Annotated in this window: 56 protein-coding genes (1 of these 56 only partly in view); 32 read left to right on the top strand and 24 right to left on the bottom strand. The window is 71.0% G+C overall.

The window, feature by feature from the left end:
• Positions 1–355 precede the first annotated feature (355 nt).
• Positions 356–3,691 (bottom strand): helicase-related protein, encoded by a 3,336-nt coding sequence (locus J2X36_RS06560; protein WP_405029736.1) that lies wholly within the window; start codon positions 3,689–3,691, stop codon positions 356–358.
• A gap of 7 nt (positions 3,692–3,698) precedes the next feature.
• Entirely contained in the window at positions 3,699–4,187 is a 489-nt protein-coding gene (locus tag J2X36_RS06555) for a ferritin-like domain-containing protein (protein WP_310347472.1), read from the bottom strand.
• 210 nt (positions 4,188–4,397) lie between these two features.
• Between J2X36_RS06555 and J2X36_RS06550 the strand changes: the two genes are divergently transcribed.
• The 3 genes from J2X36_RS06550 to J2X36_RS06540 are packed head-to-tail and all read left to right on the top strand — an operon-like array spanning position 4,398 to position 6,591.
• Positions 4,398–5,270, top strand: coding sequence for an SDR family oxidoreductase (locus tag J2X36_RS06550; RefSeq protein WP_310347470.1), 873 nt, complete (start codon positions 4,398–4,400; stop codon positions 5,268–5,270).
• Between the two features lie 60 nt (positions 5,271–5,330).
• A complete protein-coding gene (locus J2X36_RS06545) occupies positions 5,331–5,540 on the top strand; it encodes a hypothetical protein (RefSeq protein ID WP_310347467.1) in 210 nt (69 codons plus the stop codon).
• 31 nt (positions 5,541–5,571) lie between these two features.
• Entirely contained in the window at positions 5,572–6,591 is a 1,020-nt protein-coding gene (locus J2X36_RS06540) for an NAD(P)-dependent alcohol dehydrogenase (RefSeq protein WP_310347465.1), read from the top strand.
• A 44-nt stretch (positions 6,592–6,635) separates the two neighbouring features.
• On the opposite strand, the gene J2X36_RS06535 is transcribed toward J2X36_RS06540, so the two are convergent.
• From J2X36_RS06535 to J2X36_RS06520, 4 genes are read right to left on the bottom strand one after another with little or no spacing between them, the layout of a single operon-like run.
• The gene (locus J2X36_RS06535; protein WP_310347463.1) at positions 6,636–9,734 is read right to left on the bottom strand and encodes an efflux RND transporter permease subunit; all 3,099 of its coding nucleotides are present in this window, start codon (positions 9,732–9,734) and stop codon (positions 6,636–6,638) included.
• Between the two features lie 47 nt (positions 9,735–9,781).
• A complete protein-coding gene (locus tag J2X36_RS06530; protein ID WP_310347462.1) occupies positions 9,782–11,026 on the bottom strand; it encodes an efflux RND transporter periplasmic adaptor subunit in 1,245 nt (414 codons plus the stop codon).
• Positions 11,023–11,655 carry a TetR/AcrR family transcriptional regulator gene (locus J2X36_RS06525; protein WP_310347459.1) on the bottom strand — a complete coding sequence of 211 codons (633 nt, stop codon included), beginning with the start codon at positions 11,653–11,655 and terminating at the stop codon, positions 11,023–11,025. Before J2X36_RS06525 ends, J2X36_RS06530 begins: the two co-directional genes overlap by 4 nt.
• Positions 11,652–11,951: a hypothetical protein gene (locus J2X36_RS06520; protein ID WP_245516758.1), complete on the bottom strand. Its 300-nt coding sequence runs from the start codon at positions 11,949–11,951 to the stop codon at positions 11,652–11,654. Before J2X36_RS06520 ends, J2X36_RS06525 begins: the two co-directional genes overlap by 4 nt.
• A gap of 835 nt (positions 11,952–12,786) precedes the next feature.
• On the opposite strand from J2X36_RS06520, the gene msuE reads away from it, so the two are divergent.
• The 6 genes from msuE to ssuD are packed head-to-tail and all read left to right on the top strand — an operon-like array spanning position 12,787 to position 18,192.
• Positions 12,787–13,386, top strand: coding sequence for an FMN reductase (gene msuE, locus J2X36_RS06515; protein ID WP_132249935.1), 600 nt, complete (start codon positions 12,787–12,789; stop codon positions 13,384–13,386).
• Positions 13,383–14,333 carry an aliphatic sulfonate ABC transporter substrate-binding protein gene (locus J2X36_RS06510; RefSeq protein WP_310347457.1) on the top strand — a complete coding sequence of 317 codons (951 nt, stop codon included), beginning with the start codon at positions 13,383–13,385 and terminating at the stop codon, positions 14,331–14,333. Before msuE ends, J2X36_RS06510 begins: the two co-directional genes overlap by 4 nt.
• 24 nt (positions 14,334–14,357) lie before the next feature.
• On the top strand, positions 14,358–15,359 hold the full coding sequence (locus tag J2X36_RS06505) for a sulfonate ABC transporter substrate-binding protein (protein WP_310347455.1): 1,002 nt from the start codon (positions 14,358–14,360) through the stop codon (positions 15,357–15,359).
• 5 nt (positions 15,360–15,364) lie between these two features.
• Positions 15,365–16,156 carry an ABC transporter permease subunit gene (locus J2X36_RS06500; protein WP_132249941.1) on the top strand — a complete coding sequence of 264 codons (792 nt, stop codon included), beginning with the start codon at positions 15,365–15,367 and terminating at the stop codon, positions 16,154–16,156.
• A 4-nt stretch (positions 16,157–16,160) separates the two neighbouring features.
• On the top strand, positions 16,161–16,991 hold the full coding sequence (locus tag J2X36_RS06495; protein WP_310347453.1) for an ATP-binding cassette domain-containing protein: 831 nt from the start codon (positions 16,161–16,163) through the stop codon (positions 16,989–16,991).
• 25 nt (positions 16,992–17,016) lie between these two features.
• The gene (gene ssuD / locus J2X36_RS06490; protein ID WP_310347451.1) at positions 17,017–18,192 is read left to right on the top strand and encodes an FMNH2-dependent alkanesulfonate monooxygenase; all 1,176 of its coding nucleotides are present in this window, start codon (positions 17,017–17,019) and stop codon (positions 18,190–18,192) included.
• A 37-nt stretch (positions 18,193–18,229) separates the two neighbouring features.
• On the opposite strand, the gene mutY is transcribed toward ssuD, so the two are convergent.
• Positions 18,230–19,552: an A/G-specific adenine glycosylase gene (gene mutY / locus J2X36_RS06485; RefSeq protein ID WP_310347449.1), complete on the bottom strand. Its 1,323-nt coding sequence runs from the start codon at positions 19,550–19,552 to the stop codon at positions 18,230–18,232.
• A 125-nt stretch (positions 19,553–19,677) separates the two neighbouring features.
• Here mutY and J2X36_RS06480 point away from each other — a divergent pair, with 125 nt between their 5' ends.
• The 10 genes from J2X36_RS06480 to J2X36_RS06435 all read left to right on the top strand — a co-directional run bounded on the left by J2X36_RS06480 (position 19,678) and on the right by J2X36_RS06435 (position 25,966).
• The gene (locus J2X36_RS06480; protein ID WP_310347447.1) at positions 19,678–19,968 is read left to right on the top strand and encodes a TM2 domain-containing protein; all 291 of its coding nucleotides are present in this window, start codon (positions 19,678–19,680) and stop codon (positions 19,966–19,968) included.
• Between the two features lie 78 nt (positions 19,969–20,046).
• Positions 20,047–20,532 (top strand): DUF721 domain-containing protein, encoded by a 486-nt coding sequence (locus tag J2X36_RS06475; protein ID WP_132249951.1) that lies wholly within the window; start codon positions 20,047–20,049, stop codon positions 20,530–20,532.
• Positions 20,533–20,632: 100 nt separating this feature from the next.
• Positions 20,633–21,286, top strand: coding sequence for a DsbA family protein (locus J2X36_RS06470; RefSeq protein ID WP_132249953.1), 654 nt, complete (start codon positions 20,633–20,635; stop codon positions 21,284–21,286).
• A 224-nt stretch (positions 21,287–21,510) separates the two neighbouring features.
• Positions 21,511–21,888 carry an AtpZ/AtpI family protein gene (locus J2X36_RS06465; RefSeq protein WP_132249955.1) on the top strand — a complete coding sequence of 126 codons (378 nt, stop codon included), beginning with the start codon at positions 21,511–21,513 and terminating at the stop codon, positions 21,886–21,888.
• Between the two features lie 76 nt (positions 21,889–21,964).
• Positions 21,965–22,720: a F0F1 ATP synthase subunit A gene (locus J2X36_RS06460; RefSeq protein WP_132249957.1), complete on the top strand. Its 756-nt coding sequence runs from the start codon at positions 21,965–21,967 to the stop codon at positions 22,718–22,720.
• 59 nt (positions 22,721–22,779) lie between these two features.
• Positions 22,780–23,007 carry a F0F1 ATP synthase subunit C gene (locus tag J2X36_RS06455; RefSeq protein ID WP_007566773.1) on the top strand — a complete coding sequence of 76 codons (228 nt, stop codon included), beginning with the start codon at positions 22,780–22,782 and terminating at the stop codon, positions 23,005–23,007.
• A gap of 110 nt (positions 23,008–23,117) precedes the next feature.
• Complete coding sequence (locus J2X36_RS06450) at positions 23,118–23,699, top strand: F0F1 ATP synthase subunit B (RefSeq protein ID WP_132249959.1); 582 nt, start codon at positions 23,118–23,120, stop codon at positions 23,697–23,699.
• Between the two features lie 19 nt (positions 23,700–23,718).
• A complete protein-coding gene (locus J2X36_RS06445; RefSeq protein WP_174804869.1) occupies positions 23,719–24,204 on the top strand; it encodes an ATP F0F1 synthase subunit B in 486 nt (161 codons plus the stop codon).
• Positions 24,205–24,281: 77 nt separating this feature from the next.
• On the top strand, positions 24,282–25,208 hold the full coding sequence (locus J2X36_RS06440) for an ABC transporter ATP-binding protein (protein WP_310347393.1): 927 nt from the start codon (positions 24,282–24,284) through the stop codon (positions 25,206–25,208).
• Positions 25,205–25,966, top strand: a complete 762-nt coding sequence (locus J2X36_RS06435) for an ABC transporter permease (protein ID WP_132249965.1) — start codon at positions 25,205–25,207, stop codon at positions 25,964–25,966. The genes J2X36_RS06440 and J2X36_RS06435 overlap by 4 nt, the downstream gene beginning before the upstream one ends.
• Before the next feature lie 4 nt (positions 25,967–25,970).
• Here the strand turns inward: J2X36_RS06435 and J2X36_RS06430 are convergent, their stop codons facing one another.
• Positions 25,971–26,735: an alpha/beta fold hydrolase gene (locus J2X36_RS06430; protein WP_310347392.1), complete on the bottom strand. Its 765-nt coding sequence runs from the start codon at positions 26,733–26,735 to the stop codon at positions 25,971–25,973.
• A gap of 110 nt (positions 26,736–26,845) precedes the next feature.
• On the opposite strand from J2X36_RS06430, the gene J2X36_RS06425 reads away from it, so the two are divergent.
• Positions 26,846–27,673 (top strand): FkbM family methyltransferase, encoded by an 828-nt coding sequence (locus J2X36_RS06425; protein WP_132249969.1) that lies wholly within the window; start codon positions 26,846–26,848, stop codon positions 27,671–27,673.
• 13 nt (positions 27,674–27,686) lie between these two features.
• Here J2X36_RS06425 and sfsA read toward each other — a convergent pair whose 3' ends face one another.
• Positions 27,687–28,403 carry a DNA/RNA nuclease SfsA gene (gene sfsA / locus J2X36_RS06420; protein WP_310347389.1) on the bottom strand — a complete coding sequence of 239 codons (717 nt, stop codon included), beginning with the start codon at positions 28,401–28,403 and terminating at the stop codon, positions 27,687–27,689.
• A 112-nt stretch (positions 28,404–28,515) separates the two neighbouring features.
• Between sfsA and J2X36_RS06415 the strand changes: the two genes are divergently transcribed.
• Entirely contained in the window at positions 28,516–29,256 is a 741-nt protein-coding gene (locus J2X36_RS06415) for a molybdopterin-binding protein (RefSeq protein ID WP_310347388.1), read from the top strand.
• Between the two features lie 44 nt (positions 29,257–29,300).
• Positions 29,301–30,167 carry a formate/nitrite transporter family protein gene (locus J2X36_RS06410; RefSeq protein ID WP_405029735.1) on the top strand — a complete coding sequence of 289 codons (867 nt, stop codon included), beginning with the start codon at positions 29,301–29,303 and terminating at the stop codon, positions 30,165–30,167.
• Positions 30,168–30,173: 6 nt separating this feature from the next.
• On the opposite strand, the gene J2X36_RS06405 is transcribed toward J2X36_RS06410, so the two are convergent.
• Positions 30,174–30,401, bottom strand: a complete 228-nt coding sequence (locus J2X36_RS06405; RefSeq protein ID WP_310347386.1) for a hypothetical protein — start codon at positions 30,399–30,401, stop codon at positions 30,174–30,176.
• Positions 30,402–30,588: 187 nt separating this feature from the next.
• Here J2X36_RS06405 and J2X36_RS06400 point away from each other — a divergent pair, with 187 nt between their 5' ends.
• Positions 30,589–30,975 carry a hypothetical protein gene (locus tag J2X36_RS06400; RefSeq protein WP_310347384.1) on the top strand — a complete coding sequence of 129 codons (387 nt, stop codon included), beginning with the start codon at positions 30,589–30,591 and terminating at the stop codon, positions 30,973–30,975.
• A gap of 105 nt (positions 30,976–31,080) precedes the next feature.
• On the opposite strand, the gene J2X36_RS06395 is transcribed toward J2X36_RS06400, so the two are convergent.
• From J2X36_RS06395 to J2X36_RS06345, 11 genes are all read right to left on the bottom strand, one after another.
• Positions 31,081–31,257, bottom strand: coding sequence for a hypothetical protein (locus J2X36_RS06395; protein ID WP_165937749.1), 177 nt, complete (start codon positions 31,255–31,257; stop codon positions 31,081–31,083).
• Positions 31,258–31,352: 95 nt separating this feature from the next.
• On the bottom strand, positions 31,353–31,787 hold the full coding sequence (locus J2X36_RS06390; RefSeq protein ID WP_310347382.1) for a heme-binding protein: 435 nt from the start codon (positions 31,785–31,787) through the stop codon (positions 31,353–31,355).
• Positions 31,788–31,837: 50 nt separating this feature from the next.
• Positions 31,838–32,155, bottom strand: coding sequence for a hypothetical protein (locus J2X36_RS06385; protein ID WP_310347380.1), 318 nt, complete (start codon positions 32,153–32,155; stop codon positions 31,838–31,840).
• A gap of 159 nt (positions 32,156–32,314) precedes the next feature.
• Positions 32,315–33,289 carry a CoA ester lyase gene (locus tag J2X36_RS06380; RefSeq protein ID WP_132249985.1) on the bottom strand — a complete coding sequence of 325 codons (975 nt, stop codon included), beginning with the start codon at positions 33,287–33,289 and terminating at the stop codon, positions 32,315–32,317.
• Positions 33,290–33,401: 112 nt separating this feature from the next.
• Positions 33,402–36,164, bottom strand: a complete 2,763-nt coding sequence (locus J2X36_RS06375; protein WP_132249987.1) for a phosphoenolpyruvate carboxylase — start codon at positions 36,162–36,164, stop codon at positions 33,402–33,404.
• A 151-nt stretch (positions 36,165–36,315) separates the two neighbouring features.
• On the bottom strand, positions 36,316–37,209 hold the full coding sequence (gene sucD, locus J2X36_RS06370; RefSeq protein WP_132249989.1) for a succinate--CoA ligase subunit alpha: 894 nt from the start codon (positions 37,207–37,209) through the stop codon (positions 36,316–36,318).
• Positions 37,210–37,231: 22 nt separating this feature from the next.
• On the bottom strand, positions 37,232–38,410 hold the full coding sequence (locus J2X36_RS06365; RefSeq protein WP_132249991.1) for a malate--CoA ligase subunit beta: 1,179 nt from the start codon (positions 38,408–38,410) through the stop codon (positions 37,232–37,234).
• A gap of 208 nt (positions 38,411–38,618) precedes the next feature.
• Positions 38,619–39,245: a methenyltetrahydrofolate cyclohydrolase gene (fchA, locus tag J2X36_RS06360; RefSeq protein WP_132249993.1), complete on the bottom strand. Its 627-nt coding sequence runs from the start codon at positions 39,243–39,245 to the stop codon at positions 38,619–38,621.
• 12 nt (positions 39,246–39,257) lie between these two features.
• Entirely contained in the window at positions 39,258–40,118 is an 861-nt protein-coding gene (locus J2X36_RS06355) for an NADP-dependent methylenetetrahydromethanopterin/methylenetetrahydrofolate dehydrogenase (protein ID WP_132249995.1), read from the bottom strand.
• A 250-nt stretch (positions 40,119–40,368) separates the two neighbouring features.
• Positions 40,369–41,313: a D-2-hydroxyacid dehydrogenase gene (locus J2X36_RS06350; protein WP_132249997.1), complete on the bottom strand. Its 945-nt coding sequence runs from the start codon at positions 41,311–41,313 to the stop codon at positions 40,369–40,371.
• Positions 41,314–41,421: 108 nt separating this feature from the next.
• Positions 41,422–42,630: an aminotransferase class V-fold PLP-dependent enzyme gene (locus tag J2X36_RS06345; protein WP_132249999.1), complete on the bottom strand. Its 1,209-nt coding sequence runs from the start codon at positions 42,628–42,630 to the stop codon at positions 41,422–41,424.
• Positions 42,631–43,098: 468 nt separating this feature from the next.
• On the opposite strand from J2X36_RS06345, the gene J2X36_RS06340 reads away from it, so the two are divergent.
• The 4 genes from J2X36_RS06340 (at position 43,099) to J2X36_RS06325 (ending at position 45,953) form a co-directional block, all read left to right on the top strand.
• Positions 43,099–43,302, top strand: coding sequence for a hypothetical protein (locus J2X36_RS06340; protein ID WP_310347372.1), 204 nt, complete (start codon positions 43,099–43,101; stop codon positions 43,300–43,302).
• Positions 43,303–43,431: 129 nt separating this feature from the next.
• Positions 43,432–44,211 carry a UDP-2,3-diacylglucosamine diphosphatase gene (locus J2X36_RS06335; RefSeq protein WP_405029740.1) on the top strand — a complete coding sequence of 260 codons (780 nt, stop codon included), beginning with the start codon at positions 43,432–43,434 and terminating at the stop codon, positions 44,209–44,211.
• Complete coding sequence (locus J2X36_RS06330; RefSeq protein WP_310347369.1) at positions 44,208–45,272, top strand: glycosyltransferase family 1 protein; 1,065 nt, start codon at positions 44,208–44,210, stop codon at positions 45,270–45,272. The genes J2X36_RS06335 and J2X36_RS06330 overlap by 4 nt, the downstream gene beginning before the upstream one ends.
• 81 nt (positions 45,273–45,353) lie before the next feature.
• Positions 45,354–45,953 carry a ribonuclease HII gene (locus J2X36_RS06325; RefSeq protein WP_310347368.1) on the top strand — a complete coding sequence of 200 codons (600 nt, stop codon included), beginning with the start codon at positions 45,354–45,356 and terminating at the stop codon, positions 45,951–45,953.
• 5 nt (positions 45,954–45,958) lie between these two features.
• Here J2X36_RS06325 and J2X36_RS06320 read toward each other — a convergent pair whose 3' ends face one another.
• Positions 45,959–47,065 carry a PA0069 family radical SAM protein gene (locus tag J2X36_RS06320; protein ID WP_310347367.1) on the bottom strand — a complete coding sequence of 369 codons (1,107 nt, stop codon included), beginning with the start codon at positions 47,063–47,065 and terminating at the stop codon, positions 45,959–45,961.
• Positions 47,066–47,242: 177 nt separating this feature from the next.
• Between J2X36_RS06320 and J2X36_RS06315 the strand changes: the two genes are divergently transcribed.
• Entirely contained in the window at positions 47,243–47,764 is a 522-nt protein-coding gene (locus J2X36_RS06315) for a hypothetical protein (RefSeq protein WP_310347365.1), read from the top strand.
• 6 nt (positions 47,765–47,770) lie between these two features.
• On the opposite strand, the gene moaB is transcribed toward J2X36_RS06315, so the two are convergent.
• A complete protein-coding gene (gene moaB / locus J2X36_RS06310; protein ID WP_132250011.1) occupies positions 47,771–48,328 on the bottom strand; it encodes a molybdenum cofactor biosynthesis protein B in 558 nt (185 codons plus the stop codon).
• A gap of 175 nt (positions 48,329–48,503) precedes the next feature.
• Between moaB and J2X36_RS06305 the strand changes: the two genes are divergently transcribed.
• From J2X36_RS06305 to J2X36_RS06290, 4 genes are all read left to right on the top strand, one after another.
• A complete protein-coding gene (locus tag J2X36_RS06305) occupies positions 48,504–50,540 on the top strand; it encodes a glycosyltransferase (RefSeq protein ID WP_310347363.1) in 2,037 nt (678 codons plus the stop codon).
• The gene (locus tag J2X36_RS06300) at positions 50,537–51,610 is read left to right on the top strand and encodes a glycosyltransferase (protein WP_310347360.1); all 1,074 of its coding nucleotides are present in this window, start codon (positions 50,537–50,539) and stop codon (positions 51,608–51,610) included. The genes J2X36_RS06305 and J2X36_RS06300 overlap by 4 nt, the downstream gene beginning before the upstream one ends.
• 299 nt (positions 51,611–51,909) lie before the next feature.
• The gene (locus J2X36_RS06295) at positions 51,910–53,406 is read left to right on the top strand and encodes a GumC family protein (RefSeq protein WP_310347358.1); all 1,497 of its coding nucleotides are present in this window, start codon (positions 51,910–51,912) and stop codon (positions 53,404–53,406) included.
• The gene (locus J2X36_RS06290; protein WP_132250017.1) at positions 53,399–54,220 is read left to right on the top strand and encodes a WecB/TagA/CpsF family glycosyltransferase; all 822 of its coding nucleotides are present in this window, start codon (positions 53,399–53,401) and stop codon (positions 54,218–54,220) included. The genes J2X36_RS06295 and J2X36_RS06290 overlap by 8 nt, the downstream gene beginning before the upstream one ends.
• 22 nt (positions 54,221–54,242) lie before the next feature.
• Here the strand turns inward: J2X36_RS06290 and J2X36_RS06285 are convergent, their stop codons facing one another.
• Positions 54,243–54,431, bottom strand: the 3' portion of a protein-coding gene (locus J2X36_RS06285) for an NUDIX hydrolase (RefSeq protein ID WP_310347355.1). The gene runs 384 nt beyond the window's last position; only the last 189 of its 573 coding nucleotides appear in the window; the start codon falls outside the window, past its right edge; the stop codon is at positions 54,243–54,245.

Below are 54,431 nucleotides of genomic sequence, written 5' to 3'. Positions count from 1 at the left end.
TTCCGGCCAGTGCCAACAACTATGTTATGGAATTGTTATAAGTTACTCTGGAGTTGTTCCACGATGAACTAAAACCATCCTTCGTCCGTGCAGGGGCACGACCCCTGCCGGCAGGCTCTCGCCCCTCGCAGACAGGCGAGAGCGGCCGCCCCTGTTCCGCTGGAGACGGGCGGGCGAGGGCGTCGCGCAGGCGCCGCCTCATGCCGCCCCCGCGGGCCTGCCCCGCTCCGGAAGCCGGGCTGCCGGCGGCCGGTGCCGCCGCGCCGATTTCGACGCGGGGTGTTGCGCCGAGGCCCCGCGGCTTCAGCAACCCGCGGTTGCGGTCTCAGGTAGCGCCCGCGCCTCGGGCCGCGCCTCAGCCGGCGGGGCGGCGCGCGGGTCCGGCCGCGTCCCGCGCGTCCTGAAGGCGTTCGAGGAGCCGGGCGGCGCGCTCGGCACGCTCCGCCGGCTCGGCGGCGCCGCCGCCCGCGACGAGGCGGTCCTCGCGCCGGTCGAGGTCCCCGCAGGCGGAGGCCAGGGCCTGCGCCAGGCCGGGCCGGAAATCCGCCGCGAGTCCCTGCGGGCCGCCCGTCAGGCGCAGGATCCCGAGATCCGCGCAGGAGACCCGGAGCTTCGCGAGCGCGATCAGCGCCTCGACGGGCTCCGGCAGCGGCCCGAACCGGTCCTCGATCTCGTCGCGCAGGGAATCGGCCTCCTCGCGGGTGCGCAGGCGGGCGAGCCGGGTGTGCAGGCTCAGGCGCAGTTCCGGCTCCGGCACATAGCCCTCCGGCACATGCCCGGCGAGGCCGAGGCGGATCTCGGGCCGCTCCCCGAGGGGCGGCTCCCCGCGCGCAGCGCGCAGGGCCTCGTCGAGGAGATGCTGGTAAAGGCCGAGGCCGATCAGCCGGACATGCCCGGCCTGGTCCTCGCCCACGAGGTCGCCCGCCCCGCGCCAGTCGAGGTCGCGGGCGCTCACCGCGAAGCCGGCGCCGAGGCGGTCGAGGGCCTCCAGCGTGCGCAGGCGCTTCTCGCTCGCCGCCGTGAGCGGCCGCTCGGGGTCGCTCAGCAGGTAGGTCACGGCCCGGCGCTGGCCGCGGCCGACGCGCCCGCGCAGCTGGTGGAGCTGGCTGAGGCCGAACCGGTCGGGCCGGAAGACCAGCATCGTGTTCGCCCTCGGCACGTCGAGGCCGCTCTCGATGATGTTGGTGGCGAGCAGGACGTCGCCCTCGCCATCCGCGAAGCGGACCATCACCGCGTCCATCTCGGCCGGGTCGAGCTCGCCATGCGCCACGAGGATCTCGAGCTCGGGCGCGATGTCGCGCAGGCGCGCCTCCATCGGCCCGATATCGGCGATGCGCGGGCAGACGACGAAGCTCTGGCCGCCGCGGCGGCGCTCGCGCATCAGGGCCGCCCGCACCGTGTCGGGGGCGAAGGGCGCGATCAGGGTGCGGATCGGCTGGCGCACGGCGGGGGGCGTCGCGATGACGCTGAGATCCTGCATCCCGACGAGGGCCGCCTGCAGCGTCCGCGGGATCGGCGTGGCGGTGAGCGTCAGGACGTGCGCCGCGGGGGCGAGGTCGCGCAGGCGCCGCTTCTGCGCGGCGCCGAAGCGCTGCTCCTCGTCGATGACGACGAGGCCGAGATCGGCGAAGCGGACGCCGCGGGCGGCGAGCGCGTGCGTGCCGATCACGAGGCGGACGGAGCCGTCGGCGAGGCCCGCCCGCACGCGCCGCGCCTCGGACGCGGGCACGAGGCGCGAGAGCTGCGCCACCTCGATTCCGAAGCGGGCGAAGCGGCGCGCGAAGGTCTGGACGTGCTGGCGCACCAGAACGGTTGTGGGCGCCGCGAGCGCGACCTGACGGCCGGAGAACAGGGCGGCGGCGGCCGCCCGCAGGGCCACCTCGGTCTTGCCGAAGCCGACATCGCCGCAGACGAGCCGGTCCATCGGCCGCCCCGAGGCGAGGTCGGCGAGGAGGGCGTCGATGGCGCCCGCCTGATCGGCGGTGGGCGCGAAGCCGAATCCCGCCGCGAAGCGCTCCATCTGCCGCTGAGGCGGGACCAGCACCTCCGCCTCGGCCTTGGCCCGGGCCTCGGCGAGCGACAGCATCGTCCGAGCGGTCTGCGCGATCGCCTCCTCGACGCCCCGGCGCCGCCGCTCCCAGGTGCCGCCCTCCAGCCGGTCCAGGCTGACGGCCTCCGCCTCGGACCCGTAGCGCCAGATCCGGCCGGCCTGATGGGCCGGCACCATCAGCACCGCCTCGTCGGCAAAGCGCAGGCGCACCGCGTCCTCCGCCTCGCCCTCGGGGCCGGCGAGGGGCTCCACGCCCTCGAAGAGGCACAGGCCGTGATCCTCGTGGATGGCGACGTCGCCGACGCGCAGCTCGATCTCGCCGAGCGGCAGGCTCGCCGCGGCCGCGGCAGGGGTCGGGCCGGCCGCCTGCCCGAGAAGGTCGGCGGCCGCGAAGACCGTGACGCCCGCCTCCGCCACGCGAAAGCCCGCATCGATCGCCGCGTCGAGGGCGAGCACCCGGCCGGGCTCGGCCCGGAGCACGTCGGACCACGAGGACGCCCGCGCCAGCTTGTGCCCGAGCACGGCGACCGCCTCGCGCGCGAGGCGCCGCAGGCCCCGTCCCGTGCCCGTGAGCAGGATGCGGTCCCCGGCCTTCCGGCGCTCGCCGAGCGCCCGGGCGAAGGCGGCGCCCGGCCGCCGCTCGCGCACGAAGACCGGCCCGGCGGCGTCGCCGTCCTCCGCGGCCTGCGCGATTTGGCGGCGCGCGAGCCAGTCCGACCATTCCTGCGGCGTCAGGTAGAGCCGGTCGGCCCCGCGCGGGCCGGCGCGGAAAGCCTCACCGGCGAGCCGGCCCGCGCTCTCCAGCCCGTCGCGGATCTGCTCGAAGAAGGCCTCGGCGCGCGCCTCCGCCCCGGCCTCCAGAACGAGACGCGCCTCGGGCACCGAATCCAGCACGCCCGCGAGGGCGGGGTAGAAGCGGGCGAGCTCGTGCTCCTGGCCGGTGAAGGGGCGGAGCGTCTCCTCCGCGCCGGGCTCCAGGATGATCTCGGTGGCGGGATCGACCACCAGCACCTCGGCCTGCGCGACGGAGCGCTGCGAGACGGGATCGTAGGAGCGGATGGCGGCGACGCGACCCTCCTCGATCTCGACGCGGCAGGGCATCGGCGCGGCGGCCGGATAGAGGTCGAGGACGCGCCCGCGCAGGGCCACCTCGCCCGGCTCGTCGACGCGGTCGTCGAGGATGTAGCCGAGCCGCCGAAGGGCCTCGATCGTCGGCTCGGGCGCGACCTCGTCCCCGACCCGGATCTCCAGGCGCGCCCCGGCCCAGGTCTGCGGCGGCGGCACGCGCTGGATCAGCGCCGGCGCCGTCGTCAGGACGATGTCGGGGAGATGGGCCGCGTCCGTGAGCCAGCGCAGCACGCCGGCGCGGGCGCCCATCGCGCCGCGCGACGGCGAGGCGCGGTCGAAGGGCAGGCAATCCCATTCGGGGTAGAGGGCGACGCCGCATCCCGGCGCGAGGGCGCGGAGCGCGGCGGCGAGCGCCTCGAGGCGCCGTGCGTCGCGGGCGACGTGGACGAGGGGGCGCGCCCCCTCGGCGAGGCCGAGCAGGGCGACCGCCAGGGCGCCGATGGGCCGCAGCGGAACCTCCGCCTCCTCGTCCGGGGAGGCGGAGCGCCGGGCGCGCGAAGCTGCCTGTGCCAAAGCCGCGTCAGGCCGCCTTCGGGTTGATGGCCTCCTCGGCGAGGTCCGAGAGCACCCCGTCGGTGTTCTCCTCCTCCAGCAGGGTCTCCTTGAGGAGCGGCTCGGCCTCGGCGAGCCCGAGCTGCCTCGCCCACGCGATCAGGGTGCCGTAGCGGGTGATCTCGTAATGCTCCACCGCCTGCGCGGCGGCGATGAGCCCGGCATCGCCGGCGTCGCTGCCGCCGAATTCCTCGATGATCTCCTGGCCCTCGGCGATGATGCCCTGGATGGCCTTGCAGGTGACGCCCTCGGGCTTCTCGCCGAGGCTCCTGAACACCGCGTCGAGGCGCTTCACCTGCTGCTCGGTCTCCTTCAGGTGGACGCCGAAAGCGACCTTGAGGTCGTCGGCCCGGGCCGCCTCCATCATCGTCGGGAGCGCCTTGAGGATCGCGTTCTCGGCGAAGTACGTGTCCTTGAGCTGGTGCAGGAAGAGAGCGTTCAGATCCGTGCCGGCCATCGTGGGCGTTTCCTCAACCAGAACTTGTACCGCTCTGCAAACCGGACTCCGCCCCGTTCGTTCCGGGCGCTTCGAGGCCCCCGGCGCGCCCCGTCACGGGCCGCCCGCCCGCGCCGCCGCGGGGACCGCAGCAAGGCGCCGCGGGGCCGGAACACCGCACGCATCCCTCGGTTGACGCGGCTCAAGCCGAGAGACCGAACGGGACCCCCGATGACCGATCCCCTGAAGAAATATCCCCGCCCGCCCTTCGAGAGCCAGCCGCAGAGCTTCCCCGGCCAGACCGGCCGGATGGCGCCCGAGCCCGACCACGGCGAGGAGAGCTACCGCGGCTCCGGCAAGCTCGCCGGCAAGGCCGCCCTCGTCACCGGCGGCGACAGCGGCATCGGCCGCGCGGTCGCGATCGCCTATGCCCGCGAGGGCGCGGACGTCGCCATCGCCTACCTTCCCGAGGAGCAGAAGGACGCGGAGGCGGTCGGCGCCTGGATCGAGAAGGCGGGCCGCCGCGCCCTGCTCCTGCCCGGCGACCTGAAGGACCCCGCCCATGCCCGGGAGGTCGTCGCGCGCACCGCCGAGACGTTCGGCCGGCTCGACGTGGTCGTCAACAACAGCGCCTTCCAGCAGCCGAACCAGGGCCTGGAGGCGATCGAGGACGCGATCTTCGAGCAGCATTTCCGCACGAACGTCTTCGCGCCCTTCTACGTGACCAAGGCCGCGCTCGCGCATCTGAAGCCGGGCGGCTCGGTGATCTTCACCTCGTCCGTGAACTCGAAGCACCCGATGCCGACGCTGCTCGCCTACAGCGCCACGAAGGGCGCCCTGAGCAATCTCGTGCTCAGCCTCGCCCAGCTCCTCGCCGAGAAGGGCATCCGCGTGAACGGCGTGCTGCCGGGCCCGATCTGGACGCCGTTCATCCCGGCCGGGATGAGCGAGGATTCGGTGAAATCCTTCGGCAGTCAGGTGCCGTTCGGCCGGCCCGGCCAGCCCGCGGAACTCGCCTCGGCCTACGTGATGCTCGCCGCCGAGGAGAGCAGCTACACCTCCGGCGCCCTCGTCACGGTCGCCGGCGCCATGCCGGTTCTCTGACGCCGGCCCTCTGACGCCGGACCCGCGCGGGCCGCCGCGAACCCGCGCGCCGAGGTGCCGGTGCCGATCGACGCCGCGGCGGCGACGTTCGGATCCACCGTGATCCTCGAATATGTCGAAGATCACTGGGCCGCCGCGCGGGCCGCCGAGCCCGACGCCCTCTGGACGGATTCGGAGCCGGCCGTCCTGCAGGTCTCGGGTACGGGACCCTTCGGCCTGACCTACATCAACCCCGCCGACGACCCGAGCCGGCCGGCTGCGGGCCGCTGAGCGGGCGTCGGGCGAGCGAGGGAGACAAGGCATGAGCGTGGCGACATCCCGGGCGGTCCTGGTCGAGCCCGGCGGGGGCTTCGAGAAGGTCGGATTCGGCGAGCGGCCCGTGCCCGAGCCGGGGCCCGGCGAGATCACGGTGCGGCTGCGGGCGAGCTCGCTCAACTATCACGACTACGCCGTCGTCAGCGGCATGTGGGGGCCGAGCGAGCCGCGCGTGCCGATGTCGGACGGCGCGGGCGAGGTGGCGGCGGTCGGCCCCGGCGTGACCGAGTTCGCCGTGGGCGACCGCGTCGTCAGCACCTTCTTCCCGACCTGGCTCGACGGCATCCCGCAGGTCGAGGGCTTCGCCACGGTGCCCGGCGACGGGGTGGACGGCTACGCCCGCGAGCGCGTCACCGCCCCGGCCACCGCCTTCACCTGCGCCCCGAAGGGCTGGGACCATGCGGAGGCCGCGACCCTGACCACGGCGGCGCTCACCGCGTGGCGCGCCCTGCACGACGATGCCGGCCTCAAGTCCGGCGACGTGGTGCTGGTGCAGGGCACGGGCGGCGTGTCGCTGTTCGCCCTGCAATTCGCCAAGGCCGCCGGCGCCACGGTGATCGCGACCTCGTCGAGCGACGAGAAGCTCGAGCGCCTGCGCGCGCTCGGCGCCGACCACGTCCTCAACTACCGCGCGGACGCGGCATGGGGCGCCAGCGCCAAGCGGCTGACGGGCGGGCGCGGCGTCGACCACGTGCTCGATGTCGGCGGCCCGGGCACCCTGGAACAGGCGATGGAGGCGGTGCGGGTCGGCGGCCACGTCTCGGTGATCGGCATCCTCACGGGCGTCGCGGGCCCCCTGCCGCTCGTGCCGGCCCTCGTCCGGCAGATCCGCCTCCAGGGCGTGCTGGTCGGCAGCCGCCGCCAGCAGACCGACATGATCCGGGCCATCGACGCGAACGGGCTGCGCCCGGTCGTGGACAGCCGCTATCCCCTGGACAGGCTCGTCGACGCCTTCCGCCACCAGGAGAGCAACCGGCATTTCGGCAAGATCTGCATCGAGATCTGACCTCACCTGAGCGCTCCCGTGATCCAGGGATCACGGGAGACGGCCTAGCCGGCGGCCGGTGCCGCGGGCGGGTGCGTCGCGCCGGGCTCGTCGCGGGCGCCGACGAACCGGCCGAGGAGCCGGCCGAGGAGGCGCGAGAGGCTGTCCATCAGCAGGAACACCGCCGGCACGAAGACCAGGGAGAGCAGCGTCGAGACGATGAGCCCCGCGATCACCGCGACCGCCATCGGCGCCCGGAACTCGCCACCGACGCCGAGCGCCATCGCGGAGGGCACCATGCCGGCGCCCATGGCGATCGTCGTCATCACGATCGGCCGGGCACGCTTGCGGCCGGCATCGACGATGGCGGTGACCGGGTCGACGCCCCGGGCCATCTCCTCGACGGCGAAGTCGACGAGCATGATCGCGTTCTTGGTCACGAGCCCCATCAGCATCAGGATGCCGATGACGACGGGCATCGAGATCGGCATGTTGAGGAGGAGCAGGCCGAGGATCGCGCCGCCGATCGAGAGCGGCAGCGAGAACAGGATGGTGAGCGGCTGCAGGAACGAGCCGAACAGCAGCACCAGCACGGCGTAGACCATCATGATGCCGGCGCCCATCGCCATCAGGAAGCCGGAGAAGACCTCGCCCATGATCTCGGCGTCGCCCGTCTGGCGGATGGTGACGCCCGGCGGCAGGCTCTTCGCGGTCGGGGTGGCGAGCGCCTGGGCGATCAGCGAGCCGAGCGCGTCCGAGCCCTCCATGTTGGCCTCGACCGCGACGCGCACGGCGCGGTCGTAGCGGTCGATCGCACCCGGTCCCTTGTCGAGCTCGATCTCGGCCACGGCCGCGAGCGGCACCGCCGTCCCGTTCTTGGCCGGCACCTTCAGGTTCTCCAGCCGCGAGACGGCGCCGCGGGCGCTCTCGGGGAGCTGCACCCGGATCGGCACCTGACGGTCCTTGGCGTTGAACTTCGGCAGGTTGAGGCCGATGTCGCCGATCGTGCCGACGCGCACCGTCTCGGCGATGGCGTCGGTCGTCACGCCGAGATCGGCCGCCGCGCCCTCCTTCGGGCGGATGCGCACCTCGGTCCGGTCGAGCGGGGCCGTCGACATCACGGCCACGAGATGTGGGATCGCCGCCATGTCGCGCTGCAGCCGCGCCGCGACCTCTTTGACCTCCGCGGCGTCGGGCCCGCTCACCACGAGGGCGAGGTCGCGCTGCCCGCTGTCGCGCAGGGTCCAGGAGCGGATGTCGGGCTCCTCGGCGAGGAGGGCCGCGATCTCGGTCTCGATCGCCGCCTGCTTCTTCCGGCGCGCGTTCTTCGGCACGAGGTTCACGGTCAGGGTCGCGAGCCGGGTCTCCTTCTTGCCGCCGGCTTGGCGCCCGCCATCGACGAAGACCGAGGTCACCTCGGGCAGCGCGCGGATGCGGGCGACCACGCGGTCGGACACCGCGACGGTGTCGGCGAGCTTCGCGCCCGGCGCCAGCTCGACCATGAACAGGGTGCGCGCATTGTCCTGCTTCGGCAGGAAGCCGGAGGGCAGCAGCGCCGTCGAGGCGAGCGAGGCGGCAAACAGCGCGAGGCCGACGATCAGCGTGACGATCCGGTGGCGCACCGACCAGCCGACGAGGCGGCCGTAGGCGCGCATCACGACGCCTTCGCGCTCCTCTTCATGGCGGTGGCCGCGCAGGAAATAGGCGGCGAGCATGGGCGTGATCAGGCGCGCGACGAGGAGCGACATGAACACCGAGACCGCGATGGTCAGCCCGAACTGGATGAAGTAGCGGCCCGCGATGCCGCTCATGAAGGAGACGGGCGCGAACACGGCGATCAGGGTCGCGGTGATCGCGATGACGGCGAGCCCGATCTCGTCCGCGCCCTCGATCGCGGCGCGGTAGGGCGATTTGCCGAGCCGGATGTGGCGGACGATGTTCTCGATCTCGACGATGGCGTCGTCGACGAGGATGCCCGTCACCAGGGTGATGGCGAGCAGGCTGATGCCGTTGAGCGTGAAGCCGAGCGCGTCCATCGCCCAGAAGGTCGGAAAGACCGAGAGCGGCAGCGCCAGAGCGGCGATCAGCGTCGCCCGCCAGTCGCGCAGGAACAGCAGCACCACCACGACGGCGAGCGCCGCACCCTCGATGAGGGTGTGCATGGCCGAATCGTAGCTGCCGATCGTCGCCGAGACCGAGGAATCGATGGTCTCGAAGGCGATGTCGGGGTGGCTCAGGCGGAACTCGGCGATGCGCTTCTCGACGCCCGCCGCGACCTCGGCGTCGCTCGCGCCCGAGCCCCGCGAGACCGCGAAGGCGACCACCGGCTCTCCGTTGAAGCGGGCGAAGGTGCGGGGCTCCTCGATCCCGTCCTCGATCGTGGCGAGGTCGTCGAGGCGGACCTTGCGGCCGCCGGGCAGCACGATCGAGGTGGCCTTGAGGTCGCGCACGCTCCGCGAGGCGGCGAGCGTCCGGATCGACTGCTCGCGCCCGCCCACCTCGCCGCGCCCGCCCGCCATGTCGGCGGAGGTCAGGCGCAATTGCCGGTTCACGTCCGCGGCCGTGATGCCGAGCGCGAGCAGGCGGTCCGGCTGGAGGGTGACCCGCACCTCGCGGGCGACGCCGCCGACGCGCTCGACGCCGCCGACGCCCTTCACGCCCTGCAGGGTCCGGGCGACATTGTCCTCGACGAACCACGACAGCTCGGCCGGCGTCATGGCGGGCGCCGTCACCCCGTAGACGAGGATGGGCAGGCCGGCGATCTCGACGCGCTGGATCACGGGCTCGTCGATGGTGCGCGGCAGGTTGATGCGGATCTTGGAGACCGCGTCCTTGACGTCGTTCACGGCGCGGTCGGTGTTCACCTCGAGCCGGAACTCGACCGTCGTCACCGAGGAGCCCTCGGTGATGCTCGACGTGACGTGCTTGACGCCCCGCACGCCCGCGATCGAATCCTCGACCCATTTCGTGACCTGGGTCTGAAGCTCGGAGGGCGCGGCGCCGCCCTGCGTGATCGTGACCGAGACGATCGGCACGTCGACGTTCGGCATCCGCGTGACCGCGAGCCCCCGGAAGCTGACGAGGCCGAGGACGACCAGCACGAGGAACAGGACGAGGGGCGCGATCGGCTTGCGGATCGCCCAGGCGGAGACGTTCAGGCGCATCGGGGCTACCGGCTCGGGGACAGGGGGTTGGTGCGGCCGTCCGCCCCTCAGGGCAGGCTGGCCTCCGCGGTGTCGCGCGGCGCGGGCGTGCCGGCGAGCGCCGCTGCCGGCGCCGCGACGAGGATGGGGCGCACCCGGTCGCCGTCGCGCAGGAAGCTGCCGGCCCGGGCCACCACGCGCTCGCCCTCGGCGAGGCCGGACCGGATCTCGACGTCGTCGTCGTTGGTCAGGCCGGTGCGGACCTCGCGGGCCTCCACCGCATCGCCCGCGACGACGAGGACGCTGCTGCGCTTCGCGCCGCCATAGAGGATCGCGGCCTGGGGCACGGCGACGCCGCGGGTGCGGGCGAGCTCGACGGCGCCGCGGGCGAAGGTGCCGATGCGCAGGCGCGGGTCGGGATCGAGGCGGACGCGGACCTTGCCGAGGCGGGTGGCCTTGTCGACCTCCGGGTAGACCGCGCGGACGCTGCCCGCGACGCGCTCTCCGTCGCCGATCTCGATCCAGGCCGGCTTGCCCTCGCGGAGCAGCGGCAGCTTCGTCTCGATGACCTCGCCCTCGAGCTCGATCTCGCCCCGGGCGATCATCCGGAACAGGGGCTCGGCGGAGGCCGAGGCGGCGAGCCCGACCCGCGCGCTGCGGCGGCTGACGATGCCCGCCTCCGGCGCGCGGATCTCGGTGCGGGCGAGCCGGAGCTGCAGTTCGTCGCGCACGGCGAGCGCCTGGGCGAGCTCCGCCCTGGCGATGACGAGCCCGTTGCGGGCGAAGGCGAGCTTGCCCTCGGCCTGCCGGAGCGAGGCCGTGCGCCCCTCCATCACCGCAGCGGTGGCGTTTCCGGTCTGCAGGAGCTGCCGGGCGCGGTCATGGGCGAGGCGGGCCTCGAGCTCGGCGGCCTCCGCCTGCTCGATGGTGCTCCGGGCCTGGGGCACGGCGGCGGACGCCTTGTCGACCAGGGCGTTCTGCTGGGCGAGCTGCCGGTCGATCAGGTCGCGCGAGAGGCGCGCCAGCACCTGCCCGCGCTCGACGCGGGCCCCCTCCTCCACCAGCACCTCGGTGACGCGGTAGCCCTCGATCTCGGGCGTGATCAGGATCTCGTCCCGGGGAACCAGGGTGCCAGTGACGACGACCGTTTCCACGATCTCGCGGCGGGCCGCCTCGACCACGCTGATCGCGGGCGCCGGGCGCGGCTGGGCGGGACTCTGGGCGGTCGGCCGGGCGGTCTCGGCGAGGACGGGGCATGCGGACAGGCCGAGCGCGAGAAGCGCGGGCCCGGCGTGCCGGAGAATCGGTTTCATCGGTCTGTCTCGTTCCCGTGAGCGGCCGGCAGGCGGCCTTCGAGGCCGGCCTCGATCAGCCCGAGGAGGTGGGCGACGGACGGGGCCGGGTCGTAATCCGGCAGGATCGCCCGCTCGATGATGATGCCCTTCATGAGCGGCCCCATCGCCCCGTAGAGGGCGACCGGGTCGCAGGCCGGCGAGACGGCGAGCGCGGCCAGCGTCTGCGTGAACCAGAGCCGGGCCTCTTCCTCGCTCCGGACGACCATGGCGGCGATGTCGGGATTGCGGTTGGCCTCGGACCAGATCTCGACGCGCAGCACCGCGGTCTCGCGGGTGATCGCCAGGAAGTAGCGCTCGATGATGCCGAGGAGCGCGCCGCGCCGGTCGCCCTCCCGCTCCAGCCGCTCGACGAGGGCGCCTCCGCGCGCCCGCTCCCGGTCGGCGAGGCCGAGCACGACCGCCTCCTTCGACTCGAAGTAGCGGTAGATGTTGCCGGGGCTCATGCCCGCCTCGCGGGCGAGGTCCTGCATCGTGCTGCGATGGAAGCCGTTGCGCACGAAACAGGCCTCGGCCGCATCGAGGATGTGCTCGCGCCGGGCCGCCTGCCCGCCGCGCGCGTCGAGGACGGCGCCGGCCGCCGCGCTCACGACAGCCCCCCGAGCCCGCGGGCGGTCGCGGCGCCCGGCGTCGCGTCCGAGACCGGCAGGGCGCCGCAGGATTGGGATTGCGCCGCGAGCCCGGCGCAGAGCCGCGCCTGCCATCCCCGCGGCCCGGCGCCCGTCCAGCCGATCAGGGCCAGCCAGCCGACGAGCAGGATCGCGACGAGGAGGAGGTTCGCCGGCGAGGAGGCGGCGCGCAGCTGCGCGAGAGCGCGCCCCGCGAGCGGCGCGGGATCCGGCCGGCGACGGCGATCATGGCGAAGGGTCGGGACGGCGCTGATCATGCGGGCTCCTGTCTCCCAGAAGGAGTAATGAACGTTCATTCTCGCGTCAATGAACGTTCATTCTCATCTGGATCGACCTCCTCCGCCGGGTGCCCCACGGCACATCGGACGGCCGGCCGGCGGGGTGCGGAGGCGGGCGGCGGCCATGATCGCGATCAACGTCGCGGGGGGTCGGCGCGAGATCGCGCACGTGATCATGGAACACGCGGACAATCCGCGTCCCCGCGTTCACAGGGGTCCGGATCGGTGGACAGAATTGCCCGACGAAGGCGTGGGACATCGGCGGCCAAGGCGGGTCTCGCCCCGCGTTCTTCTCCAGGATGAACCCACCCCGGTCAAGTCGATTGAGCCGCGAAGTCAATCTTCGTGGAGCCGATCAGCGCGGCGCAGGCATTTGTCCTTCCCATCAGCGCGTTCAGGGAAGGATTTTTGCTGGTCTCCGAGATCGGCGGCGTCCGCGTTCTCCGCCGCGCGGCACATCGAGATGATTCCGTTGGGCGAGGCTTGCCGGCGGATCGGGCGCCATGAGAGGGGGGCGAGATCGTTCTCTAAAAGGAACGCCCTCTCTCCTATCGCGGCCCGAATGCACGCATCGGCTCGCTTCGGTGCCTGCAAGACAACGTAACATCTCCGTTTGCCCCGATCCGGAGATGGATCCTCTCGCATCCTCTGTTCTTTAAAACGATCGTTTCATTGACCTGCGCGGCGCTTCCGGTCAGCCTTTCCGACACCTCGAACAGGCCAGAGCGGGCGGTTCCGGCCGTCTTGCGGCGGCGGGCGGACGCCGCCGTCACATCTCTCCACCGGCAGCGGAACATCTGCGGAGATCTTGAGTATGAGCAGACCGAGACTTGTCGGCATCAGCGCCAATCTGCAGCGGCCGTCGCGGACACGGGTGCTGGTGGAGGCGATCGCCGGCGCGGCGGCGGCCCAGGCCCCGCTGGAGGTCCGCCTGTTCGACCTCGTCGATGCCGGCCCCGGCCTCGGCTCGGCCTGGACCCGCAGCGCGCTGCCCCTGCCGGCCCGGCGCGTCGTCGAAGCCATCGAGGAAGCGGACGCCCTGGTCGTCGGCTCGCCGGTCTACAAGGGCGGATATACCGGACTTTTCAAGCACTTGTTCGATCTCGTCGAACCGGGCGCCCTCGCCAACAAGCCCGTCGCCATCGCCGCGACCGGCGGCGGCGCGCGCCACGCCCTCGTCGTCGAGCACGCCTTCCGCCCCCTGTTCGGCTTCTTCAACGCCCTCCAGCTCCCGACCGCCGTCTACGGGTCCAACGCCGATTTCACCGACTACGCCCTCACCGATGCCGGCGTCCGCGCGCGCGTCCAGGACGCCGCCGGCCAGCTCGCCGCCCTCTTGACCCGCGGGCTCCTGCCCGGGATCCGGCCCGAGGACGCGTCGGCCGGGTCCCCCGTCGCGGCGGCCAGCCGATGATCGACCGCCGCCGCCTCCTCGCCGCGGGTCTCGCGGCCGCGCTCCCCGCAGCCTCGCGGCCCGCCCGGGCGGCGGAGGAATTCCGGATCGGCTACCAGAAGAACGGCATCCTCGTCGTCGCCCGCCAGCAGGGCGTCATCGAGGAGCGCCTCGCGCGCCTCGGCCACGGCGTCCGCTGGGTCGAGTTCTCCTTCGGGCCGCCGCTCCTGGAGGCGCTCGGCCTCGGCAGCATCGATTTCGGGCAGACGGGCGATGCGCCGCCGATCTTCGCGCAGGCGGCCGGGGCCGACCTCGTCTACGCGGCCGCGCAGGAGGCCGGAGGGTCCGGCGCCGGCATCCTCCTGCCTGCCGGCTCGAAGATCGAGCGGCTGCAGGATCTCAAGGGGCGCCGCGTCGCCTTCGCCAAGGGATCCAGCGCCCACAACCTGACCCTGGCGGCCCTCGAGAAGGCCGGCCTCGCCTACGCCGACATCGAGCCCGTGACGCTCGCCCCCGCCGACGCGTCCGCCGCCTTCGCCCGCGGCAGCATCGACGCCTGGACGATCTGGGACCCGTATTTCGCCATCGCCGAGGCCCAGCCGGGCGCGCGCGTCCTCGCGCGCAGCACCGACATCGCGCGGCCGAACAACTACTTCCTGGCCAACCGCCGCTTCGCCGAAAGGCGGAGCGCCGTGCTGGCCGAGGCCATCGACGCCCTCTCGGGCGTGGCCCGCTGGTGCGAGGCCAACCGCGGCGAGGTCGCGGCGATCCTGTCGAAGGGCACCGGCGTGCCGCTGGCCGCGACCCGCAGGGCCGTCGACCGCACCGACTACGTGATCGGCCCGATGAGCCCGGCAGCCGCCGCCGAGCAGCAGCGCATCGCCGACCGCTTCCACGCCGCCGGCCTGATCCCGCGGCCGATCCGCGTCGCCGACGCGGTCTGGCACCTCCCGAACCGCAATGGCTGAGGCCCGAGAGCCGAGACGATCCCGATGACCGACCCCTCCCGCCCACGCGCCGCCGCGGCGCCCCCCCTCTCGGCGCCGAGCCGCCGCTCCGTCCTCGCGGGCGCCCTCGGGGCCGCGGCCCTCGCGGCGGGCCGCCCGGTCCGCGCGGCCGAGCCCGGCCTCCTGCGGGTCGGCTACCAGAAATACGGAACCCTCGTCCTCCTGAAGGGCAAGGGCCTGCTGGAGCAGCGACTGAAGCCGCTCGGCTACCGCGTGACCTGGGCGGAGTTCCCCTCCGGCCCGCCGCTCCTCGAAGCCCTGAACGCGGGCGCCATCGATCTCGGCTCGGCCGGCGAGGCACCGCCCATCTTCGCGCAGGCCGCGAGCGCGGATCTGCGCTACGTCGCCAACGAGCCGCCCGCGCCGCTCGGCGAGGCGATCCTCGTGCCCCGCGACAGCACCGTGCGCACGGTAGCGGATCTGCGCGGCCGCACGATCGCCCTCAACAAGGGCTCGAACGTGCACTACCTGCTCGTGCGGGCGCTGGCCGAGGCCGGGGTGCCCTACGAGGCGGTCAACCTCGCCTGGCTGAGCCCGGCCGATGCTGGGGCCGCCTTCGCCCGCGGCTCCGTCGATGCCTGGGTGATCTGGGATCCCTACCTCGCCTCGGCCGAGCGCAGCACCGGGGCGCGCACGCTTGTCAGCGGCACCGGCCTCGCGCCGAACCGCCAGTTCTACCTCTCGAACCGCGGGGCCGTGGAGACGCACCGGGCCGCGATCGAGGCCACGATCGGGGCGATCGGCGAGATCGACACCTGGGCGAAGGCCAATACGGAGACGGTCGCCGCCGAGCTCGCACCCTCGGTCGGGATTCCCGCGCCGGTCCTGACGGTCGCTCTGGGGCGGCTTTCCTACGGTGTCAGGCCGATCGATGCCGAGACCATCGCGGACCAGCAGCGTGTCGCCGACGCCTTCCACGCCCTCGGGCTGCTGCCGAAGCCGCTCCGGGTCGCCGACGCGGTCTGGACGCCGGCACGCAACGGATGAGCGCGATGACCGAGAGACTCGACACGCTGACGTCCCGCACCGTCGCGCGCCTCACACCCTGGCTGCTGCCGGCACTGATCCTCGGCGGCTGGCAGGCGGCGGTCTCCTTCGGGCTCGTCTCGAACCGCTTCATGCCGGCCCCGCTCGACGTGGCGCGCGCAGGGATCGAGGCGGCGCGCTCGGGCGAGCTCTGGACCAACCTCGGCGTCAGCACCCTGCGGGCGCTGGCGGGCTTCGCCATCGGCGGCGGCATCGGCTTCGCGCTGGGCCTCGCCAACGGCCTGTCGCCGCGCTCCGAGCGGCTCACCGACACCAGCGTGCAGATGGTGCGCAACATCCCGCACCTCTCGCTGATCCCCCTCGTGATCCTCTGGTTCGGCATCGGCGAGGAGGCCAAGCTCTTCCTCGTCGCCCTCGGCGTGTTCTTCCCGATCTACGCCAACACGCTCCACGGCATCCGCTCGGTCGACCCGACGCTCGTCGAGATGGGCCGCGTCTACGGCATGACGAACAGCGAGCTGTTCCGCCGCGTCGTGCTGCCCGGCGCGCTGCCCTCGATCTTCGTGGGCCTGCGCTACGGCCTCGGCATCATGTGGCTGACGCTCATCGTCGCCGAGACGATCTCCGCCTCCTCCGGCCTCGGCTACATGGCGATGCAGGCGCGCGAGTTCATGCTCGTCGACGTCGTGGTCCTGGCGATCCTGATTTACGCGGCCTTGGGCAAGCTCGCCGACGCGCTGACACGGGGGCTGGAGCGCGTCTGCCTCGCCTGGAACCCCGCCTACCGGACGGTCTGATCCCATGCTGCTCGATCTCACCCGCCCCGAGACCGCGACGCGACGCGTCGAAGCCGTGCCGCCGACGGCCGGCCCGCCGCCGGCCGCCGCCGACCGCGGCATCGCCGTGACCGTGCAGGGGCTCGCCAAGCGGTTCGGGGAGGCCTCGGTCCTCGAAGGGCTCGATCTCTACCTGCCGGCCGGCGGCTTCACGGCCGTGGTGGGACGCTCGGGCTGCGGCAAGAGCACCCTGCTGCGCCTGATCCTCGGGCTGGAGACGCCGAGCGCCGGCCGCATCCGGCTGGACGATGCGGAGGCGGCCCGGCGCCGCGCCAGCCCGCGCCGGATCATGTTCCAGGAGCCGCGGCTGCTGCCCTGGGCGCGCGTGCTCGACAACGTCGCGGTCGGCCTGACCGGCCAGGGCACGCGGGCGGAGCGCCGAGCCCGGGCGGCGGCCGCGCTGGAGGAGGTCGGCCTCTCCGACAAGGCCGGCGCGTGGCCAGCGACGCTGTCGGGCGGCCAGCGCCAGCGCGTGGCGCTGGCCCGCGCGCTCGTCAGCCGGCCCGGTCTCATGGCCCTCGACGAGCCCCTCGGGGCGCTCGACGCCCTCACCCGGATCGGGATGCAGGATCTCATCGAGCGGATCTGGCAGGCGCAGCGGTTCACGGCCCTCCTCGTGACTCACGACGTCGGGGAGGCGGTGGCACTCGCGGATCGCATCCTCGTCCTCGATGCGGGGCGCGTGGCCCTCGACCTCAAGGTCGACGTGCCCCGTCCCCGCCGCCGCGGCGACCCGCGCCTCGCGGCGCTGGAAGGCCGCATCCTCGAATACCTGCTCGGCGGGAAGGCCGCCTGAGCGCAACCGACAAGGACCTGACCCCATGACCCAGCCGAATGACGGGCGCGCCGACGTCCTCTGGTTCCTGCCGACCCATGGCGACGGGCGCTATCTCGGCGCCGCCGAGGGCGCGCGGTCCGTCACCCTGCCCTACCTCCGCCAGATCGCGCAGGCCGCGGACGATCTCGGCTATTACGGCGTGCTGCTGCCGACGGGCCGCTCCTGCGAGGATTCCTGGGTCGTCGCCTCGGCGCTCGCGCCCCTGACCGAGCGGCTGCGCTTCCTCGTCGCCGTGCGGCCCGGCCTGCAGGAGCCCTCCGTCGCCGCGCGCATGGCCGCGACCCTCGACCGGCTCTCGAACGGCCGCCTCCTCATCAACGTCGTGACGGGCGGCGATCCGGTCGAGCTTCGCGGCGACGGCGTCTTCCTCGAGCACGACGAGCGCTACGTCGTCACGGACGAGTTCCTGACGATCTGGCGCGGGCTGCTCGCCGGCGAGACCGTCAGCTTCGAGGGCAAGCACCTGCGCTGCGAGGCGGGCCGGGTCATCTTCCCGCCCGTCCAGGCGCCCTATCCGCCGCTCTATTTCGGCGGCTCGTCGCCCGCCGGCATCGAGGTCGCGGCCGACCATTGCGACGTCTACCTCACCTGGGGCGAACCGCCGGCGGGTGTCGCCGAGAAGATCGCCCGCGCGCGCGAGGCGGCGGAGCGGCGCGGCAAGACCTTCTCCTACGGCATCCGCCTGCACGTCATCGTGCGCGAAACGGAGAGCGAGGCCTGGGCCGAGGCCGAGCGGCTGATCTCGCGGCTCGACGACGCCACGATCGCCCGGGCGCAGGAGACGCTGAAGCGCCAGGATTCGGTCGGCCAGAGCCGGATGATGGCGCTGCACGGCGGCGACCGCAGCCGGCTCGTCGTCTCGCCGAACCTCTGGGCCGGCGTCGGGCTCGTGCGCGGCGGCGCCGGGACCGCCCTCGTCGGATCGGCCGATCAAGTCGCGGACCGGATGAAGGAGTACATCGACCTCGGCATCGACCGCTTCATCCTCTCGGGCTACCCGCACCTGGAGGAGACGTACCGCTTCGCCGAGCTCGTCTTCCCGAAGCTTCCCCTGAGGGCGACGACCGGGAAGGCCCCGACGGATGCCCGCAACGACGGGCCGTTCGGCGAGGTCATCGCCAACGACATCGTCCCGAGCCGCCGCATCGCCGCGCACTGAGGCTCGTCGGCCGAGGTCCGGCCGTCACCGCGCCGACCTAGCGTCTCGGTGCCCGCGGGCGCCGAGGGCGCGTGGCCGGCCTCTTGGAGCCGGGTCCGGCTTCGGGCGGCCCCTCCTCCTCCCCCTCGGCCCCGCCCTCGGCCGGGCGAGCGGCCGGCCGAGGCGCAGGCTTGGGCACGGGACGGAAGCGGGGCGCAGGCGCGGACGGCTCCCGAGGCGTCTCCGCCATGGCGAGGAGCGGCGCGGGCTCGGGCTCGCGTTTCGGGCGGCCGCGCGGCTTCTTCTCCGCCTCGGGCTTCGGGTCGAAGGCGTGGGCCAGCACCTTCTTCATCAGGCCCGGCAGCGGCTCCTCGCCGAGGTCGCGGCGAGGCGTGAAGCGCATGCCCTCCGGGACCCGCGTGTCGAGGCCGACGCGGGCGTGGAACACGGTCAGTTCCAGGGGAAAATGCGTGAAGCCGTGGCGCACGAGGCCGGGCAGCCGCCGCCAGCGCGCATCGAGCGGCGCGTCGAGGAGGGCGCGGGCCGGATCGTAATCCATCTCCCAAGGGCTCATCGGCGGCTCGGCCATCGCGCCGAGCAGCCCCTCCGGCGGGCGCGTGCGCAGGAGGATCGCGTCGTCGCCGCTGCGCACGGCGACGAAGGCCGCGCCCCGCCGCAGCGCGCCCTTCGCCACCTTGAGCTTGCGCGGAAATGTCTCCTGCAGCCCGAGGTCCCGGGCGCGGCAGGGGGCCATCCAGGGGCAGAGGGCGCAGGCCGGGCGCTTCGGCGTGCAGATCGTGGCGCCGAGATCCATCACCGCCTGCGCGAAATTCCCGGGGCGCTCGGCCGGGACCAGCGCCTGCGTCAGGCGGCGGATCTCGGCACGGCTGCCGGGCAGAGGCGCCTCGATCGCGAAGAGGCGCGTCACCACGCGCTCGACATTGCCGTCGACGGCCGCCTCGGGCCGCTCGAAGGCGATCGCCGCGATGGCGCCCGCCGTGTAGGCGCCGATGCCGGGCAGCCGGCGCAGGCCCTCGGCCGTGTCGGGGAAGCGGCCGGCCGCCGCCACCGCCCTCGCGCAGGCATGCAGGTTGCGGGCGCGCGAGTAGTAGCCGAGTCCCGCCCAGGCCGACATCACGGCCTCTTCCGGCGCCCCCGCCAGGGCCTCGACCGTGGGAAAGCGGTCGAGGAACCGTTGGAAATACGGCCGCACGGCCGCGATCGTGGTCTGCTGCAGCATGACCTCGGAGAGCCAGACGCGGTACGGGTCCGGCTGTTCGCCGGGCAGCGCCCGCCACGGCAGGACGCGCCGGTGCCGGTCGTACCAGCACAGAAGGTCGGCGGCCCGAGGCGGGTCGGTCTGGAATCCAGGCTTTGCCATGCGCGGCGCTGCATAACCGGCTGGTCCGGGCTCTCCAAGGGGTGGGCGCGGGCAACAGGGCGTGATCTGGACCTCGCCCGAACCCCGTGCTAGCCCAGCTTGACCATTACAGACGAGCCGGCCTCATGGCACTGACGACCCAGGACCGAATTCTGATCGAGACCCGGGTCTCGAACGACGGGCCCAGTGTCGGCGTGGCCTACATCCTGTGGTTCTGCCTCGGCGCCTTCTCGGCGCACCGGTTCTATCTGGGCCGAACCGGCACCGCCATCCTGCAGATCCTGTGCAACCTCGTGCTGATCGGCTTTATCTGGGTCCTGATCGACGTCTTCCTGATTCCGGGCCTGGTTCGTGCCCGCCAGGACCAGATCCGTGATTGCCTGACGCAGCAGGCCCTGACGATCGGCACCGTCTGAGCGCGGCAGGTTTCCCGAAACCGTCCTCGCGCTACACTGCGCCGGAACAAGGGTCTCGTCCGGGCAGTGTCTCTCCGCATGGCGCGCGTCAAACCGCTGGCCGAACTCATCCAGTCCTGCGTGGGCCCTGCCTTCGCGGCCCAGGGCTTCGCGTCGACGGACATCCTCGCGGCGTGGCCCGACATCGTCGGCCCGCGCCTCGCCCGCTTCTGCCAGCCCTCGAAGCTCGAATGGCCGCGCCGACGCCGCAAGGACGAGGACGGCCGCCCGGAGCCGGGCACCCTGGTGGTGCGCGTCGAGGGCGTCTTCGCCCTGGAATTGCAGCATCTCGCGCCCGTGGTGATCGAGCGGATCAACGCGCATTACGGCTGGGCCTGCATCGGCCGCATCGTGATGAAGCAGGGCCGGGTCGGAGCGGCGCAACGCCGCGTCGAGCCGCCACGCATCGATCCCGTGCGGCGGGGCGAGGTCGCGCTCGCCGTCTCGAAGATCGGCGACGACGCCCTGCGGGACGCCCTCGACCGCCTGGGCACGGCGGTGGTGGCGTCCGGGCCGAAGCGCTGAGAGGCAGCCCTGGGCGACGGCACGGCGCCTTGCCACGCCGGCGCCGAGATTCTACCGCAACCGTCTCAGGTGCACGTTCCCTACCGGAGCCCGTCACGACATGATCACCCGGCGCGACGCCCTCAAAGCCACCGGATTCGCGCTCGGCGCGGCCGTCCTCCTGCCGAAGCTCACGCTGTCGGCGCTCGCGCAGAGCGAGAACGTCGCCGCGCTGATGCAGCCCGGCCCCCTCGGCGACGTCTGGCTCGGGCCGAAGGATGCCAAGGTCACGATCATCGAGTACGCCTCGATGACCTGCTCGCATTGCGCGGCCTTCCATCGCCAGACCTGGCCGGCGCTCAAGGAGCGCTACATCGACACCGGGAAGGTGCGTTTCACGCTCCGCGAATTCCCCCTCGACCCGCTCGCGACCGCCGCCTTCATGCTGGCGCGCTGCGACGGCGACGCGAAGTATTATCCGATCACCGATCTGCTCTTCGATCAGCAGGCGAACTGGGCCTTCGTCCAGAAGCCGCAATCGCCCGTCGATGCCCTGGAGAGCCTCCTGCGCCAAGCCGGCATCAACAAGGAGAAGTTCGAGGCCTGCCTCAAGGACCAGAAGCTCTACGCAGGCATCAACGCCGTGAAGCAGCGCGGGCTCGACACGTTCAAGGTCGATTCGACCCCGACCTTCTTCATCAACGGCGAGCGCTACAAGGGCGAGATGACCCTCGACGGCATGGAGAAGGTCATCAAGCCGATCCTCGGCGCATGACCCGTTCGGGGCGGCTCGCGGAGTGCCGGGCCGCCCTCCGGAACATGTGAGAAGAACGTTTCGCCGATTGCGCTCCGAAACGGCAATTCTGCAGAGCGTGCAATAACTTAGATTGTATTCAGCTCGCCTTGACACCCAAGGAGGGCGAAACTATGGTGCGCCGCGCTTGAAGGGGGCGTTCCAGCCGGTTCCTCTCGCCTCTCGCTGATGTTGTGAGTATCGCCGTGAGCGGCAACGACGCGAAGCACGAGGGGGACAACGGCCGGGCAGCGACACCGGACAGCGATCTCTCCGCGAGGCTCAGACGTCTCGAGACGCAGATTGAACGGAAGCGGCCCTCGGCCACTCCCGGGCCTTCGTCGCGTTCCGGGTCTGCCGGGCCGTCCCCCCTCGGGCAGGCGATGCGACTCTCCACGGAGTTCGTCGCCGGCGTGATCGCGGGGGGGATCCTCGGCTGGATCTTCGATCATCTACTGGGGACTAAACCCTGGGGCCTGATCGTGTTCCTGATGCTGGGTTTCGTCACGGGCGTCTACAACGTGATGCGCGCGTCCGGCTTCGGCGGGCAGCGCTCCGGACCGGACGATCGTCGGGGATCTTGAGAGACGACAGGCTTCGCGGGACGGCCCGGGGCGGAATCCCGGGGCGCCCGGCTGACAACAAGGGACGGAAGCGGGCATGGCGGTCAGTGTAGACCCGATCCACCAGTTCGAGCTGAAGCCGCTCGTGTCGCTGGGGCACATCGGCAATCAGGAGCTCGCCTTCACGCAGTCGGCGCTGTACATGTTCGCCGCCGTCGGCGTCATCGCGCTGATCACGATCGTAGCCACCTCCAGCCGCTCGGTCGTGCCGAGCCGGATGCAGTCGCTGGCCGAGATCTTCTACGAGTTCATCGCCGACACGCTCCACCAGGCGACCGGCGACGAGGGCAAGCGCTTCCTGCCGCTCGTCTTCTCCCTCTTCATGTTCGTGCTGGTGCTCAACCTGTTCGGGATGATCCCCTACGCCTTCGCGGTCACGAGCCATCTCATCATCACCTTCGGCCTCGCGGCCCTCGTGATCGGCGTCGTCATCGGCTACGGCGTGATGAAGCACGGCTCGCACTTCTTCGGCCTGTTCGTGCCGTCGGGCGTGCCGAAGCCGCTCCTCGCGATCCTCGTGCCGATCGAGATTATCTCCTTCGTGTCGCGGCCGATCAGCCTCTCCGTCCGTCTCTTCGCGAACGTCCTGGCCGGCCATATCGCGATGAAGATCTTCGCGTTCTTCGTGGCGGCGCTGCTTTCCGCAGGCGCCTGGAGCGTGCTATCGCCCCTGCCGCTCGCGCTGACGATCGCGCTCACGGCCCTCGAGTTCCTGGTGGCCGCGCTGCAGGCCTACGTCTTCGCGACGTTGACGGCGATCTACCTCAACGACGCCCTTCACCCCGGCCACTGACGGTCGGCTCCACCCGCCGAAAACGATCACTCGTTCTTCCAACACCTCAGGAGTTACTCATGGATCCCGTCGCTGCGAAGTACATCGGCGCCGGCCTCGCCTGCCTCGGCATGGCAGGTGCGGGCATCGGCCTCGGCAACCTGTTCGGTCAGTTCCTCGCCGGCGCCCTTCGCAACCCCTCCGCGGCCGACGGCCAGCGCGCCACCCTGCTCCTGGGCTTCGCCCTCACCGAGGCGCTCGGCATCTTCTCGCTGCTGATCGCGCTCCTGCTGCTCTTCGCCGTCTGAGATCGGCGGACCCGCTGCCTCCGCGGCACTGGCCGCGGAGAGCCGCTCGACAGGGGTGAGCGCTCCGAATGTGCGGGGCGCTCGTTTTTCATCAGCCAACGGACGAGGCCATGGCGCAGCCCAACGCACTCACCACCCCCCCGCCTGGCTCCGACACGCATGTGGGCGCGCATAGCGAGCAGCCCGCGCCGCACGGGGGTGCCTTTCCGCCCTTCGAGAGCCACACCTTCCTCTCGCAGCTGATCTGGCTCGCCCTCGCCTTCGGGCTCCTCTACTACCTGATGGACAAGGTCGCCCTGCCGCGGATCCAGGCGATCCTGCACGACCGGGCGAACCGGCTCTCCTCCGATCTCGACGAGGCCCAGCGGATGAAGGCCGAGGCCGACGCCGCCGGCGCGGCCTACGAGAAGTCCCTGGCCGACGCACAGGCCAAGGCCCGCGACATCGCCCAGGCGACCCGCAACGCGCTCTCCGCCGAGGCGGAGACGAAGCGCAAGGCCCTCGAGGCCGACCTCAACCAGAAGCTCGCCGCGTCCGAGGCGACCATCCGCCAGCGTACCGGCGAGGCGATGGGCAACGTCCGCGAGATCGCGGGCGAGACGGCCTCGGCCATCGTCGAGCGCCTGACCGGACAGGCCCCGGATTCGGCCAGCATCGACCGGGCGCTCGACCGCGCCGCAACCGCGCACTGAGACGGGAACGACACCGATGCTGATGACAGCGGAATTCTGGGTCGCCGTCGCCTTCGTCGTCTTCCTGGCGATCGTCTGGAAGGTCGGCGGCTTCGGCATGATGACCAAGGGTCTCGACGGACGCGCCAAGCGCGTCCGCTCCGAGCTCGACGAGGCGCGCCGCCTGCGCGAGGAGGCCGCCGCGGTCCTGGCGGATTACAAGCGCCGCCGCACCGAGGCCGAGCGCGAGGCCGAGGCGATCGTCGCCTCCGCCCGCGAGGAGGCCGAGCGCATCGCCGAGGAGGGTCACACCCGCCTCAACGACTTCGTCGCCCGCCGCACCAAGGCCGCCGAGACCAAGATCGCCCAGGCGGAGGCCCAGGCCGCCGCCCAGGTCAGGGCTGCGGCAGCCGATGCCGCCGTCCGGGTCTCGGAGACGATCCTGCGGGAGCGCATGCAGGGCGAGGCCGCCCAGGATCTCGTCCGGCTGAGCCTCGGCGAGGTCCGGAACCGCCTGCGCGCCTGAACCGTGCCGACATCCTTCGAGAAGCCGCCTCCGGGCGGCTTTTTCGTTTCGGAAGCCGGCCCCCTCGAAAGGCAGTCATGCAGCCGATCATCGAGATCGAGAACCTCTCGAAGACCTACGCCTCCGGCCTCGCGGCCCTGAGCGAGGTGAGCCTGACGATCCGGCGGGGCGAGATCTTCGCGCTCCTCGGGCCGAATGGCGCCGGCAAGTCGACGCTCATCAACGTCGTCTGCGGCATCGTCACGCCGACATCCGGCCAAGTGCGGGCGAACGGGCACGACATCCGCGCCGATTACCGGGCGGCGCGCAAAGCGATCGGCCTCGTGCCGCAGGAATTGACGACGGACGCCTTCGAGACTGTCTGGGACACGGTGAGCTTCACCCGCGGCCTGTTCGGCCTGCGCAAGGATCCCGCCCATATCGAGCGCGTGCTGCGCGACCTATCCCTCTGGGAGAAGCGCGACAGCCGCATCATGACGCTGTCGGGCGGGATGAAGCGGCGCGTCCTCATCGCCAAGGCGCTCTCGCACGAGCCGCAGATCCTCTTCCTCGACGAGCCGACCGCGGGCGTCGACGTGGCTCTGCGCCAGGACATGTGGCGGCTCGTGCGGCGCCTGCGCGATCAGGGCGTCACGGTCATCCTGACCACCCACTACATCGAGGAGGCCGAGGAGATGGCCGACCGTGTCGGCGTGATCCGCGGCGGACGCATCATCTTGGTCGAGGAGAAGGCGGAGCTGATGCGCAAGCTCGGCCGCAAGCAGCTTACCCTCCAGCTGCAGGCGCCGCTCGCCACCCTGCCCGAAACGCTGTCGGGCTTCGAGCTCGAACTCGCCGACGGGGGCCAGGAGCTCGTCTACACCTACGACACGCAGGGCGAGCGCACCGGCATCACCGGGCTCCTCACCGCGCTGTCCGCCGCCGGCATCCGCTTCAGCGATCTGCACACCAGCCAGAGCTCGCTGGAGGACATCTTCGTCGACCTCGTGAAGGAGCGCGCATGAACTGGCACGCGATCCGCGCCATCTACGGCTTCGAGATGGCCCGGTTCTGGCGCACCTCGATGCAGAGCATCCTGGCGCCCGTGATCTCGACCTCGCTCTACTTCGTTGTCTTCGGCGCCGCGATCGGCTCGCGCGTCAGCGCGGTCGACGGGGTGCCCTACGGGCTCTTCATCGTGCCCGGCCTGATGATGCTGGCGCTCCTGACGCAGAGCATCTCCAACGCCTCCTTCGGCATCTACTTTCCGCGCTTCGCCGGGACGATCTACGAGATCCTGTCGGCGCCGATCTCGCCGGCGGAGGTGGTGGTGGGCTATGTCGGGGCGGCGGCCTCCAAGTCGATCCTGATCGGGCTCATCATCCTCGCGACCTCGGCCCTGTTCGTGCCGCTGCACATCGAGCACCCGGTTTGGATGGTGGCCTTTCTCCTGTTGACCGCGATCACCTTCAGCCTGTTCGGCTTCGTGATTGGATTGTGGGCGGACGGCTTCGAGAAGCTGCAGCTCGTGCCGCTCCTCATCGTGACGCCGCTCACCTTCCTCGGCGGCAGCTTCTACGCGATCGAGATGCTGCCCCCCTTCTGGCGGGCGGTGAGCCTGTTCAACCCGGTCGTCTACCTGATCAGCGCCTTCCGCTGGGCCTTCTTCGGCAAGGCCGACGTCAGCCTCGGCCTCAGCGTCGCGATGACCTGCCTGTTCCTCGCCCTCTGCCTCGGCCTCGTCACCTACATCTTCCGGACCGGCTATCGGCTGAAGAGCTGATCGGTCAGGGCCGCGCGGCGAGGAAGGCCAGCACGCCGTCCCGGTGGGCCTTGGCACCCACCGCCGTGCTGTGGTCGCGGTCGGGCAATTCCAGCGCCCGGGCGTTCGGCATCAGGGCGGCGAGGCCGGCAGCCGATCCCGCCACGGTGTCGAGGGTGCCGACGGTGACGAGGGCCGGCACCTCGATCTGGGCGATCTCGGCCCGCGACAGGGTCTGGCGCGAGCCCCGCATGCAGGCGGCGAGCGCCCGCAGGTCGCTGCGCGTCTGTTCGGCGAAGGTGCGGAAGGCCTGCGCGGTCGGGTTCGAAGCCGGCGCGCCGGGCGGCGCCTCAAGCGCCTCGGCGATGCCGCCGGGAAGCCCCCTCCCCTCCACGAGATGCATCCCGAGGCCGCCGAACAGGGCCGAGCGGACGCACTCCGCGTGGTCGAGGGCGAGGAAGGCGGTGATGCGGGCCCCCATCGAGTAGCCCATGATGTCGGCCCGCGCGATACCGAGATGGTCGAGGAGGCGCAACGCGTCCCCCGCCATCGCCTCGGAGCTGTAGGCCGCCGGATCGTAGAGCTTCTCGCTCTCCCCGTGGCCGCGGTTGTCGAGGGCGATCACCCGGTAGCCGGCCTGGCTCAGTGTCCTCACCCAGAGGGTGTTGACCCAGTTCACCGCATGGTTCGAGGCGAAGCCGTGGATCAGCAGGACGGGATCGCCTGTTCCCCCGACAGCCGGCACGTCGATGTAGGCGATGGTCACGCCGTCGGAATCGAAGGTCTGCATTGCGTCGCCGCCTCTCGGATCGTCGCCGACCCGCTTAGATCAGCCACGCCGCGCGGCGCAATGCGCCCGCGGCTTGCAGCGTGACGATCCGGCTGGCATCACCATCGCCGATGACGGACACGCAGCCCTACGGAACCTACGCGCCCGCCGGCCTCGTCGCGCGCATCGCCGATCGGACCGGGCGCTTCTCGCCGGACACTTGGCGCGGCCGCCGCCTCGCGCTGGCGCTGCGCCGGCTCGCGATCACGCTGCTGCGGGGCCAGCCCCTCGACGTGGAACGCTTCGGCGCCCGGATGCGGCTCTACCCCTACAACAACAACTGCGAGAAGAAGGTGCTCTTCACCCCGCAGTTCTTCGATCCGAAGGAGCGCGCCCTCCTGAAGGAGCGGCTGCCGCAGAACGGCGTCTTCCTCGACATCGGGGCCAATATCGGCGCCTACGCGCTGTTCGTGGCGGCCTTCGCCGGCCCGCGCGCCCGCATCCTCGCCGTCGAGCCGCAGCCCGACGTGTTCGACCGGCTCACCTACAACATCGCCCAGAACCCGTTCGGCACCGTGAAGGCCATCGCCTGCGCGCTCGCCGACCGGGCGGGCGAGCTGACGCTGTTCATCGACCCACGCAACCGCGGCGAATCGAGCCTCAAGATCGTCGGTACCAACGAGGGCGCGCAGATCAAGGTCCCCGCCATGACGCTCCTCGACCTCGTGCGCGGCGAGGGGATCGAGCGGATCGACGCGGTCAAGCTCGACGTGGAGGGCGCCGAGGATCTGATCCTGGAGCCGTTCCTGCGCGAGGCGCCGCCCGCGCTGCTGCCGAAGCTCCTGATCGTGGAGAACGGCACCGATCGCTGGCAGCTCGACCTGCCGACGCATCTCGAGGGCTACGGCTATCGGGAGATCGCGCGGACCAAGCTCAATCTCGTGTTCGAGCGGGGGTAGCCGGGTCACGTCCTCAGCCCGGCGTGATCACCGGGATCGCGTCGGCGATGGTCACGCCTGCCTCGTCGATCCAGCAGCGATGGACGTGCACCTCGACCCCCGCTTCGCGCGCCGCGCGGAACGCATGGGCGAAGGCGGGGTCGATATCCCGTGCCACGTCGAAGGCGTCGGCCCGCATCTGGACGACGATGACGACGACGGCCCGGCCGCCCGCCCTCACCACCGCGGCGAGCTCCTCCATGTGCCGCGTGCTGCGGGCGGCCTTGCAATCCGGAAACTCCGCGAGGCCCGCGCGGCGCATTAGATGGCAGTTCTTCACCTCGACGTGGCAGGGCGCCAGCCCCTCGCCCGTCGCCAGGAAATCGACGCGGCTGGCCCGTCCGTAGCGGACCTCGGGCCTGAGTGCCCCGTAGCGCGCGAGCACGGGCAATCGCCCCTCGCGGAAGGCTTCGGCCACGAGGGCGTTCGGGCGCATCGTGTTGATGCCGACCCATTGCGGGCCGCCGGGGAGATCGGCCTCGACGAGTTCCCACGAATAGGCGAGCTTGCGGCCGGGCGCGGTGGCCCGGGACAGGAGCACGCGGCTACCGGGTGCGAGAAGCCCGAGCATCGCGCCGGGGTTTGCGCAGTGGGCGGTGATCACCGATCCGTCCGCGAGCGCCATGTCGGCGAGGAAGCGCTTGTAGCGCCGGACGAGGCGTCCCTCGACGAGGACGTGCGGGAATTGCATCGGCGACCTTCAGGCGGACAAGCGCGGCCGGAGATCCCGCATTTCGTCCGCCCTGGCGATGCGACGCAGTCGCGCTAAGTCGGTGGGACCCGCCCTCCCCGCCCCGATCCCGATGACGACCAACGCACACGCCATTACCGCCGCCATCCTCGTCATCGGCGACGAGATCCTGTCCGGACGGACCAAGGACAAGAACATCGGCACCATCGCCGACTACCTCACCGCCATCGGCATCGACCTGCGGGAGGTTCGCGTGGTGCCGGACGAGGCGCCCATGATCGTCGAGGCGGTGAACGCGCTTCGCACCCGCTACACCTACCTCTTCACGACGGGCGGCATCGGGCCGACGCACGACGACATCACGGCCGACTGCGTGGCGGAGGCTTTCGGCGTCGGCATCGACGTCGATCCGCGGGCCCGCGCGATGCTGCTCGAGCGGATCAAGCCCGAGGATCTGAACGCCGCGCGCCTGCGCATGGCCCGCATCCCGGACGGTGCCGATCTGATTCCGAATCCGATCTCGAAGGCGCCGGGATTTCGCATCGGCAACGTCTTCGTCATGGCGGGCGTGCCCGCGATCATGCAGGCCATGCTCGACGAGATCGGGCCGACGCTTCAAACCGGCGCCCGCGTGGTCTCGGAGACGATCGAGGTCGGCAACGTGCCAGAGGGCGCATACGCCTCGGATCTCGCGGCGATCGCCAATGCGCATCCCGAGGTCTCGATCGGCTCCTACCCATCGATGACTCAGGACGGCTTCCTCAACCGGATCGTGGCGCGCGGCAAGGATGCCGCCGCCGTCGCGGCGGCACGCGGCGAGATCGAGGCATTGGTCGCGCGGCTGCGCGCCTGAGTTTCCCAACCGTCGGGCGGGAGCCCTCAATCGGAGCGGTGACCATGACGGAGCGGGACCGGGACGAGGCGATCGCCAAGCACGACGCGATGATCGACGCCGTCAACGAGATCGGCCGCCCGGACGCCTTCGTCCTGCACGAGGTGATCCGGCACGAAGGCGACGAGGAATTGCGCCGGCACGGGCTTGCCCTCTTCCTCTCGGCCGTCGCCGCGGGGCTCAGCATCGCCCTCTCCCTGATCGTCCCCGGCGTCCTCAAGGCGCACCTGCCCTCGGCCGAATGGGCGAAGCTGATCACCACGATGGGCTACGCGGTCGGCTTCCTCGTGGTGGTGCTCGGGCGCCAGCAATTGTTCACGGAGAACACGATCACGCCGATCCTGCCGCTGCTCCACGACCGCTCGATGAAGACCGGTTTCCGGGTCCTTCGCCTGTGGGGGATCGTGCTCGCCGGCAACATCCTCGCCACCGCCGCCATCGCGACGGTGCTGGCGCGCTCGGACGCCTTCGGGCCGGCGGTGACGGCGGCCTTCGCCGAGATCAGCCACCATGCCGTCGCCTTCCCGTTCGGCGCGACCGTGATCAAGGCGATCTTCGCGGGCTGGATCATCGCCCTGATGGTTTGGATCCTGCCGGCGACCGGCGCGGCAGCGCCCTTCGTCATCGTCCTGATGACATGGCTCGTCTCGATGTGCGGGCTCGCCCATGTGGTCGCCGGCTCGGTCGAGGCCTTCTTCCTCGTCGCGACCGGGGCTGCCACCCTCGGCGACTACGCCTTCCGCTTCTTCCTTCCGACGCTCATCGGAAACGTCTTCGGCGGCGTCGCGCTCGTGGCCGTGCTGAATTTCGGGCAGGTCGCGCCCGAGGTCGAGGAGAACCGGGAGGTCGAGGCCGGGCCGGCCGGGCGCTGAGTTCCGTCAGCTCGTCGCCCTGTCCGTGTCGAGGGCGCCTCGGACGTAGCCGCGCGAGATCAGCCGATCCCGGCGCAGAGTCCGCCGCTCGGCCTCGCAGAGGTCGGTCAGGGCATCCCGGATGATCGCCAGCATGGCGGCCTCGGCGTCCCCCCGGGCAGCCGCGAGATAGGCGGCAGCGATGGCCTCGACCGTCGGCGGATGAAGGGAATCTGTGCTCGTTGCCGGGGCCATCGCGTGTCCTGTCTTGCGAACAGAACAAGAACACGCCACGGACGCATCGGTTCGGTCAAGGGTGCGGGCGACGAATCTGAACGGATCCACACGCGCGTGCTCCGGACCGGTTCAGGGGGCGCCTCGGATGATCGCGCCCATACGGCAGCCGCGCGATCCCGCCGGCCCGTTCGGGAGCCAGAATTTCGTGTCGAGTCCGATCCTGATGCGCCTCTGCGGCCTCGCGGCCGTCGCGCTCGCCGGTGCGGCCCACGCCGCCGATTTCGACGGTCCCTACCCACCTCGCGGCGGCGAGGTGGAGTTCGAGCGGGGACCGCCGCCCCCGCCGCCGGAGCCCCGGTTTCATGGCCCGCGCTTCACCGCAGGATCCCGGTTCGAGCCGCCGGTCGACGAGTGCCGGGTCTTCGTGAAGCGCCGCATCGACGCCTACGGCGACGAAGTGGTGCGCCGGGTGAAGGTCTGCGACGAGCGGCCCGGATTCGGCGGCGGCCCGCGCTTCCGCCGCAGCGATTACGATCCTCCGATCCCCCCGGCGCCGATCCCGCATGCCGGCTGGGACGGGCCCCGCTGGTAGGATCGAGGCGGATGTCGGGGGCCTCGATTGTCTCGGATTGAGGGCTCTGTCCGGAACGCGAGTCCGGACAGCCCGGCCCTCGCGCCCGCCCCGCGGCCCCGACGGTCACGCCCGCGCCGGCGCCTTTTTCAGGGCGGCGGCGAAGGCCTTGAGCTGGCGGTTGAGGTCCGCCAGCTCGTTCAACGCGATGGTCTTGTGACCGTCCTTGACCGCGCGCTCGATGTCCTCGACCTGCGAGGCGGCCAGCCGCCTCAGCGCGTCCGCGAGTTGCTCCCGATTCATCGCCGCTCCCCGTCTCGGCTGCCTGTGGCTCTCAGGCCCGTGATAGGGCGCCTATGCTTAACCGCAGGTTTTTCGGGGTGCGCCGGATCGGAAAATCAGGTGCGCCAGGGATGCGCCGGCAGCTCGGTTGCGCCGATCGCGCTGGCGCCGGCCTCGGCCACCGTGTGATCGTTCTCCACCGTCGAGCCGCTGACGCCGATGGCGCCCGACATCACCCCGTCCTTGTCGACGATTGGGATGCCGCCCGGGAAGGTGATGAGACCGTCATTCGAGTGCTCGATGCCGAAGAGCGGACCGCTGGGCTGCGAGAGCTGACCGATCTGTCCGGTCGGCATGCCGAAGAACAGGGCGGTCTTGGCCTTCTTCTGCGAGATGTCGATCGAGCCGACCCAGGCATCGTCCATCCGGTAGAACGCCTTGAGGTTGCCCCCCGAATCGACGACGGCGATGCACATCTGGGTGCCGAGTTCGACGGCCTTGGCGCGCGCCGCTTCGATGGCCTTGTGCGCGTCCTCGATGGTCACGTGCATGGCGGATCTCCTTCGAGCTTGGCCGCGTGGCGCGGCGTTCCTGGGAAAGGCTAGATGTGCCGGCCGGTTCCGTTGTCGGGTCCACGGGCCAGCCATGTCACTGAGGCGTACGCGCCGAGCCAGGAGCCGGCGGCCGCGAACATCACGTAGAGCGCGTTCTGCGTGTAGCTGATCACCGCGAAGGCGGAGAGCAGGTACCAGACCGCGCTCCAGTTCGCGGCGCGGATCCGGTGCCGCGCACCGACGGCGGCGTTGAAGAAGACGTAGGCCGCATCCGTGACGGCCGTCGCGACGACGACGCCGAGCGTGACGAGGGGATCGAGATCCGAGAGCGAGATCCCCGAGAGGGGTGTGGCTGAGGCGGTCATGGGCGGCTCCTGCGCGCCCGACCGGAACGGCCGCGTTCCGCGGGCCCGCCGAGGCTGCCTGTCGAGGCAGGCGAAGCCAAGCCGTCGCGGCCATCGGGCTTCCCGAACCGCGCGAGGGAGCCGATCCCGGGTTTCCCCGGGATCGGAGCGGGTGCCGGCCTACTTCGCGTTCATCGCGTTGGCCTTCTCGATCAGCGCCTCGGCCATGCGGATCGAGGCGATGTCGATGAGGCGGCCGTCCAGCGAGACGGCGCCGCGGCCGGCCTTGGCCGCCTCTTCCATCGCCTCGAGGATGCGGCGGGCCTTGGTGACCTCTGCCTCGGAGGGCGTGAAGACCTCGTTGGCGAGTTCGATCTGGGTCGGGTGGATCGCCCACTTGCCCTCGAAGCCGAGCGCCGCGCAGCGCTTGGCGGCCGAGACGTAGCCGTCCGGATCCGAGAAGTCGCCGAAGGGGCCGTCGATCGGGCGCAGGCCGTAGGCACGGCAGGCCACCAGCATCCGGTTCTGGGCGAAGAGCCAAGGGTCCTGCCAGTGGGTCTGGCGGTTGCCGCCCTCGTCCTTGTCGGTCAGCACGCTGTAATCCTGGTTCACGCCGCCGATCACGGTCGAGCGGGCGCGGGCCGAGGCCGCGTAATCGGCGACGCCGAAGGACATCGCCTCGAGGCGCTTCGACGATTGGGCGATCGCCTCGACGTTCGCCATGCCGAGCGCCGTCTCGATCAGCACCTCGAAGCCGATCTTCTTGTCGCGCTTCTTCGCCTGCTCGATCTGCGTGACGAGCACGTCGATCGCGTACACGTCAGCCGGCACGCCGACCTTGGGGATCAGGATCATGTCCAGGCGGGGACACGCCTCGACGATGTCGACCACGTCCCGGTACATGTAGTGGGTGTCGAGACCATTGATGCGGATCATCATGGTCTTGCTGCCCCAGTCGATCTCGTTGAGCGCCTGGATGATGTTGGTGCGGGCCTTCTCCTTGTCGTCGGGCGCGACCGCGTCCTCGAGATCGAGGAAGATGACGTCGGCCGCGGAATTCGCCGACTTCTCCATGAAGGTCGGGTTCGAGCCGGGAACGGCGAGTTCCGAACGGTGCAGGCGCGGCGTGGCCTGCTGGATCAGGGTGAAGCTCATCGGGGTCCTCCTTGGTGTTCTGGGATTTCCGGCGGGCAGCTAGGGCGCGGCCCGGCCGCGTTTTCAACCTCTCCTCCGGCGCGCCCTGAGACAGGGCGACCGGATCGTTGGCTCATCCGGTGGCGCCGAAGCCCACCGCGATGCAATTGATCGATAGGAGCAGCGCGGACTTCACCGCCTCGCGCTGGTCCTCGTCCTCCTCGCCGCGGAAGCGGCGCAGAAGCTCGACCTGCTCGCGGCTGACCTGGTTGATGGTGGGCAGGCGCTCGTTCAGCCGGTCCCGGAACAGGGGGAAGCGCTCGGCGAGCTCCCGGTCGCCGCTGACGCGGAGCGCCATCTCGCAGGTGAGGCGGTATTCGGCCTCGATCATCCGGAAGATGTTCGTGCGCACGCTCTCGTCCGGAACGAGGCCCGCATAGTCGCGGGCGATCTCCAGATCGACCATCAGCAGCGTCTTCTCGACCTCGTCGAGGATCAGGCGGAACAGGCGCGAATCGCGGAACATCCGCTTGAGCTGCATCTCGCCCTGCGCACCGCGCACCTCCAGAAAGCTCTGAAGCCCGGATCCGACGCCGTACCAGCCCGTGATGACGTGCCGGTTCTGCGACCACGCGAACACCCACGGGATCGCCCGCAGGTCGCTGAGGGAGCGGGCACCGAAGCGCCGCGCCGGACGCGAGCCGATGTTGAGGAGGGCGATCTCGTCGAGTGGGCTCGCGCAGCCGAAATAGGTGACGAGGTCCGGGTGCTGGATCAGGTTGACGTAGGCCGCGCGGCTCGCGCCCGAGAAGGCCTCCAGCACGTCGTCGAACTCGGCCCGCGGCAGCGAGGCCGCCTCGCGCTCGGACCTGAGGGCGTGCTCGAAGACCGAGGAGGCGAGAAGCTCCATCTGGTAGGCCGCGGTGCCGCGGTTGGCGTACTTGAACGAGACCACCTCGCCCTGCTCGGTGGTGCGGAAGCGCCCGTTGATCGAGCCCGCCGGCTGGGCGGCGATGGCCCGCGCGGTCGGGGCCCCGCCCCGGCTCACCGAGCCGCCGCGGCCGTGGAAGAAGGCGATCGGCACGCCGAGATGCTTGCCGAGCAGGGTGAGCTTCGACTGCGCCTTGTAGAGCTCCCAGTTCGAGGCGACGAAGCCGCCGTCCTTGTTCGAATCCGAGTAGCCGATCATCACCTCCTGCACGCCGCCCTGCCAGCGGGTGGACCGGCGCACCACGGGAATGGCGAGCAGCTCCTTCATGATGACGGGCGCAGCGCGCAGATCGTCGATCGTCTCGAAGAGGGGCACGATGGGCAGCGGGCAGATCTCGGTGCCCGCCGTGTCGAGGAAGATGCCGGCCTCCTTGGCCAGGAGGTAGGCGCCGAGGATGTCGGGCACCGAGCGCGTCATCGACAGGATGAAGGCGCCGAAGGCCTCGCGGTCGAGCTGCTCGCGCATCTCGCCGACGAGGGCGAAGGTCTCGAGGGTCTCGCGTGCGTCGTCCGGCAGATCGTCGAAGGAGCGGTCGGGGTTGCGGGGCTTGGCGAGTTCGCTCAGCAGCCACGCCTTCCATTCCGGCGCCTCGACGTCGGGGGGCGTCTTGGCCTCCCCGTATTGCTGCCGCCAGAGCGCCTGCAGCGCCTGCGTGGTGCGGGTGCTGTTCTCGCGCAGATCGAGCCGGACGGTGGAGAAGCGGAAGATCTCGACCATGCGCCGCACCGGGCGCACGAGATCGGTCGCGAGCGAGGCGCACTTCGAATCGGCCAGCCCCTGCTCCAGCGTGCGCAGGTCGTTGATCAGGCCGTCCGCGCTCGGGTAGTCCGGGCCCGGGGCGCGGCGGCCCTCGTTCCGGGCGATCGTCGCCTCGATCTTGCGCAGGATGCAGGTGAGGAACTGACGGAACGCCTCGCCGGGATTGCGGCCGGCGATGGCCCTGCCGTCGCCGCTCTCGGCGAGCTGGTGCTCGAGCTCGCGCCGGAAGCTCTCGGGCACCGGCAGCGAGCGCTCGGTGAGCGACAGCATGCGGCCGAGGCCGTTCACGCCGTCCCGGTAGCGGTGCAGCGAGGCGAGCGCGTTGCGCTGGAGCGTCGTCCGGGTGACGCTCGCGGTGACGTAGGGGTTGCCGTCGCGATCGCCGCCGATCCACGAGCCGAACTGGAAGAAGGCCGGTACCTCGAACTTCTCGTCCGGGTAGTATTGCGCGAGGCTCTCCTCCAGCGAGTAGAGCACCTCCGGCAGCATCTCGAACAGCGTCTCGTCGAAGAAGTGCAGCCCCCAGGCGACCTCGCGCTCGACGGTCGGCTTCTCCAGATGCAACTCGCCCGTCATCCAGACGAGCTCGATCTGGTCGCGCAGGTCGTTCATCAGGCCGTTGCGCTCGCGCTCGGTCCAGCGCGGCAATTCGAGTTCGCGTAGCAGCAGGTAGATGCGGCGGAACTTCTCCAGCACCGTCACGCGCTTGCCCTCGGTCGGATGCGCCGTGAGGGTCGGGCGGATGCGCAGGTCCTTGAGGAGGGTGTGGATCTCACCGGCCTTGATGCCGCTCGCCGCGGCCTCGGCCAGAACCTTGCTGAAGCTGCCGCCGAGTGCCGAGCGCCCCTCGTTCCGCTCGATGTGCCGGCGGCGGCGCATCGCGGCGTTCTGCTCGGCGATCGAGAGGAGCTGGAACCAGATCCCCTGGACCTGAAGCGCACGCGCCAGCAGCTCGGGCGAGAAGGCCGAGATGTTGGCGTTGCCGTGCAGTACTACTTCGAGCTCCGGCTCGTGCCGGCGGGCGACCTCGAGCAGGGCGTGGAACAGGATGTCGAGCGCCTCCTTGGAGGACGTGCCCGTGATCACCGGCGGCGCGAAGACGTGGTCGACCGCGGTGCCCGGCGAGGCATGCAGGGTATGGGTCATGGGTGGTCGTGCCTCCCGCGCGACAGCAGATCTCCTCCCCCCTCGGGGGACGAGTCGGAGGTGGGGGTGGCGCAGGAGGCACCGCAGAGCCTCGCGCGGAACCACGCCCACTCCTGCCCCTCCGCGGAACGGGGAGGGGAATGCGTGCGGCTCACGCCGCGCGCTTGCGCATCACCTCGGCGACGGTCGCGCCGAAGGAGCCGGGGTCCGGCGCCACGGTCAGCCCGTACGAGCGCATGATCTCGGCCTTCTCCGCGGCGCTGTCGCCGGTCGCCGAGATGATCGCGCCGGCATGCCCCATGCGGCGGCCCTTCGGGGCGGTGAGGCCGGCCACGAACCCGATCACCGGCTTCGTCATGTTCTCCTTGATCCAGGCCGAGGCCTCGGCCTCCTGCGGGCCGCCGATCTCGCCGATCATCAGGACCGCGTGGGTGTCCGGATCCTGTTCGAACAGGGCGAGATGGTCGAGGAAGGAGGAGCCGTTGATCGGGTCGCCGCCGATACCGACCGAGGTCGAGACGCCGATGCCCTCGGCCTTCATCTGCGAGGCGGCCTCGTAGCCGAGCGTGCCCGAGCGCGAGATGATGCCGACATTGCCCTGCAGGTAGATGTGTCCGGGCATGATCCCGAGCATCGACTTGCCGGGCGAGATGATGCCCGCGCAATTCGGGCCCACCACCATCGAGCGGCGGTCCTTCGGGTAGCGCATGAGGTAGCGCTTCACCCGCATCATGTCCTGGGCGGGAATGCCGTCGGTGATCGAGCAGATCAGCCGGACGCCGGCATCGGCCGCCTCCATGATCGCGTCCGCCGCGAAAGGCGGGGCGACGAAGGTGATGGTCGTGGTGGCGCCGGTCTCGCGCACGGCCTCCTTCACGGTGTTGAACACCGGGACGCCGACATGGGTCTTGCCGCCCTTGCCGGGCGTGACGCCGCCGACGACATTCGAGCCGTACTCGATCATCTCGCGGGCGTGGAAGGTGCCCTTGTCGCCCGTGATGCCCTGGACGAGGATCGGGGTCTTCTCATCGATGAGAATGCTCATTGGTCTCTCTCCTCCCGTCCGCTCAGTGGGCCGCCTTGGCGCCCTGACAGGCCTGAACGGCCTTCTGGGCGGCCTCGGTCAGGGTGTCGGCGGTGATCAGGTCGAGCCCGCTTTCCGAGAGGATCTTCTTGCCGGCCTCCACGTTCGTGCCCGCGAGGCGTACCACGAGCGGCACGTCGATCTTCACCTCGCGCGCCGCCTTCACCACGCCCTCGGCGATCCAGTCGCAGCGATTGATGCCGGCGAAGATGTTGACGAGGATCGCCTTCACGTTGCGGTCGGAGAGGACGAGCCGGAAGGCGGTGGCGACGCGCTCGGGGCTCGCGCCGCCGCCGACGTCGAGGAAGTTCGCCGGCTCGCCGCCCGCGTGCTTGATCATGTCCATCGTCGCCATGGCGAGGCCGGCGCCGTTGACGATGCAGCCGATCTCGCCGTCGAGGCCAATGTAGTTGAGGTTGTGCTCGGCCGCCTGCGCCTCGCGCGGGTCGCTCTGGGACGGGTCGTGCATGTCCGCGATGTTCCGGCGGCGGAACATGGCGTTGTCGTCGAAGGACATCTTGGCGTCGAGCGCCAGAACCCGGTCGTCCTTCGTCACGACGAGCGGGTTGATCTCCAGCATGGTCCCGTCGCAATCGCGGAACGCCCGGTAGGCGTTCATGATGGTCTTCACCGCGGCCGAGACCTGCTTGATGTTGAGACCGAGTTGGAAGGCGATCTCGCGGGCCTGGAACTGCTGCAGGCCGACTGCCGGCTCAACGACGATCTGGATCAGCGCCTCGGGCTCCTTCGCCGCGATCTCCTCGATGTCCATGCCGCCGCGCTGGGATGCGATCACGCGCACCCGCTCCGCCTTACGGTCCAGGACGTAGCCGAGGTAGAGCTCCCGCTCGAAAGGATCGGCGGTCTCGACGTAGACCCGCTGGACGGGCTTGCCGTCGGGGCCTGTCTGGATGGTGACGAGGCGCTTGCCCAAAAGCTCGCGGGCCGCGTCGCGCACCTCGTTGTAGGTGCGGCAGAGCTTGATCCCGCCGGCCTTGCCGCGGGCACCCGCATGAATCTGCGCCTTGACGGCCCAGAACGAGCCGCCGAGTTCGGTCGCCGCGTAGACGGCTTGGTCCGGGCTGAAGGCGACGGCACCCTTCGGCACGGCGACGCCGAAGCTCGCGAGCAGCTCTTTGGCTTGGTACTCGTGAACGTCCATCCGAGACCTCCATTTTTTGGCGCTTCCTTGGGAGCGATCATCCCGCAAATTTCATTTCACGGGAAGCGCTCCAGCGTTTATATTTTTTTGCATTCTCTTTAAGTCTGCCTTGAAAGGCAGCCGGAATGCTTTTCGTATTCAAAGTTTCAGCGTCCCCGGCGGCAGGAACCGGGGACGAGACTGGTGAGCCGGCGCGGCTCACCTTCGCTCAGTTCACCTTGGCCTTGACGACCTCGTAGACCTTCTCGTTGAGCGCGCCCGCCTCGGCGAGAAGCCCTTCGAGCTCCTTGAGGCGCTCCTCGGCGAAGGCGCGGTCGTCGAGCCCCTTGGCGTTCACGTAGACGTTGAGCGCCGCGCTGCGCAGGCCCGCATAGGCGGAGAGCACCGCGACACCCGCATCCGAGATGACGTTGAGGTTGCCCTTGTCCGCCGTGATCGCAGCGAGGTCGATCACCTCGCGGCAGACGCGGCAGCAGGCGAGAGGCACGTCGGTGGCGGTCTTGAGGGCCGCCTGGATCCGCTGGGACCGAGCGGCCTTCTCCTCATCGGTGTTCTTCGGGAGCCCGTAGGCGGCCATCACCGCGTCGAACGCCTCGACGTCGTCGGCGATCATGCCGGTGAGCTTGGCCCGCAACGCCTCGGACTGGGCCAGAACCTCCTTCAGCTCGGCCTCGACCTCGACGTACTTCTTCTTGCCGATGGTGAGGTTGCACACCATCGACACGAGGGCCGCGCCCATCGCGCCGGAGATGGCGGCGGCTCCGCCGCCGCCGGGGGTCGGGGCCGAGCTCGCCAGCCCGTCGAGAAATGTCTGGATCGTTTCGTTCTCGGCCATCGACGCCTCCCCTCAGGCCATCTTCTTGGCGAGCGCGTAGATCTCCTCGGCATCGAGCACCTGCTCGGTGTTGTCGAAGAGCTGACCGACGCAGGCGCGGTGGAGCTTGAGCTTCAGCCCGCCGATGCCGAGGGCGCCGAACGACCGCTTGCCGTGGCGCTCCTTGCCCTTGTCCATGGCGTCGATGCCGCCGAAGCCGAGCGGCGGCTGGGCGTTGTAATCGGCCACGAACTCGATGCTCGCCTCGTCCTTCCAAGAGTCCTCGGGCAGGAGCTCGAGGCCGATGGCGCCGGCCGAGAACACGATGTTCTGGCCCTTCACGGCGCGGGCGCGGGAGCCGGCATCGGGCGTCTCGACGGCCGTGACCTTGACGTTGAAGCGCTTGTTGATCGCGTCCGCGGCGGCCTGGGCCTTGTCGAGGGAGCGGCCGGCCACGGTGACCTGCGCGCCCTCCTTGGCGAGGAGCGCGGCGGAGCGCATGCCGACCGGGCCGGTACCCGCGAGCACGATCGCCTTCTTGCCCTCCAGCGATCCGGCGGCCTTGGCGACGAGCGCGACGCCCGCGGCGGCCGTGGTGTTCGACCCGTTCGAGTCGAGCATGGTCGAGACGCGGAAGGGGCCGAAGAAACGCTTCTTGACCGCCTCGAGCACGGCCTCGCCGGCCGCCATGTTGCCGCCGCCGACGAAGATCGCGGTCGACTTCTTCTCAGAGCCGCCGCGGGTGTAGATCGTCCCGTCGACCAGGGCTCCCACGTTCTCGGGCGTCACGTTTCCGTAGCCCGTGATGTGATCGGCGCCGCCGTCATAGCCCACGACCGTGTCGAACACGCTCGGCACCGCGTCCGTGTCGAACAGGAAAAGCAGCTTCTTCATTGGTTGTCCCTTCGTCCGCGCGTCCCGGCGCGGTTCAGCGTTTCCCGAACGGGCGCAGGCGCCCGGTTTGGTCTCAACAAGGGTCAGACGAGCCCGCACGGCGTCCGTCTCACCCGCGCCTCATCCCGAGGCGCGGAGCGAATGCAAAGCCTCGACGAGGCATCCGGTCGTCGGCTCGATCCGGGATCTCCCCCGCGACGCCGCGGGGCGGCGTCTCAGGATGCGCTCTCCGGAAGGAGGGCCGGCTCGCTCAGGCCTCGACCACGTTCTGCGGCTTGCCCGCCACGAACGCCTCGACGTTGTCGACGAGCTGGTCGGCGAGGATCTGCATCGCCTGCTTGCTTGCCCAGGCCACGTGCGGGGTCACGATCAGGTTCGGCAGATCGGCGTCGCACAGGATGTTGCCGTTCTTGGGCGGCTCCTGTGCCACCACGTCGAAGCCCGCGCCCCCGATGGTGCCGTTCTTCAGGGCCTCCAGCAGGGCCTCCTCGTCGACGAGGCCGCCGCGGGCCGTGTTGATGAGGATGGCGCTGTTCTTCATCTTCTCGAGCTGCTCGCGCCCGATCATGTTCTTGGTGTCGGGCGTGAGCGGCACGTGCAGCGTGATCACGTCGGATTCCCGGAGGATCGTCTCGAAATCGACGAGGCCGTCCTGCGGGAAGACGTCGTAGGCGATGACCTTCATGCCGAGCGCCTCGGCGCGCTTGCCGATCGACTTGCCGAGCGCCCCGTAGCCGACGATGCCGAGCGTGGAGCCCGCGATGTCGTAGATCGGGTAGTCGAAGTAGCAGAACTGGGTCGACTTGTTCCAATCACCCCGGCGGACAGAGTTGGCGTAGGGCACGATGGCGCGGCGGAGCGCGAACATCAGCGCGATCACGTGCTCGGGAACCGTGTTGAACGCGTAATTGCGGATGTTCGAGACGGTGATGCCCTGGGCCTTGGCCTGGGCCTTGTCGACCACGTCCGTGCCGGTGGCCGCCACCGCGATCAGCTTCAGCTTCGGAAGCTGCTTCAGGACCTCGGCCCGCATCGGCACCTTGTTGATGAGCGCGATCTCCGCGTCCTTCAGGCGCTCGACGATCTCCTCCGGCGTCCAGGTCGACTCGTACTCGGTGTATTCGTGCGGGAACTTGAATTCGCGCACCTTGGCGTCGAGGGATTCGCGATCGAGGAAGACGATTTTCTGCGTCATGAGGAACCCCTTTCAGAACCGGCCGGCCGGCTTGGCGTGCGCGCGGCCTTCGTCCGTGTCTCACGCGGAAGCGGGGCCGGCGATGGCCGGCCCCGCCCGGATCGTCGCTCAGGCCTTCGAGAGGGGGTTCTCACGCAGGTAGCTCGACGCGGCGGCGACACCCGAGCCGGGAGTCACCTTGATGCCGTTGTCGAGCATCGCCATCTCGGCGCCCGCGATGGCGCCGAGCAGCGACAGCTCGTTCAGGTCGCCCACATGGCCGATGCGGAATACCTTGCCCGCCACTTCCGACAGACCCGCGCCGAGGGCGAGGTTGTAGCGGACATAGGCGTGCTTGATGATCTTGGCGGCATCCACGCCCTCCGGCACGACGATCGCCGTGACGGTGTCGGAGTTCCACTTGGGATCCTTGGCGCAGGTCTTGAGGCCCCAGGCCGCGACGGCCTGACGGGTCGCCTCGCCGAGCACGGCGTGCCGGTGGTAGACGTTCTCGAGACCTTCCTCGAACAGGCAGGCCAGCGCCTCGCGCAGGCCGTAGAGCAGCGGCAGCGGCGGGGTGTAGGGGAAGTAGCCGGTCGGGTTCGCCTTCCGCTGGTCGGCGTAGTCGAAATAGACCTTGGCGAGGCGGTCGTTCTTACCCGCTTGGCTCTCCGCGGCCTGCAGGCCCTTCGGGCTGATGCAGGCGACGCCGAGGCCGGCCGGCAGCATCAGGCCCTTCTGGGAGCCGGCGATCGCCGCGTCGACCTTCCACTCGTCGGCCTTGAACGGCAGCGAGCCGATCGAGGACACGCCGTCGACGAAGAGCAGCGCCGGGTGGCCGGCCGCGTCGATCGCCTTGCGCACGGCGCCGATATCGCTCGTGACGCCCGTGGCGGTCTCGTTGTGGACCACCATCACGGCCTTGATCTCGTGGTTCTTGTCGGCGCGCAGCGCCTCCTCGATCCGCTGCGGGTTGGCGCCCGTGCCCCAGGTCTCCTCCTGGACGATCACGTCGAGGCCGAGCCGCTGGGCCATGTCGATCCAGAGGTGGCTGAACTGGCCGAAGCGCGAGGACAGCACCTTGTCGCCGCGGGCGAGGGTGTTGCAGAGCGCGGATTCCCAGATGCCGGTGCCGCTCGCGGGGAACAGGAAGATGGTGCCGTCGGTGGAGCCGAAGACCTTCTTGGTGTCCTCGAACAGGGGCTTCGTCAGCGAGGGGAAGTCCACCGAGCGGTGGTCCTCGGACTGGACCAACATCGCGCGCAGCACGCGGTCCGGGATGTTCGTCGGGCCCGGCACGAAGAGATGGTTACGACCCGGCCGTCTCGTTGCCGCCATGTTGTGTCCTCCGATTTCCTAAACTGCTGACCGGCCCGATGGCCGGCGCCAGAATGATGTCAGTGAGCCAGCGTCGCTCGTTGGTGGCCCGTGGATGCCGTGATCCGAGGGGGCAGGCCCCTCGACCGCGGGGGTCGTCGCGTGGCCGCGGATTCGTGAGCCCCTCGCGGAGCCCCCGTTCTCCGGGAGCCCTCCCCCTGGCCGCGACGGCGCAGCGGGAGTTCCGTGGGACGCTCTGAGACGATCCGGTCCTCGCGGACCCCGCCGCCTGGAATAGGGCAGGCCGTGTTCAGAGGCCATTCCATTCCGACGACGTCGTCCGCCCCAGGTCAGATCATGGTGCCGAGCGGAGCGGCGCGGCGGCGTGAACCGCCCGCGGTCGCGGCACGCGTCATGCCGGTCGCCTCCGATGGGCCGGGAGCCTCAATGCGTCGAGCCGGCCGCGCTTGCAAGCACTCCCGACGCGGTGTGGACACCTTCCTTCCTGCTACCGTTGATCCCATTGGCCGTTTCCGGCACCGGGCGAGCCCGGCGGTCTCCTTGGCCATGATTATGACCGGCTTCGCCAAGGAAGGAAAACTCAAAAAACTTGGGCATCCGTCCAAAAAATTTGTCGTGCACTGCAACGCGAGACCGCGTGATCGCCGCTTTTTCTTCGGCACTGCAACATGAGAACCTCGGTGGCGTCATCAAACTGATACGGGAATCCGGTTTGGCTCGAACCGTGACAGCCGCCGGGAGACGCTCGTGGCCGAAGACACAGAGAAGGCGGTCCGCGTCCGGACGCTCTTCCTGTCCGACATGCATCTGGGCACGAAGGGCTGCCAGGCCGGCCTGCTGCTGGACTTCCTCAGGGATTACGACGCGGACGAGATCTATCTCGTCGGCGACATCGTCGACGGGTGGCAGCTGCGCTCGGGGTGGTACTGGCCGCAATCGCACAACGACGTGGTGCAGAAGCTCCTGCGCAAGGTCCGCAAGGGCTCGACCATCGTCTACGTGCCCGGCAACCACGACGAGTTCCTGCGCGACTACATCGGCACCACTTTCGGCGGCGTCGAGATCGCCGAGAGCCGGATCCACATTGCGGCGGACGGCAAGCGCTACCTCGTCATTCACGGCGACCAATTCGACATGGTGGTGCGCCACGCCAAGTGGCTGGCCTATCTCGGCGACGGAGCCTACGCGCTGGCGCTCTCGGTCAACACCGTCCTCAACAGGGTCCGCCGCCGGCTCGGGCTCGCCTACTGGTCGCTCTCGGCCTGGGCGAAGCTGAAGGTGAAGAACGCCGTGAACTTCATCGGCAAGTTCGAGGAGTTCCTCGCGGCCGAGGCCCGCCGCGTCGGCGCCGACGGCGTGATCTGCGGCCATATCCACCACGCGGCGAACCGCGAGATCGAGGGCCTGCGCTACCTCAACACCGGCGACTGGGTGGAATCCTGCACGGCCATCGTCGAGCATTACGACGGGCGCATGGAGGTCCTGCACTATCCGAGCCTGCTTCGCGCCCGCGAGGCGCAGGCCGCTTCCGCGCATCATGCGCAGCAGGAGGTGGCGCCGGGCCGCCGGGCCGTCGCGTGAGGTTGCTCATCGCCACCGACGCCTGGCACCCGCAGGTCAACGGCGTCGTCCGCTCGCTGGAGCACATGGCGCGGGCGGGCCGCGACCTCGGCTACGATCCGGTCTTCCTGACGCACCGGGATTTTCCCTCGGTGCCGCTGCCGGGCTACCCGGAGATCCGCCTCGCCTACGCCGCGCGCGGCAGGCTCGAGGCGCGGATCTCCGAGATCGCGCCGTCCCACATCCACATCGCGACCGAGGGGACGGTGGGTTACGCCGCGCGGCGCTACTGCCTCGCGCAAGGACGCCCCTTCACCACGAGCTACCACACCCGCTTTCCCGAATACCTCGCCGCCCGGGCGCCGGTGCCGCAAGCCTGGAGCTATACGTGGCTGCGGCGCTTCCACGGGGCGGCGAGCGGGACCATGGTGAGCACGCCGTCGCTCGAACGCGAGTTGGCGGGCCGGGGCTTCGCGAACCTGATGCGCTGGACCCGGGGCGTCGACACCGACCTGTTCCGCCCGCAGGATCCGGACGCGCTCGATGGGCTTCCGCGCCCCCTCTTCCTGTTCGTCGGCCGGCTCGCGGTCGAGAAGAACGTCTCGGCCTTCCTCGGCCTCGACCTGCCGGGCACGAAGGTCGTCGTCGGCGATGGGCCCGACCGGGCACGCCTCGCGGCGCTGGCGCCCGAGGCCCGCTTCCTCGGGACGCTCACCGGCGCGGATCTGGCGCGGATCTATGCCGCGGCCGACGTCTTCGTGTTCCCCAGCCTCACCGACACGTTCGGGATCGTTCTCCTCGAGGCCCTGGCCTGCGGCCTGCCCGTAGCCGCCTATCCGGTCACGGGACCGATCGACGTCGTCGGCGGGACGGGGGCCGGCATCCTCGACGCCGACCTTCGGCAGGCCGCGCTTGCGGCACTCACGATCCCGCGCCGGCGCTGCCGCGAGGAGGCCCTGCGCTACACCTGGGCCGAGAGCGCGCGCCAGTTCTACGGGAATGTCGAGGTCGCCCATCAGCGCGGCGCCCTCCGGCAGCGCGCGGCCCGAAATCCGGCCGCATCCATGGTGGAGCTCGGCTGAGAAAGGCGGCCGGAAGCGCGTGACGCGCGCGGCCGTTGATGCGAAGGGAGGGCCTCGCGATCCCCTCCCACGAGCCGCCCCATGCCTCCTTTCGACCCCGCGCGCGCGGCGGATTACCCCGCCGTCATCGGCTGCGACGAGGTCGGCCGCGGCGCGCTCTGCGGCCCGGTCGTCGTGGCCGCGGTCTGGTTCGATCCCACCGCCCTGCCGTCCGAGATCCTCGGCCGGCTCGACGACAGCAAGCGCTTGAAGCCGGTTCACCGCGAGGCCCTGGCGCCGCTGATCCGCGCTCATGCGCGCGTCGCCGTCGCGGCGGGCTCGCGCGCCCTCGTCGACCGCATCAACGTGCGGGCTGCGACCCTCGACGCGATGGCTCGAGCCGTGGCGCGGCTCGGCCTCGACGCGCCCGTGATGGTGGATGGCCGTGACGCGATTCCCGGTCTCGATGCCGAGTGCCGCGCCGTGATCGGCGGCGACAGGCTGGTCCCGCAGATCGCCGCCGCCTCGATCGTCGCCAAGTGCCTGCGCGACGGCCTGATGCGGGCGCTCGCCCGCCGCCACCCGGACTACGCCTGGGATCGGAACGTCGGCTACGGCACCGCCGCCCACCTCGACGGCCTCGCCCGGATCGGCCGCAGCCCGCACCACAGGCTCAGCTTCACGCGCTCTCTCGGCGTCTGACCCTCTCAGAACAGGCTGAGCTGCGCGCCCGGAGGCGAGAAGGCGTCGGCGTTGAGCGTGACGCGCTCGCCGGCAAAGCCGAGCCGCGCCTTGGCGAGGCGCATGCGCTGCGCGATCAGATCGGCGTAGGGCCCCTCCCCCACCATGCGCCGCCCGAAGGCGGCGTCGTAGACCTTGCCGCCGCGTGCCTGCCGGACGAGGGAGAAGACGTGCTGGGCCCGGCCGGGATAGTGCTCCGCGAACCAGTCGGAGACGAGGGCGTCGAGTTCGTGCGGCAGGCGCAGCAGCACGTGGTTCGCTTCGCATGCGCCGCGAGCCCGCGCCTCGGCGAGGATGGCCTCGATCTCGTGGTCGTTGAGAGAGGGGATGACGGGCGCCACGATCACCATCACGGGGATGCCCATCGCGCTGAGCCGCTCGATTGCCTCGAGGCGCTTCAGCGGATGCGGAGCGCGGGGCTCCAGGCGGCGGGCGAGCGCGGGATCGAGGGTCGTGACGGAGACCGCGACCTTCACGAGGCGGTCGGCCGCCATCGCGGCTAGGATGTCGGCGTCGCGCACCACGAGGTTCGACTTCGTGACGATGCCGACCGGGTGCCGAAAGCGGGCAAGGACTTCGAGAACGCTTCGGGTGATCCGGTGCGTCCGCTCGATCGGCTGATAGGGGTCGGTGGCCGTGCCGAGCGCGATCGTGCGCGGGCTGTAGCCCGGCGCCGACAGTTCCCGCTCCAAGAGCTTCGCCGCGTCCGGCTTGGTGAAGAGGCGGGTCTCGAAGTCGAGCCCGGGCGACAGGCCGACATAGGCATGGTTCGGCCTCGCGAAGCAGTAGATGCAGCCATGCTCGCAGCCCCGATAGGGATTGATGGAGCGATCGAAAGGAATGTCGGGCGAGGCGTTGCGGGTGATGATGTGGCAGGCCCGCTCCGGCAGGACCTCGGTGCGCAGTCGCGCCGTCTCGGAGGGGGTCCAGCCGTCGTCGAAGATCTCGCGGCCCGACCGCTCGAAGCGTCCGGACGGGTTGGCGTTGGCACCCCGGCCGCGCCGGGCAGCCGCCTCGACGCCCGTGTCGGAAAGACGCCGCTGCGACTCGCCGTCCGGCAGGTGCTTGGTCATGCGATGGTATTCCGGACCGCCTCTTCGCTTTGGGACTAGAACATAAAGCGAACATGAGCGAGTCCGCCTGCATCAATTTCGAGCATTTCCGGTGCATTCCCCTCCGGTGCACGGTCGGGGCTGATCCTGCGCTGCCTTGGCCTGTCGCTTTCGCGTGAAAATGGTCTATGGGCGCGCATGATCTCCGCCCTGACCTACGTGGCCCGACCGGCAGATCCGGACGCGATCGATCGCCTCGCGGACACTCTCGCCGCCCTCGTCACCGGGGTGGCGGCGGGGCTGATCGGCGATGCGGTGATCGTCGTGCCCGTGCCGAACGAGCCTGTCGCGACGGTCGCCGAAGCGACGGGCGCCGCCCTCGTGGTGCGGCCGCGGGGCGCCTCGCCCTGGGCCGCGGGCGCGAAGGCGGCCCGCCGGGAATGGGTTCTGTGCCTCGAGGCGGGGGACGTTCCGGCCGAGGGCTGGATCCGCGCCCTCGACCGTTTCGTGAACACGGCGCGGCCCGACGTGGCCCTGGCACGGCTGCGGCGCCCGCACGCGAACCTGCCGGCCCGCCTCGCGACGAAGGGCGAGCGCGTGCTCGGCGTCAGCGCCCCGCGTCCGGGCGACCTGGTGCGCCGCGAGCGCCTCGTGGCAGGCCCCATCTTCACCCCGCGCCTGAAGCCGCGCCTCCTCGCGGCGCGCCTCGAACGGGCCTGATCCGGCTCAAACGGTGACGGACGCGCCGCGGCGCAGGTGCTCGTCGAGGCGGGGCATGATCTCGACGAAGTTGCAGGGCCGGTGCCGATAGTCGAGCTGCTGAGCGAGAATGCCGTCCCAGGCATCCTTGCAGGCACCGGGCGATCCCGGGAGCACGAAGACGTAGGTGGCGTTGACGACGCCTGCAGTTGCCCGCGACTGCAGGGTCGAGGTGCCGATCTTGTCGTAGGAGATCCGGTGGAACACCGCCGAGAACCCGTCCATGCGCTTCTCGAACAGGGGCTCCAGGGCCTCGGGCGTCACGTCGCGGCCCGTGAAGCCGGTTCCGCCGGTGGTGATGACGACGTCGATGCCGGGATCGCGCGACCACGCCTCCACCTGCCCGCGGATCGCGGCCACCTCATCGGGCACGATGGCGCGCGCCGCGAGCCCGTGGCCGGCTGCCGCGAGGCGCTGGACGAGGGTGTCGCCCGAGCGGTCGTCCTCGGGGCGGCGCGTGTCCGAGACCGTGAGCACGGCGATCGAGAGGGGTATGAAGCTGCGCGAGGCGTCGGAGGCAGGCATGGGGCGGGCTCGCAGGAGGGCCGGGCTTCGGGGCGGGAACGCTTCCCCGGACCGGGCCATGAGATAGGCCCGGCGGCCGGCCCTGGAAAGCGGCCCGACGGAAAGGGCTTCGTCAACCTCTGCAAGCCAGGATGAAGGCTTCTCGACCCGTGACGCAGCCCGCCCGGCGACACCCGTGAAGCGCTCCTTCGACGACCCGAGTGACGGCGTGCCTGCGGCTGCGCCCCCAGGCGGCGGGGGCCGGCCAGCCCACGGCATCGCGGGCTGGCCGGGACAGGGCCAGCGCGGGGCGGACTCACGGCCGGACAGCCTTCCGGACGGACGGCCCTGGCCGCGCCTGCGCATCGTCACGGTCTCGGACGGCACGGAGGCAGGGCTCGCGGACACGCTGGCCTCGGTGCTGGCTCAGGGCTACCCGGAGGCGCGCCACGACGTCCTGCCCCCGGCCACGCTCGCGGACGGCGCCTTCCCCGATGCCGGCGCGGCCGACCACGTCCTGATCCTGCGCGCGGGCGACATGCTGGCTCCCGGCGCCCTCACGGCCCTCGCCCTCGAAGCGGCGCTGACGGGAGCGGCGGCCGTGGCTGGCCTGCGGGTGCTCTACGACGCGGCCGTGACGGGCCTCGACGCGCCGTCCCTCGACGCAGGCTTCGAGGACGATGGCGATCCCCAATCCGGCGGCGAGATCCTGTTCGCAAGCTCGGCCTTCGATGGGGAGCCGGCTCGCCCTGCTGAACTCTGGGCCCGTCTCGCGGCGGCCGGGGCGCCGCTCGTCCGGATCGGTCGGCCCGTCCTCCTCCAGCGTGATTCGGCCGCGCCCAAGCCGATCGAGGGCCTGTCGATCGTGTCGCTGACCGGAGCGGGGCACCGGGGCGGCGCCGGCATCGCCCAGCGCCGCCTCGGCGAGGCGCTCCGGCTCTCGGGCCACCGCGTGGCGCAGATGGCCCTGACCGACGAGTCGCCCCCCGCAGCGGCCGAGTGGACCGACGCCTTCCCGGGCACGGAGGCGACGATCCGCCAGTTAGGCCCGGACCTCGTCATCGCCGGCAACCTGCACGGCGCGACGCGGAGCCTCGACATCCTCGGGCGCCTCGGCGCCACGGCCCGGACCGCCCTCGTCCTGCACGACCTGTTCCCCCTCACCGGGCGCTGCGCCTACCCGAAGGGCTGCACCCGCATCGCGGTGGGCTGCGACGCGGCCTGCCCCACCCCCGACGAGTATCCGCAACTCCGCCGGAACCGCATTCCCGGACTGCACGTCCGCAAGCGCTCGGTCCTCGGCGCACCGGGCGGTCCCCTCCTCCTCGCCAATTCCCGGTGGACCGCCGAGCGGGCGCGGGACTACGCCCCGCCCGCGGCCCGCGTCGCGCAGATCGCCCTGGCCTTCCCGACCGGGGTCTTCGCGCCCGGCGACCGGGCGGCCCTGCGGCGCCGGCTGGGGCTGCCCGCCGACGATGTGCTGGTGATGTTCTCCGCGGTCATCGTCGACGCGCCGGACAAGGGTGTGACCGACCTCGTCGAGGCCCTGCGCCGCGTGGCGCGGCCGGGGATCGGCTTCGTCGCCGTCGGCCGGCTCGACGATCCGGCGCGGCTCGGCCTGCCGAACCTGCACGCGCCGGGTCCGATCGGCGAGGAGGCCGAGCTCGCCGCCTGGTACGGGGCCTGCGACCTCCACGTCACGGCGAGCCGGCTGGAGACGCTGGGCCAGACGCCGATCGAGGCGGGCCTGTGCGGCACGCCGACCCTCGCCTACCGCGCGACGGGGCTGACCACGGCCGTCATCGACGGCGTCACCGGACGGCTCGTGCCGGAGGTCCCGGGCGCCCTCGCAGCGGCCCTGGAGGAGTTCGTCGCGGACGGGGCGGCGCGGCGGCGGCTCGGTGCCTTCGCCCGCATCGCCCTCGAGAACCGCTTCAGCTACGCCGCCGCCTCCATGTCGATCGAGGCCGCGCTCGCGACGTCGGGCATCCTGCCCCGGCGGGCAGGCCGCCCGCGCTTCGCCCCCGAGATGCTCGCCCGGTTCGATCTGGCGGCCGACCGGCACGGCGGCGAGGGCGGCACCGTCGATGCGCCCTCCCCGCCGCTGGTCCGGCGGCTCCGGCAGGCGAAGCACGCACTCCTCGGCCGCAACCTACCCTTCTGGGCGCGCCGCAGCCTCTACCTCGCGACGCGCCTGCGCGGCGCCCTGCGCCGAAGGGGAATCAACGCGTGAGCCGGCGCATCTACATCGACCAGACACACCTGCGGGGCCACGTCACGGGCATCGAGCGGGTCGCCCGCGACCTGTTCGCCCCGGAGCAGCTCGCCCCGCACGATGTCCGCCTCCTGCGCAGCCGCGGCCTGCCCGCGATGATCGCCGCCCAGCAGATCGGCCTTCCCCTGCGCGGCCTGCGGGATCGAGACGCGCTGTTCGTCTTCCCGGGCTTCCCCCCCGGCCCGCTCTGCGCGGCGCTCGGGGATCGCTGCATCCTCTACGTGCACGACACTTTCCTGCTGACCCGGCCGGAGGACCTGAGCTGGAAGAGCCGTCTCTACATGGCGCCGAGCTTCGGCCTCGCCATGCGCTACGGCCGGCGCTTCCTCGTGAATTCCCGGACCACGGGCCGCGAGTTGCGCCAGCTCTGCCGGCCGGACGCCCTCGTCGCGCTGCTGCGGCCGGCGGTCGGCGACGTGTTCGGCCTCGCCGGCCTGCCGGCCGGGCGCCCCACGCCCGCCCCCGGCGAGCCGCTGCGCCTCCTCGCGATCGGCACGATCGAGCCGCGCAAGGACTACCCGGCCGCCATCGCCATCGTCGGCGCTCTCAACCGGATGGGCGTGCCGGCCGAACTCCACGTCGTCGGGCGGGTCGGCTGGGGTCGGCACGCCTTCCTCGACGATCCGCCCGCCTTCCTGACCCTCCACGGCTACGTGGACGATGCCGGCCTGCGCCGCCTCGTCGAGAGGAGCCATCTGCTGATCTCGACCTCGAAGGCCGAAGGGCTCGGCCTGCCCCTCCTCGAGGTGCAGCACGGGGGCCTGCCCGTCGCGGCGCCTGAGGGGCCGGTCTTCGCCGAGGTCCTCGGGGCCTCCGGCCTGTTCCTCCGGCCCGACGACCCCGAGGGCTCGGCCTCGGCGCTCGCCGCCTGGGCACGCGGCGGCCGCCTCGCCGCGGCGGCGGACGCGGCGCGCGGGAACGTGTCGGCCTGGAATGCGGCCGCGCGAGCGGACGCCGCCCGCTTCAGCGATTTTCTCGCGCGCGGGGTCGCAGCCTACGCGGAAAGCGGCACCGTTGCGACAACGTGAAGCTGTGCGAGCCTCATTCGAGGACATTGATACGATCAGGAGTGGCAGGCGTGTTAATCTTAACCGCTGGTAACTGCCGGTGATCTCGGGTTTGCACCGCGATGACTCGCGCGGCGCAAGACATCCTTGCCGCGAAATGGTCTATCTCTTCGGCATGACGGTTGCGATTGGTTGATCGTTCGTCACCGTCAGCGGGAACGCCGTGCCGATTCGGCACGGAGCGACCGCGAGGCGGGTCCGACGGGGCCAAGCGTTCGCCCGGAAAGTTCCGGGACCGGACAGGTCAGGGGACGAGGCAGATGTTCGACTTCGCGACACCGATCCGCGGCGAGCCGGTTCAGATGGTCATGCAGCAACCGGAATCCGACCAGCCGAGCCTGCGCACGATCCTGCGGCGGCTCTGGAATGGGCTAAGCTTCGTCCTTCTCGGCGGCCTGTTCATGCTGGCCGTGGCGGTCGCCGCGATGGGCCTCCTGACCCCGACCTACACCTCGACGATCCAGATCCTGATCGATCCCTCCGACCTTCGGCTGGTCGAGAACGAGATCAGCACGCGCACGCCCCAGGCGGATGCCGGCGTCTCGATCGCCGAGAGCCAGGTGCGGGTGATACAGTCGGACAATGTCCTGCGCCGGGCCATCGCCAAGGTCGGGCTCGCCGAGGACGACGAGTTCGTAAAGCCCGATTCGGACAACCCGCTGGTGGTCGGCCTGAAGCGGGCCCTCGGCATGGTACCGCCGCCCGCGAGCCGCGACCCCGTGAACCTCGCCCTCGACACCCTCCGCCTCAAGCTGACCGTGCGTCGGGCCGAGCGCACCTTCGTCATCGAGGTCTCGGTCCAGTCTCGCGACCCGGAGAAGGCAGCCCGCATCGCCAACGCCATCGGCGAAGCCTATTTCGCGGAAGAGGCCGGAGCCCGCACCGAGGCCGCACGGCGCGCCTCCGACTCGCTCTCGGCACGGCTCAACGCCCTGCGCCAGGACGTCGAGGCGGCGGAAGGCAAGGTGGTGCGCTACCGGGAAGACAATCGCCTCGTCGCCTCGTCCGGCCGTCTCCTCACCGACCAGCAGCTCGGCGACCTCAACCAGCAGCTCGTGACCGCCTCGATCAAGACCGCCGAAGCCCGCTCGCGCCTCGACCAAGCGAAGAAGATGAAGGTCGGCGACGCCGGCACGGCGCTCCCCGAGATGCTGCAATCGCTCGAGATGCAGGCGCTGCGGCAGCAATACGCCACGCTCTCGCGCAACACCGCGGAGCTTGCGACCCGCCTCGGCGAGCGGCACCCGGCCATGGCCGAGCAATACGCCCAGCAGCGCGATCTCCAGCGCCTGATCCAGCGGGAAAAGGAGCGGATCATCGAGACGACGCAGAAGGATTTCGACCGGGCCGCCGCGAGCGAGGCCGCCATCCAGAAGAACCTCGACCGGGTGAAGACCGAGAATGCGGCCAGCGACCGCGCCAATGTCGGCCTGCGCGAGTTGGAGCGCTCGCTCGAATCCCGCCGCGGCATCTACGAAACCTTCCTGCGCCGCTCCCGCGAGGCGAGCGAGCAGGAGCGGCTCAACAACACCAACGTGCGGGTCATCTCCCCGGCGACGCCCGCCCGCGAGCGCACCTGGCCGCCCTCGCCGAAGGTGGTGCTGCCGGTGGCGCTGATGCTCGGCCTGCTGCTCGGCGCCGCCATCGCCCTCGCCCTTGGTGCCAACCGCGACCGCAGGCAGGCGCAGCGCCGGACCGTGCAGGTTCCTCCGCCGGCGCCGGCTCCCGCCCGCAGCTTTCGGGCGGCCGATGCCTGAGGCGGAGCGCCCACATCCGGCGGCCGAGCCGCCAGCCGGGGCGCCGTCGAGGAGCCTGCGCCTCTTCGGCCTCGACTTCTCGACCGCCGGCCCGGCGCAGATCCTCTCGGACGTCGCCGCCCGGCCCGGCAATGGGCCTCGTCTCGTGGTGACGGCCAATGTCGACCACATCGTGCAGCTCTCGGAGAACGCGGCCTTCCGGGCAGCCTACGAGAGCGCGGCGGCACGCACTCTCGACGGCATGCCGCTGGTCTGGTTCTCGCGGCTCCTCGGGCAGCCGGGGGGCCGGCGCGTGACGGGGCACGACCTCCTGGCCAGCGCGCTGTCCGGCATCCCCGACCCGGCCGCGCGCATCTTCCTCGTCTGTCCCACCGCCCTCGCGGGTGATCGGCTGCGCGCGCGCCTCGCCCGGGCCGGCTGCGCGCCGGACGCGGTGGCGCTCGCCGTGCCGCCCTTCGGCTTCGAGGAGGATGCGGGCTACGGGCAACGCCTCGCCGAGGCGGTGCGCGCCCACGGCACCACGCTGCTCGTGATGGGCGTCGGCGCGCCGAAATCGGAAATTTGGGTTCACCGCCAGGGCGCTGCCCTTGGGGCTCCCGTTGTGCTGGCGGTTGGGGATGCGGTGAGCGTGGCGGCGGGGCTCGTCCCACGGGCGCCGCTCCTGATGCAGCGGACCGGCTTCGAGTGGCTGTTCCGCTTCCTGCACGCGCCGCAGCGGCTCTTCGGCCGCTATTTCGTGCGGTCCTGGCGCTTCCTTCGGATCGCCGCGCAGGACGCCGGCGCCTCGGGCAAGGCCGAGACGCGGCGGGCGTGAAATCCGGTCGGCACGGGGCCGGTCAGCGCGCGACGAACAGGTCCGGACGGCGCAGGCGCAGGGCCTGGACGAGGACGAGGGTCTTCATGTCGGCGACTTCCCCGCGCTCGCTCATCGCGGCGAGGTCCGCGAGCGGGACCTCGTGCACCGTGATGGCCTCGTGCTCCTCGGCGAGCCCTCCGCCGGGTCCGGAGCGGTCGGCAGCCGTGAA

Source organism: Methylobacterium sp. BE186 (assembly GCF_031457035.1).
GTDB classification, from domain to species: domain Bacteria; phylum Pseudomonadota; class Alphaproteobacteria; order Rhizobiales; family Beijerinckiaceae; genus Methylobacterium; species Methylobacterium segetis.
The sequence above is the reverse complement of the archived record's forward strand: the minus strand, read 5'-3'. Positions and strand labels throughout refer to the sequence as shown.

What these genes read in the sequence shown, in the direction of transcription:
- J2X36_RS06555 (WP_310347472.1), bottom strand. Translation starts at nt 4,187, where the DNA reads ATGGCCGGCACGGATCTGAACGCTCTCTTCCTGCACCAGCTCAAGGAC.
- J2X36_RS06550 (WP_310347470.1), top strand. Translation starts at nt 4,398, where the DNA reads ATGACCGATCCCCTGAAGAAATATCCCCGCCCGCCCTTCGAGAGCCAG.
- J2X36_RS06540 (WP_310347465.1), top strand. Translation starts at nt 5,572, where the DNA reads ATGAGCGTGGCGACATCCCGGGCGGTCCTGGTCGAGCCCGGCGGGGGC.
- J2X36_RS06535 (WP_310347463.1), bottom strand. Translation starts at nt 9,734, where the DNA reads ATGCGCCTGAACGTCTCCGCCTGGGCGATCCGCAAGCCGATCGCGCCC.
- J2X36_RS06530 (WP_310347462.1), bottom strand. Translation starts at nt 11,026, where the DNA reads ATGAAACCGATTCTCCGGCACGCCGGGCCCGCGCTTCTCGCGCTCGGC.
- J2X36_RS06520 (WP_245516758.1), bottom strand. Translation starts at nt 11,951, where the DNA reads ATGATCAGCGCCGTCCCGACCCTTCGCCATGATCGCCGTCGCCGGCCG.
- msuE (WP_132249935.1), top strand. Translation starts at nt 12,787, where the DNA reads ATGAGCAGACCGAGACTTGTCGGCATCAGCGCCAATCTGCAGCGGCCG.
- J2X36_RS06510 (WP_310347457.1), top strand. Translation starts at nt 13,383, where the DNA reads ATGATCGACCGCCGCCGCCTCCTCGCCGCGGGTCTCGCGGCCGCGCTC.
- J2X36_RS06505 (WP_310347455.1), top strand. Translation starts at nt 14,358, where the DNA reads ATGACCGACCCCTCCCGCCCACGCGCCGCCGCGGCGCCCCCCCTCTCG.
- J2X36_RS06500 (WP_132249941.1), top strand. Translation starts at nt 15,365, where the DNA reads ATGACCGAGAGACTCGACACGCTGACGTCCCGCACCGTCGCGCGCCTC.
- J2X36_RS06495 (WP_310347453.1), top strand. Translation starts at nt 16,161, where the DNA reads ATGCTGCTCGATCTCACCCGCCCCGAGACCGCGACGCGACGCGTCGAA.
- ssuD (WP_310347451.1), top strand. Translation starts at nt 17,017, where the DNA reads ATGACCCAGCCGAATGACGGGCGCGCCGACGTCCTCTGGTTCCTGCCG.
- mutY (WP_310347449.1), bottom strand. Translation starts at nt 19,552, where the DNA reads ATGGCAAAGCCTGGATTCCAGACCGACCCGCCTCGGGCCGCCGACCTT.
- J2X36_RS06480 (WP_310347447.1), top strand. Translation starts at nt 19,678, where the DNA reads ATGGCACTGACGACCCAGGACCGAATTCTGATCGAGACCCGGGTCTCG.
- J2X36_RS06475 (WP_132249951.1), top strand. Translation starts at nt 20,047, where the DNA reads ATGGCGCGCGTCAAACCGCTGGCCGAACTCATCCAGTCCTGCGTGGGC.
- J2X36_RS06470 (WP_132249953.1), top strand. Translation starts at nt 20,633, where the DNA reads ATGATCACCCGGCGCGACGCCCTCAAAGCCACCGGATTCGCGCTCGGC.
- J2X36_RS06460 (WP_132249957.1), top strand. Translation starts at nt 21,965, where the DNA reads ATGGCGGTCAGTGTAGACCCGATCCACCAGTTCGAGCTGAAGCCGCTC.
- J2X36_RS06455 (WP_007566773.1), top strand. Translation starts at nt 22,780, where the DNA reads ATGGATCCCGTCGCTGCGAAGTACATCGGCGCCGGCCTCGCCTGCCTC.
- J2X36_RS06450 (WP_132249959.1), top strand. Translation starts at nt 23,118, where the DNA reads ATGGCGCAGCCCAACGCACTCACCACCCCCCCGCCTGGCTCCGACACG.
- J2X36_RS06440 (WP_310347393.1), top strand. Translation starts at nt 24,282, where the DNA reads ATGCAGCCGATCATCGAGATCGAGAACCTCTCGAAGACCTACGCCTCC.
- J2X36_RS06435 (WP_132249965.1), top strand. Translation starts at nt 25,205, where the DNA reads ATGAACTGGCACGCGATCCGCGCCATCTACGGCTTCGAGATGGCCCGG.
- J2X36_RS06430 (WP_310347392.1), bottom strand. Translation starts at nt 26,735, where the DNA reads ATGCAGACCTTCGATTCCGACGGCGTGACCATCGCCTACATCGACGTG.
- J2X36_RS06425 (WP_132249969.1), top strand. Translation starts at nt 26,846, where the DNA reads ATGACGGACACGCAGCCCTACGGAACCTACGCGCCCGCCGGCCTCGTC.
- sfsA (WP_310347389.1), bottom strand. Translation starts at nt 28,403, where the DNA reads ATGCAATTCCCGCACGTCCTCGTCGAGGGACGCCTCGTCCGGCGCTAC.
- J2X36_RS06415 (WP_310347388.1), top strand. Translation starts at nt 28,516, where the DNA reads ATGACGACCAACGCACACGCCATTACCGCCGCCATCCTCGTCATCGGC.
- J2X36_RS06410 (WP_405029735.1), top strand. Translation starts at nt 29,301, where the DNA reads ATGACGGAGCGGGACCGGGACGAGGCGATCGCCAAGCACGACGCGATG.
- J2X36_RS06405 (WP_310347386.1), bottom strand. Translation starts at nt 30,401, where the DNA reads ATGGCCCCGGCAACGAGCACAGATTCCCTTCATCCGCCGACGGTCGAG.
- J2X36_RS06395 (WP_165937749.1), bottom strand. Translation starts at nt 31,257, where the DNA reads ATGAATCGGGAGCAACTCGCGGACGCGCTGAGGCGGCTGGCCGCCTCG.
- J2X36_RS06390 (WP_310347382.1), bottom strand. Translation starts at nt 31,787, where the DNA reads ATGCACGTGACCATCGAGGACGCGCACAAGGCCATCGAAGCGGCGCGC.
- J2X36_RS06385 (WP_310347380.1), bottom strand. Translation starts at nt 32,155, where the DNA reads ATGACCGCCTCAGCCACACCCCTCTCGGGGATCTCGCTCTCGGATCTC.
- J2X36_RS06380 (WP_132249985.1), bottom strand. Translation starts at nt 33,289, where the DNA reads ATGAGCTTCACCCTGATCCAGCAGGCCACGCCGCGCCTGCACCGTTCG.
- J2X36_RS06375 (WP_132249987.1), bottom strand. Translation starts at nt 36,164, where the DNA reads ATGACCCATACCCTGCATGCCTCGCCGGGCACCGCGGTCGACCACGTC.
- sucD (WP_132249989.1), bottom strand. Translation starts at nt 37,209, where the DNA reads ATGAGCATTCTCATCGATGAGAAGACCCCGATCCTCGTCCAGGGCATC.
- J2X36_RS06365 (WP_132249991.1), bottom strand. Translation starts at nt 38,410, where the DNA reads ATGGACGTTCACGAGTACCAAGCCAAAGAGCTGCTCGCGAGCTTCGGC.
- fchA (WP_132249993.1), bottom strand. Translation starts at nt 39,245, where the DNA reads ATGGCCGAGAACGAAACGATCCAGACATTTCTCGACGGGCTGGCGAGC.
- J2X36_RS06355 (WP_132249995.1), bottom strand. Translation starts at nt 40,118, where the DNA reads ATGAAGAAGCTGCTTTTCCTGTTCGACACGGACGCGGTGCCGAGCGTG.
- J2X36_RS06350 (WP_132249997.1), bottom strand. Translation starts at nt 41,313, where the DNA reads ATGACGCAGAAAATCGTCTTCCTCGATCGCGAATCCCTCGACGCCAAG.
- J2X36_RS06345 (WP_132249999.1), bottom strand. Translation starts at nt 42,630, where the DNA reads ATGGCGGCAACGAGACGGCCGGGTCGTAACCATCTCTTCGTGCCGGGC.
- J2X36_RS06335 (WP_405029740.1), top strand. Translation starts at nt 43,432, where the DNA reads ATGCATCTGGGCACGAAGGGCTGCCAGGCCGGCCTGCTGCTGGACTTC.
- J2X36_RS06325 (WP_310347368.1), top strand. Translation starts at nt 45,354, where the DNA reads ATGCCTCCTTTCGACCCCGCGCGCGCGGCGGATTACCCCGCCGTCATC.
- J2X36_RS06320 (WP_310347367.1), bottom strand. Translation starts at nt 47,065, where the DNA reads ATGACCAAGCACCTGCCGGACGGCGAGTCGCAGCGGCGTCTTTCCGAC.
- J2X36_RS06315 (WP_310347365.1), top strand. Translation starts at nt 47,243, where the DNA reads ATGATCTCCGCCCTGACCTACGTGGCCCGACCGGCAGATCCGGACGCG.
- moaB (WP_132250011.1), bottom strand. Translation starts at nt 48,328, where the DNA reads ATGCCTGCCTCCGACGCCTCGCGCAGCTTCATACCCCTCTCGATCGCC.
- J2X36_RS06295 (WP_310347358.1), top strand. Translation starts at nt 51,910, where the DNA reads ATGTTCGACTTCGCGACACCGATCCGCGGCGAGCCGGTTCAGATGGTC.
- J2X36_RS06290 (WP_132250017.1), top strand. Translation starts at nt 53,399, where the DNA reads ATGCCTGAGGCGGAGCGCCCACATCCGGCGGCCGAGCCGCCAGCCGGG.